General features: G+C 74.8%; 4 protein-coding genes and 1 pseudogene (2 of these 5 cut by a window edge). All 5 read left to right on the forward strand.

The window, feature by feature from the left end; all coding sequences use genetic code 11:
- On the forward strand, positions 1 to 9,408 hold the 3' portion of the coding sequence (locus Q5425_RS24065; RefSeq protein ID WP_308674553.1) for a type I polyketide synthase. 5,517 nt of this gene lie to the left of the window's left edge; 9,408 of the gene's 14,925 nt are visible here — the last part of the coding sequence; its start codon lies off the left edge, out of view; its stop codon occupies positions 9,406 to 9,408.
- The gene (locus Q5425_RS24070; protein ID WP_396135222.1) at positions 9,405 to 18,671 is read left to right on the forward strand and encodes a type I polyketide synthase; all 9,267 of its coding nucleotides are present in this window, start codon (positions 9,405 to 9,407) and stop codon (positions 18,669 to 18,671) included. Before Q5425_RS24065 ends, Q5425_RS24070 begins: the two co-directional genes overlap by 4 nt.
- Before the next feature lie 190 nt (positions 18,672 to 18,861).
- A complete protein-coding gene (locus Q5425_RS24075) occupies positions 18,862 to 33,384 on the forward strand; it encodes an SDR family NAD(P)-dependent oxidoreductase (RefSeq protein WP_308674555.1) in 14,523 nt (4,840 codons plus the stop codon).
- Positions 33,385 to 33,390: 6 nt separating this feature from the next.
- Positions 33,391 to 48,678, forward strand: a pseudogene (locus Q5425_RS24080) (type I polyketide synthase); the annotation flags it as partial.
- Positions 48,679 to 48,704: 26 nt separating this feature from the next.
- Positions 48,705 to 57,671, forward strand: the 5' portion of a protein-coding gene (locus Q5425_RS24085) for a type I polyketide synthase (RefSeq protein WP_396135233.1). 165 nt of this gene lie beyond the right edge of the window; only the first 8,967 of its 9,132 coding nucleotides appear in the window; it begins with the start codon at positions 48,705 to 48,707; the stop codon falls past the right edge of the window.

A 57,671-nucleotide genomic window follows, 5' to 3' on the forward strand; every position in this document is an offset into this window, starting at 1 on the left:
GGCGCGGTCGAGCTGCTGACCGAGCCGCGCGAGTGGACCGCCGACCGGCCGCTGCGGGCCGCGGTCTCGTCGTTCGGCATGAGCGGCACCAACGCCCACACCATCCTGGAGGCACCCCCCGAGCGCCCCGATGTGGCGTTGGTTGCGTCCAACGCACCGAACGCCACATTGGGGCGCTTGGGGCCGGGGGCGGTGCCGTGGGTGTTGTCGGCGCGGTCGGCCGAGGCCCTGCGCGGCCAGGCGCGGGCACTCACCGCTGTTGACGCCCACCCGGCGGACATCGGGTTCTCCCTGGCCACCACCCGGGCTTTGCTGCCGCACCGCGCGGTGGTGGTCGGCGATCTCGCGGCCGGTCTGGGCGCACTGGCGGAGGGTGCTCCGGCGGCCGACGTCGTGACCGGCGTGGCCGGGGCACCGGGCAAGGTCGCGCTGGTGTTCCCGGGTCAGGGTTCGCAGTGGGCGGGCATGGCGCTGGAGCTGGCGGACTCGTCGCCGGTGTTCGCGGCTCGGCTGGACGAGTGCGCAACGGCGCTGGAGTCCTTTGTGGATTGGTCGCTGCGTGGGGTGCTGGCGGATGCGGCGGCGTTGAGGCGGGTCGACGTGGTGCAGCCCGCGTTGTTCGCGGTGATGGTCTCCCTCGCCGAGTTGTGGCGCTCGTTCGGTGTGGTCCCGGACGCGGTCGTCGGCCACTCGCAAGGTGAGATCGCCGCCGCGGTGGTTTCGGGCGCACTGTCCCTCGAGGACGGCGCTCGGGTGGTGGCGTTGCGCAGCAGGGCGATTCTCGCGTTGGCGGGTCGTGGTGGGATGGTGTCGGTGGCGGCGTCCTTGACCACCGCCGAAGAGCGGCTGACCGACGGGTTGTCGATCGCGGCGGTGAACGGTCCCACCGCGGTTGTGGTCTCCGGTGAACCGCAGGCCCTCGACACCCTGATCGCGTCCTGCGAAGCCGACGGGATCCGCGCGAAGCGGGTGCCGGTGGATTATGCGTCGCACTCGCCGCAGGTCGAGCAGCTGCGCGACGAGCTGCTGGACGTCCTGGCCCCGATCACGCCCCGCCAAGGCGAGACCGCCTTCATCTCGACGGTGACGGGGGAGTGGAACGAAAGTGTGGACGCCGAGTACTGGTACACGAACCTCCGCAGCACCGTCCGCCTGGACACGGCGGTCGAGCGGCTCAAGGGCGAGGGTTTCGGCACGTTCGTCGAAGCCTCGCCGCACCCGGTGCTCACCATGGCGATCGGCGACGACGTCGTCGCCTTGGGCACCCTGCGACGGGACGATGGCGGCTTGACCCGCTTCCACACCGCGCTGGCCGAAGCCCACGTCCACGGAGTCGCGGTCGACTGGACCCCGGCCTTCCCGGACGCCCACGTCGTCGACCTCCCCACCTACGCCTTCCAGCGCAAGCAGTACTGGCCCCGCCCGGCCACCCGCACCGGCGACGCCGCCGGGCTGGGCCTCGGTGCCGTCGAGCACCCGCTGCTCGGCGCGGCCGTCACCCTCGCCGACGACGACCGGCTCGTCCTCACCGGACGGCTGTCCCGGCCGGCCCACCCCTGGCTCGCCGACCACGAGGTCCTCGGCACCGTCCTGCTGCCCGGCACGGCGTTCGCCGAACTCGCGATCCACGCGGCCGACCACACCGGCTGCGGCACCGTCGAAGAGCTCACCCTCGGCGCACCCCTCCCGGTGCCCGCCACCGGCGGCGTCCAGCTCCAGGTCGTCGTCGACGCGCCGGGCGAAGACGGCCGCCGCGGCCTGACCGTCAGCGCCCGCCCCGACCGGCCCGGCGCGCGCTGGACCCGGCACGCCCAGGGCGTCCTGGCCCCGGGCTCGCCCGAACCCGCCGCACCCCCGGCCGAGTGGCCGCCGTCCGGCGCGGAAGCCCTCGACGTCGACGGCCACTACACCGCGCTCGCCGAGGCCGGTTACCACTACGGGCCCGCCTTCCGCGGCCTGCGCGCCGCCTGGCGCCGTGCCGGCGAGGTGTTCGCCGAGGTGGAACTGCCCGGCACCGACGCGTTCGCCGTGCACCCCGCCCTGCTCGACGCCGCCCTGCACGCGCTGGGCTTCGGCGGGTTCTTCCCCGACGACGGCCGGGCGCGGCTCCCGTTCGCTTTTACCGACGTCGCACTGTTCGCCACCGGGGCCACCGCCCTGCGCGTGCGCCTGGCCGCGGCCGGGCCGAACGCGGTGTCGGTCGTGGCCACCGACCCGGCGGGCACGCCGGTCGCGGTGATCGGCTCACTCGCGTTCCAGGTCGCCGCGTCCACGGTGGACGAGGTGCCGGACGCGCTGTTCCGCACGGAATGGACCCCGCTCACCGCGGACGGCGACGCGCCGGAATTCGAGGTCCTGTCCGGGCCGCCGGCAGACCTCGACACCGTGCCGGACGCGGTGGTCCTGCCGGTGACCGGCCTCGACCAGGTCCTCACGACCGCGCAGGAGTGGCTGGCCGGCGAGCGGTTCGCCCACGCCCGGCTCGTCGTGCTGACCACCGGCGCGGTCGCCGCGCTGCCCGGCGACCCGGTGCCCGGCCTGGCCCAGGCCCCGGTGTGGGGCCTGATCCGCTCGGCCCAGTCCGAAAACCCGGGCCGGTTCGTGCTGCTGGACGTCGACGAGCGGGCCGACGCCGATGCCGCGATCGGCACCGCGCTGGCCTCCGGCGAACCGCAGGTCGCGGCCCGCGCCGGGACACTGCTCGTCCCGCGCCTGGCCCGCCCGGCCACCGAACTGGCCCTGCCCGCGGACCACGCCTGGCGCGTCGGCACCGCCGGCACGGGCACCCTCGACGGCCTCACGACGCTCCCGGCGCCGGAAGCCGAAGCGGAACTCGGGCCCGGCGAAATCCGCGTCGCGGTCCGCGCGGCCGGCCTGAACTTCCGCGACGTCCTCATCACCCTCGGGATGTACCCCGGCCGGGCGCTGATGGGCGGCGAGGCCGCCGGGGTCGTGCTGGAGACGGGGGAGCGGGTCCGCGGGCTCGCCACCGGCGACCGCGTCACCGGGCTGTTCACCGGCGCGCTCGGCCCGGTCGCGGTCACCGACCACCGCCTGGTCACCCCGATACCGGACGGCTGGAGCTTCGCCGAAGCCGCATCGGTCCCCGTGGCCTTCGCCACCGCCTACTACGGGCTGTTCGACCTCGGCGGCCTCGAAGCGGGCCAGTCCGTGCTCGTGCACGCGGCCGCGGGCGGTGTCGGCATGGCCGCCGTCCAGCTCGCCCGGCACCGCGGCGCCGAGGTGTTCGCCACGGCGAGCACCGGCAAGCACGACGTGCTCCGGGACCTCGGCCTCGACACCGTCCACATCGGAGATTCGCGTTCACTGTCCTTCGAGGACCACTTCCGCGCGGCGACCGGCGGCCGCGGGGTCGACGTCGTGCTCGACGCACTGGCCGGCGAGTTCGTCGACGCGTCCCTGCGGCTGCTGCCGCGCGGCGGCCGGTTCGTCGAGATGGGCAAGGCCGACGTCCGCGACGCCGGCGAAGTCGCCCGCGCCCACGAAGGCGTCCGGTACCGGGCCTTCGACCTCATCGAAGCGGGACCCGGGCGCCTGCAGGAGATCCTGCGCGAACTCGCCGCGCTGTTCGAAGCCGGTGCGCTGACCCCGCTGCCGCGGCGGACCTGGGACGTGCGGCAGGTGCCGGAGGCGTTCCGCTTCATCAGCCAGGCCCGGCACGTCGGCAAGAACGTCGTCACCCTGCCGCGGCCGCTCGACCCGGACGGCACCGTGCTCGTCACCGGCGGCACCGGCACGCTCGGCGCGCGGATCGCGCGGCACCTGGTCACCGCGCACGGCGTCCGGCGGCTGCTGCTGCTCAGCCGCCGTGGCCCGGCCGCGCCCGGCGCGACCGAACTGGCCGGCGACCTGACCGCCTTGGGTGCCGAAGTCACCGTCGTCGCGTGCGACGCGGCGGATCGGGACGCGCTCGCCGAGGTGCTGGCCGGCCGGGCGCTGACCGGGGTCGTGCACACCGCCGGCGTGCTCGACGACGGCCTGCTGACCAGCCTCGACCCGGCGAAGCTCGCGGACGTGCTGCGGCCCAAGGTGACCGCCGCCGTCAACCTGCACGAGCTGACCAAGGACACGGACCTGGCGCTGTTCGTGCTGTTCTCGGCCGCCGCGGGCGTGTTCGGCACAGCCGGGCAGGGCAACTACGCGGCCGCGAACACCGCGCTCGACGCACTGGCCGCGCACCGCCGCGCGCTCGGCCTGCCGGCGGTGTCCCTGGCGTGGGGCCTGTGGGCGGAGGCGAGCGGCATGACCGGCCACCTCGGCGCCGCCGACCTGGCCCGGATGGCGCGGGGCGGGATGAGCGGGCTGTCCGACGCCGAAGGCCTCGCGCTGTTCGACGCGGCCGTCGCCCGCGGTGAGACCCTGGCCATCCCGGCCCGGCTCGACCTCTCGGCGGCGTCCGGCCCGGTGCCGCCGCTGCTGCGCGGGCTCGTCCGCGGCACCCGCCGGGCCGCCACCGCGGCGGCGGCCGCGGACGGCGACCTGGCCGCCCGGCTGCGGCCCCTGCCCGCCGCCGAACGCGACCGGCGGCTGCTGGACCTCGTCCGCGACCACGTGGCCGCGGTGCTCGGGCACGACACGGCCGGCGAGATCGAGCCGGACCGCTCGTTCGCCGAACTCGGCTTCGACTCCCTGACCGCCGTCGAGCTGCGCAACCGGCTCGGCGCCGCGACCGGCCTGCGGCTGCCCGCGACGCTCGTGTTCGACCACCCGGCCCCGGCGGCACTGGTGACGTTGCTGCGGACCGAGCTGTTGGGCGGCGCGGCCGAGCCGGCCGCGGTCGTCCCGGCCGCGATCGTCCCGGCCGCCGCGACCGGCGACGACCCGGTTGTCATCGTCGCGATGAGCTGCCGCTACCCGGGCGCGGTGGCCTCGCCGGAGGACCTGTGGTCCCTGGTGGCGGCCGGCGCCGACGCGATTTCGCCGTTGCCCGCCGACCGCGGCTGGGACCTCGACGGGCTGTACGCCCCCGAACCCGGGACACCGGGACGCATCTCCACCCGCAGCGGCGGGTTCGTGCACGACGCCGGCAGTTTTGATCCGGAACTTTTCGACATTTCGCCGCGCGAAGCGCTCACCATGGACCCGCAGCAGCGGCTCCTGCTGGAAGCGACCTGGGAGGCGTTCGAACGCGCCGGCATCGACCCGGCGTCGGTCCGGGGCAGCCGGACCGGGGTGTTCGTCGGCGCCGCCACCTCCGGCTACGGCACCGGCGCGGCCACCGACGGCCTCGAGGGGCACCTGATGACCGGCGGCACCTCGTCGGTCGCGTCGGGCCGGCTGTCGTACGTGTTCGGCTTGGAAGGCCCGGCGCTGACGGTGGACACGGCGTGCTCGTCGTCGCTGGTGGCGCTGCACCTGGCGGTGCAGGCACTCCGGCGCGGCGAATGCGACCTCGCGCTCGCGGGCGGGGTGACGGTCATGCCGACCCCCGGTGTCCTGCTCGCCTTCAGCCAGCAGCGCGGCTTGGCCGAGGACGGCCGGTGCAAGGCCTTCGCCGAGAGCGCCGACGGCACCGGCATGGCCGAGGGCGTCGGCCTGCTGCTGGTGGAACGGCTGTCGGACGCGCGCCGGAACGGCCGCGATGTCCTGGCCGTGGTGCGGGGTTCGGCGGTGAACTCCGATGGCGCGTCGAACGGCTTGACCGCGCCGAACGGCCCGTCCCAGCAGCGCGTCATCCGGGCGGCGCTGGCGGACGCGGGACTGTCACCGTCCGAAGTGGACGTCGTCGAGGCGCACGGGACCGGGACCAAGCTGGGCGACCCGATCGAAGCCCAGGCGCTGCTCGCGACCTACGGCCAGGACCGCTCGACGCCGTTGTGGCTGGGTTCGGTGAAGTCCAACCTGGGCCACACCCAGGCCGCGGCCGGGGTCGCGGGCGTGATCAAGATGGTCATGGCGATGCGCCACGGAATCCTGCCGCAGACACTGCACGTCGACACGCCATCGTCCCATGTGGACTGGGATGCCGGTGCCGTCGAGCTGCTGACCGAGCCGCGCGAGTGGACGTCCGATCGACCCCGGCGGGCCGGCGTCTCCTCGTTCGGCATCTCCGGCACCAACGCCCACACGATTTTGGAGGCGCCCGAGCGCCCCAATGTGGCGTTGGTTGCGTCCAACGCACCGAACGCCACATTGGGTGCGTTGGACGCACCGAACGCCACATTGGGGCGCTCGGGGCGCTTCGTGCCGTGGGTGCTGTCGGCCAAGGGGACGGCGGCCCTGCGTGCCCAGGCGGCCCGGCTGCGCGAGTTCCTCGGTGATCGCGAGGTGGTGCCCGCCGACGTCGCGCTCAGCCTGGCCACCACCCGGGCCGACCTCGGCCACCGCGCCGCGGTCGTCGGCGAGACCGGCCCCGAGCTCCTCGCCGGGCTGGCCGCGATCGCCGACGGCGACCCCGGTGTCCTCACCGGCAGCGGCACCCCCGGCCGGCTGGCCGTGCTCTTCACCGGACAGGGCGCGCAGCGGCCCGGGATGGGCCAGGAGCTGTACACGCGGTTCCCCGTGTTCGCCCGGGCCTTCGACGAGGTGAGTGCCCTGCTCGGGGACATCGACATGGAGCAGCTCGACCGAACCGGGCACGCGCAGCCCGCGATCTTCGCCCTCGAAGTCGCGCTCTTCCGGCTCGTCGAGTCCTGGGGCGTCCGGCCGGCCTTCGTGGCCGGCCACTCGATCGGCGAGCTCGCGGCCGCGCACGTCGCCGGCGTGCTGTCGCTGCCCGACGCGTGCACGCTGGTCGCCGCCCGCGCGAGCCTGATGCAGGCGCTGCCCGAGGGCGGCGCGATGGTCGCGATCGGGGCTTCCGAGGCGGACGTCCGGGCCGCACTGGACGACGACCGGGTCGGCGTCGCGGCGGTCAACGGGCCCGCGAGCACGGTGCTCTCCGGCGCGGAAACCGCCGTCCTGGCCCTCGCCGGCGAGTTCGCCGCCCGCGGCGTCAAGACCAAGCGGCTGCGCGTCAGCCACGCCTTCCACTCGCCGCTGATGGACCCGATGCTGGCGGAATTCGGGGCGGTGGCGGCGAACCTGACCCACCACGAGCCGGTGATCCCGGTCGTGTCCACCCTGACCGGCGCGCTCGCCGAGCCGTTCACCCCGGGCTACTGGGTGCGGCACGTGCGCGAGACCGTCCGGTTCGCCGACGCGGTCCGCACCCTCGACGGCCACGGGGCGAGCACCTTCCTGGAACTCGGGCCCGACGGCGTGCTGTCGGCGATGGCGGCCGAGACCGCCGACGTCCCGGCGATCCCGGCATTGCGGGCCGGCGAGGACGAGCCGAGGGCCGTGGTCACGGCGTTCGCGCGGCTGCGGACCGCGGGCTTCCCGCTCGACACCGAGGCCCTCCTGGACGGCGCCCGCCGGACCGAGCTGCCGACGTACGCCTTCCAGCGGTCGCGGTTCTGGCTCGAACCCGCACCCCCGGCCGTCGACGACGGCTTCTGGGCCGCGGTCGACGCGGGTGACCTCGACCTGGACGCGCCCGCCATGGCGGCACTGGACCGCTGGCGCTCGACGTCCACTGTGGACACGTGGCGGTACCGCGTCACCTGGCGTCCCGTGGCCGGGGCCGCGGGCCGGCCGACGGGCCGCTGGCTCGTCCTCGGCACGGACGGCCCGGCCGCGGAGGTCGCGAAGGCCTTGGCCGACCACGGCGCCGAAGCGGTCGTCGCGTCCGGTGCGGGCGACCGCGCCGCGCTGACGACCCTGCTGCGCGACCACGCCGACGTCGAAGGGGTCGTGTCCCTGCTGGCCTTCGCCGTCGACGCCGAGGCCGGGCTCGCCGCCAACCTCACGCTCACCCAGGCGTTCGCCGACTCCGGCGTTCCGGCGCGGCTGTGGTGCCTGACCCAGGGCGCGGTCAAGGACGTGACCCGCCCGGACCAGGCGACCACCTGGGGCTTCGGCCGGATCGCGGCCCTGGAGCTGCCGTCGGCCTGGGGCGGCCTCGCCGACCTGCCCGAGACCTTCGACGCGGCGGCCGCGGCCCGGCTCGCGGCCGTGCTCGCCGACGGCACCGAGGACGAGGTCGCCATCCGGCCGGACGGCGTCTTCGCCCGCCGGCTCGCGCCCGCCCCGGCCGGGGAAACGCGGGACTGGCGGCCCCGCGGCACGGTGCTGGTCACCGGCGGCACCGGCGCGCTCGGCGCCGCCGTCGCGCGGGAACTGGCCAAGGCGGGAGCCGAGCACCTCGTCCTCACCGGCCGTCGCGGCGCCAAGGCACCCGGCGCGGCCGAACTGGCTTCGGAGCTGTCGGCACTCGGCGTCCGCGTCACGCTCGCCGCCTGCGACGCGGCCGACCGGGACGCCTTGGCGGAAGTCCTCGCGGCGATCCCGGCGGAGCTGCCGCTGACCGCGGTCGTGCACGCCGCCGGCACCGGCCAGCACGGCCCGCTCACCGAGATCACGCCCGGGGAGGTGTCCGCGGTACTGGCCGGGAAGGTGGCCGGGGCCCGGCACCTCGACGAGCTGACCCGCGGGCACGACCTGGACGCGTTTGTGCTGTTCTCCTCGATCTCCGGGGTCTGGGGCAGCGGCGAGCAGGCGGTCTACGGCGCGGCCAACGCGTTCCTCGACGCGCTCGCCGAACAACGCCGTGGCCGCGGGCTGGCCGCGACCGCGATCGCCTGGGGCCCGTGGGCCGACTCGGGGATGGCGGCCGATGCCGACGCCGTGCGGATGCTGCGCGAGCGCGGCCTGCCGCCGATCGACCCCGCGCTCGGGGTCGCGGCGTTCCGGCGGGCGCTGGCCGCCGGCGACACGGCCGTCGTCGTCGCCGACGTCGACTGGTCCCGGTTCGCGCCGGTCTTCACCGCGGCCCGGCCGCGCCCGCTCCTGGCCGACCTCCCGGCGGTGCGGGCCGCGCTGGCCGAACCGGAGCCGACGTCGACCGGGTTCGCCTCGCTGCCCGCGGCCGAACGGCCGAAGGCGCTGCTCACGCTGGTCCTGGACCAGGTCGCGGGGGTGCTCGGGCACACCTCGGCCACGGCGATCGGGCCCGAGCGCGCGTTCAAGGAACTCGGCTTCGACTCCCTGATGGCGGTCGAGCTGCGCAACCGGCTCGGCACCGGGACCGGGCTGAGCCTGCCCGCGTCCCTCGCCTTCGACCACCCGACCGCCGCCGACCTGGCCGAGGAACTCGACCGCCGGTTCGGCGGCGGTGACTCCGGCGTCCGCCTGCTCGACGAGCTCGACCGGCTGGAGGCCGCGTTCGAGACCGTCACCGAGGCGGACCTGGCGCGGGTGCCGGCGAGCGACGAGATCACCGCGCGCCTGAAGGGTTTCCTCGCCCGCTGGACCGAGCTGGCCGGTGGCCGCAGCGGCACCGACCTCGGCGGCGCCAGCGACGACGAGCTCTTCGACTTCATCGACAGCACCTTCCGCACATCGTGACCGACAGTGGGGCTTCCATGGCCAACGAGCAGAAACTCCGTGATTACCTCAAGTTCGTCACGGCCGATCTGAAGGACACCCGCGACCGGCTCGCCGACGTCGAGGCCCGGGACCGGGAGCCCATCGCGATCGTGGCCATGAGCTGCCGCTACCCCGGCGGTGTCGGCTCGCCCGAGGACCTGTGGCGGCTGGTCGAGGACGGCACCGACGCGGTCGGCGGCTTCCCGTCCGACCGCGGCTGGCCCGTGGGTCCCTTCCAAGGCGGCTTCCTCCACGACGCCGCCGAGTTCGACGCGGATTTCTTCGGCATCTCGCCGCGCGAGGCGCTCGCCATGGACCCGCAGCAGCGGCTGCTGCTGGAGACGTCGTGGGAACTGCTGGAGCGGGCCCGGATCGCGCCGAAGTCGTTGCGGCGCAGCGGCACCGGCGTGTTCGTGGGCGGGGCCGCGTCGGGGTACGGCTCTGATTGCCTTGCCGGGGTCCGGGTGGCGAAGCCCCCGGTCCGGGGCGGAGCCCCGGATGTCACTGCCGGCGACGACGACGTCGCCGGCTACCTGCTCACCGGGACGGCGGGCAGCGTGCTGTCCGGGCGGCTGTCCTACCACCTCGGCCTGGAGGGCCCGTCGGTCACGATCGACTCGGCTTGCTCGTCTTCGCTGGTCGCCCTGCACCTGGCCGCCCAGGCGCTGCGGCGCGGCGAGTGCACCCTCGCGATCGCCGGCGGGGTCACGGTGATGGCCACGCCGGGCACGTTCGCCGAGTTCGACCGTCAGGGCGGCCTGGCGGCCGACGGGCGCTGCAAGGCCTTCGCCGACGCGGCCGACGGCACCGGCTGGGCCGAGGGCGTGGGCCTGCTGCTGGTCGAGCGGCTGTCGGACGCGCGGCGCCACGGCCACCCGGTGCTGGCGGTCCTGCGGGGCTCGGCGGTGAACTCCGACGGCGCGTCGAACGGCCTCACCGCCCCCAACGGCCCGTCCCAGCGCCGGGTCATCACCGCCGCCCTCGCCGCCGCACGGCTGTCCGCTTCGGACGTCGACGTCGTCGAGGCGCACGGCACCGGCACGGCGCTGGGCGACCCGATCGAGGCCCAGGCGCTGCTGGAAACCTACGGCCGGGACCGGTCCGTGCCGCTGTGGCTGGGTTCGGTGAAGTCGAACATCGGGCACACGCAGTCGGCGTCCGGGGTCGCGGGCGTGATCAAGATGGTGCTGGCGATGCGGCACGGCGTCCTCCCGCGGACGTTGCACGTGGACGAACCGTCGTCGCAAGTGGACTGGTCCACCGGCGCGGTCCGGCTGCTGACCTCGGCCCGCGAGTGGCCGGCCGACCGGCCGCGCCGGGCGGGCGTGTCGTCGTTCGGGATCTCGGGGACCAACGCCCACGTGATCGTCGAGGAGGCCGAACCCGCTGCCGCGTCGGGTTCCTCCCCGGTGACGGGCCCGGTGCCGTGGCTGCTGTCGGCCCGGGGTCCGGACGCCCTGCGCGCCCAGGCCGCGGCGCTCGTCCCGTTCGCGGACGGGGATCTGCCGGACGTGGGGGCGGCGCTGCTTTCCGGCCGCGCGGCGTTCGAGGACCGGGCCGTCGTGTTCGGCGCGTCGGCCGAGGAGTTCCGGGCGGGCCTTTCCGCGCTGGCTTCGGGCGGCAGTGCGCCGAACGTGGTGCGCGGCAGTGTTGTGCGGGGCGGGCTGGCGGTGTTGTTCACCGGCCAGGGTGCCCAGCGGGTCGGCATGGGGCGTTCGTTGTACGAGCGGTATCCGGTGTACGCCTCGGCGTTCGACGCCGTGTGCGCGCAGTTCGATCTTCCGGTCCGAGACGCGGTGTTCGGTTCGGTGTCCGGTTTGGACGGTACGGGGCTGGCGCAGCCGGCGTTGTTCGCGGTCGAGGTGGCGCTGTTCCGGCTGCTGTCGTCGTGGGGCGTACGTCCCGACTTCGTAGCCGGGCACTCGATCGGGGAAATCTCCGCGGCCCACGTCGCGGGGGTGCTGTCGCTCGAGGACGCGTGCCGGCTGGTTTCGGCGCGCGCGTCGCTGATGCAGGCATTGCCCTCCGGCGGCGCGATGGTGGCCATCGCGGCTGCCGAAGCCGACCTGGTGCTGGATTCGCGGGTCTCTGTTGCGGCGGTGAACGGCCCGGAGTCGGTGGTGATCTCCGGAGACGAGTCCGCGGTGCTGGAGATCGCGGCGGGGTTCGAGAAGACGAAGCGGCTCACGGTCAGCCACGCTTTCCATTCGTCCTTGATGGACCCGATGCTCTCGGAGTTCCGTGCGGTGGCGGAGACGTTGACGTACCACCCGGCGGAGATACCGGTGATCTCGAATGTGAGCGGTGCTCTCGCTGCCCCGTTCACGGCGGAGTACTGGGTGCGGCACGTGCGGGAGACCGTCCGGTTCGCCGACGGCGTGTCGACGTTGGAAGCGGCGGGCGTGGGCGTGTTCCTGGAGCTGGGACCGGACGGGGTGCTCAGCTCGATGGTGCCCGGGGTCGCCGTGCCCACGCTGCGCCGTGACCGCGACGAGGAGCAGGCGCTGCTGACCGCGCTGGCGGCGTTGCACGTCCACGGCGCCGAGGTCGACTGGACGTCGTTCCTGCCGGCCGAGACCCGTGCGGACCTGCCGACGTATGCGTTCCAGCGGAAGCACTACTGGCTCACCGGGAAGCCGCCGGTCTCCACAGAGGACCAGGCGTTCTGGTCGGCGGTGGAGAGCGCGGACGCGGACGACCTCGCGGCGGCGCTCGGTCTGGACGCGCAGCTGGCGGAAGCGGTGCGGCCGGCGTTGTCGGCGTGGCGGCACCGGAGTCGTCGGGACCGCACGGTGGCTTCGTGGCGGTACCGGGCGGAGTGGATGCCGCTCGCTGTCGGTTCGGGTGCGCCGGGGCCGTGGCTGCTGGTGGCCCCGGAGGGTGACGAGGTCGGTGCCTGGCTCTCGGATGTCGTCACGTTGAGCACGGCCGGGGAGTCCCGTGCGGAGCTGGCCGACCGCCTGCGAGCGACGGGAACGGACTGGACCGGGGTCTTGTCGACGGCCGGCGACGTCGCAGCAACGGCAGCGCTGGTCCAGGCCCTGGGCGACGCGGGCATCACTGCCCCGCTGTGGTGCCTGACCCGCGGCGCGGTATCGGTCGGCCGCTCCGAGGCCCCGGTGGCGCCCGAGCAGGCCGGGGTGTGGGGATTCGGCCGCAGCGCAGCCCTCGAGGTCCCCTTCCGCTGGGGCGGCTTGGTCGACCTGCCGGCGGCTCTGGACGAGCGCGCGGCCGGAAGGCTGTGGGCGGTGCTGGGGGGTGGCGAGGATCAGGTGGCCATCCGCGCTTCGGGGGTGTTCGCAAGACGCCTCGTCCCCGCCCCGCCGGAGAGCCCGAGGCGCCGGCACCCCACCCCGGCGACGGCGACCGGTGTGCCTGCTCAGCGTGGCTCGGCCGAGGAAGCGCGCCCCGGCACCGCCCCGGCCGGCAACGCACGCGACTGGCACCCCCGCGGCACGGTCCTGATCACCGGCGGCACCGGCGCCCTCGGCAGCCGCGTCGCGCGGTGGGCAGCCGCACGCGGCGCCGGACACCTCGTCCTCACCTCGCGCCGCGGGCTCGACGCCCCCGGTGCCGCCGAACTGGCCGCCGAACTCGTCGCCGCCGGTACCCCCACCACCGTCGAAGCCTGCGACGTCACCGATCGCGCCGCCGTGGCCGCTCTCCTCGACCGCGTCGGCGACGACCTCCGCGTCGTCATCCACGCCGCCGGCATCCTCGACGACGGTGTCCTCGAGACCCTCACCCCCGAACGCCTCGCTCGCGTCGAGGCGGCCAAGGTCACCGGCGCCCTCCACCTCAGCGAGCTGACTCGCGACCTCGACGCCTTTGTCCTCTTCTCCGGCCTCGCCGGCACCCTGGGCTCCGCCGGGCAAGCCGGGTACGCCGCCGCCAACGCCCGGCTCGATGCCCTGGCCGAGACGCGCCGCGCCGCGGGACTGCCCGCACTGGCCGTCGCCTGGGGCCCCTGGGCCGGCGGCGGCATGGCCGGCGACGACGTCATCGCCCGCCTCGGCGCCGCCGGGCTCCGGCCGCTCGACCCCGAGCTCGCCCTCGCCGCCCTCGAAGGGGCGCTGGCCGCCGGCGACACGACCGTCACGATCGCCGACGTCGACTGGGCGGTCTTCGGCCCCGCCTTCGCCGCCGCGCGGCCGAGCCCGCTGCTCGCCGGGCTGGCCTCGGCCGCCGGGACCGAGGCCGCCGGGATCAGGGGCGCCGGGATCAAGGGCGCCGGGACCAGGATCGCCGGGACCAGGACCGCCGGGATTAAGGGCACCGGGACCGGGACCGCCGGGGCCGAGGCCGCCGGGATCAGGGGCGCCGGGATCAGGGGCGCCGGGACCAGGACCGCCGGGGCCGAGGCCGCGGGGACCGAGGCCGCCGGGATCAGGGGCGCCGGGACCAGGACCGCCGGAACCGAGGCCGCCGGGATTAGGGTCACCGGGACCGAGGCCGCCGGGACCGAGGCCGCCGTCGAACTCACCGCCGCCGGAGCGCTGGAGCTCGTCCGCGAACACGTCGCCGCGGTGCTCGGGCACGCCTCGCCGGCCGCCATCGACCGCAGCCGGGCCTTCAGCGACCTCGGATTCACCTCGCTCTCGGCCGTCGAACTCCGCAACCGCCTGCGCGCCGCCACCGGGCTCGACCTGCCCGCCACCCTGACCTACGACCACCCCGACCCGGCCGCCCTCGCCCGCCACCTGGAAGCACTGATCTCAGGGGAGAGCAGTGCTCTCGAAGCAGAGCACTCGGTCACCACCGCCGACGACGAGCCGATCGCGATCGTCGCGATGGCCTGCCGGTTCCCCGGCGAGGTCCGGTCGCCGGAAGACCTGTGGGACCTCGTCGCCCGCGGGGCCGACGCGCTGTCCTCCCCGCCCGCCGACCGCGGCTGGCCGGACCACCTCGCCGCCGTCCGGCCGGGCGGCTTCCTCACCGGGGCCGCGGACTTCGACGCCGCCCTCTTCGGCATCTCACCGCGCGAAGCGCTGGCCATGGACCCGCAGCAGCGGATCCTCCTGGAGACGGCGTGGGAGCTGTTCGAACGCGCCGGCCTCGACCCGCGCTCGGTGCGCGGCCAACGCGTCGGCGTCTTCGCCGGCACCAACGGCCAGGACTACCCGGCGCTGCTCACCGACGCGGGTGACGACGTCGCCGGATACGTCGGCACGGGCAACGCCGCCGCGGTGGTGTCCGGCCGGATCGCCTACGCCTTCGGCCTGGAGGGCCCGGCGGTCACCGTGGACACGGCCTGCTCGTCGTCGCTGGTCGCGCTGCACTGGGCGCGCCAGGCGCTGCGGGCGGGCGAGTGCGACCTCGCCGTCGCCGGCGGCGTCACGGTGATGGCGACCCCGGGTGCGTTCGTCGAGTTCGACCGCCAGGGCGGCCTGGCCCCGGACGGCCGCTGCAAGGCGTTCGCCGACGGCGCGGACGGCACCGGCTGGGGCGAAGGCGCCGGTCTGCTGCTGGTGGAACGGCTGTCCGACGCCCGCCGCAACGGTCACGAGATCCTCGCCGTGGTCCGGGGTTCGGCGGTCAACTCCGACGGCGCGTCGAACGGCCTGACCGCGCCGAACGGCCCGTCGCAGCAGCGCGTGATCCGCGCGGCCCTCGCCGACGCGCGGCTGGATCCGTCCGAAGTGGACGTTGTCGAAGCGCACGGCACCGGCACGAAACTCGGTGATCCGATCGAGGCGCAGGCCTTGCTGGCCACTTACGGCCAGGAGCGCGAAGAGCCGCTGTGGCTGGGTTCGGTGAAGTCCAACCTGGGCCACACGCAAGCCGCGGCCGGGGTCGCCGGGATCATCAAGGTGGTCATGGCCATGCACGCCGGCGTTCTGCCGCCGACGCTGCACGTCGACGCGCCATCGTCCCAGGTGGACTGGACGGCGGGCGCGGTGGAGGTGCTCACCGAGACCCGGAAGTGGCCGTCCGACCGGCCCCGGCGCGCGGGCGTGTCGTCGTTCGGGATCTCCGGCACCAACGCCCACACGATCCTCGAGCAGGCACCGGACGACGGCGTCGGCCACGACACCGCCCCGGCCGGCCTGCTCCCGGTGCCGGTTTCGGCGCAGACCGACGCGGGGCTGCGCGAGCAGGCCCGCCGCCTGCTCACCGCCGAGCGCGGCGCGCTTCCGGACGTCGCTTTCACGCTGGCGAACGGCCGCGCCGCCCTGCCGCGACGGGCCGTCGTGCTCGCCGAGGACGACAGCGAACTGATCCGCGGCCTGACCGCACTGGCGGAAGGCACCCCGGACCCGGCCGTGGTCCGCGGCGACGTCCAGCCGGGCTCGCTCGCCGTGCTCTTCACCGGGCAGGGCGCCCAGCGCGCCGGGATGGGCCGGGGGTTGTACGACCGGTTCCCGGTGTACGCCGAGGCGTTCGACGCGGTGTGCGCCGAGTTCGACCGGCTCCTGGACCGTCCGCTGCACGAGGTGGTCTTCGGTGGATCTTCCCCGGACGAGACCGGTTCCGCGCAGCCCGCGTTGTTCGCCGTCGAAGTCGCGTTGTACCGGCTTGCCGAGTCGTGGGGTGTGCGGCCGGACTTCGTGGCCGGGCATTCGATCGGGGAGATCTCGGCGGCGCACGTGGCCGGGATCTTGTCCCTTGTGGACGCTTGTCGGCTGGTTTCCGCGCGGGCGTCGTTGATGCAGGCGTTGCCGTCCGGTGGGGCGATGGTGTCGATTGCCGCTCCTGAGTCCGACATCGTCTTGACCGAGGGTGTGTCCATTGCGGCGGTGAACGGTCCGGAGTCGGTGGTGATCTCCGGGGACGAGGCTGCGGTGCTGGAGATCGCGGCGAAGTTCGCGAAGACCAAGCGGCTCACGGTCAGCCACGCGTTCCACTCGCCGCTGATGGACCCGATGCTGTCCGAATTCCGTGCGGTGGCGGAGTCTCTGACGTATCACCCGGCGGAGATTCCGGTGATCTCGAATGTGAGCGGTGCTCTCGCTTCGCCGTTCACGGCGGAATATTGGGTGCGGCACGTGCGTGAGGCGGTCCGGTTCGCCGATGGCGTGTCCACGCTGGAGGCCGCCGGTGTCGGCGTGTTCCTGGAACTGGGCCCGGACGGCGTGCTCAGCTCGATGGTCCCGGGCACGGCGATCCCGGCGTTGCGTCGTGATCGGGATGAAGAACGAACGTTCTGGTCCGCCTTGGCGTCGTTGCACACCGCCGGAGTTCCGATCGACTGGACGAACCTGCCGGGCCACCGGATCCCGTTGCCCACCTACGCGTTCCAGCGGGAGCGCTTCTGGCCCGCGCCGGCCCCGCGGCCGGTGGGCGGCGAGGTCGACGCGCAGTTCTGGGCCGCGGTCGACCGCGCGGACGTCGCCGGCCTCGCGGCTGGGACGGGCGTGCCCGAGCCGGACGTCGCCAAGGTGCTGCCCGCGCTGGCGTCGTGGCGGCGGGAACGGGCCGAGGCTGCGGTGACGGAGGCGTGGCGCTACCGGGTCACCTGGGTGCCGGTACCGGAGCCCGTTCCGGCGGCCCCGGCCGGCCGGTACGTGCTCGTGGCGTCCCCTGGCGCGGCTCGCCGCTGGGCGGAAGCGTTGGAGCGGCCCGGAGTTGTCGTCGTGGGACCGGGGGAGCTGCCGTCGGACGGACCGGTCGACGGAGTGGTGTTGATTTCGGCACCCGGCGACGACGCCTTGGGCGATGCCGTCGCGTTGGCCCGCGCGGAAGTGGCGGCGCCGCTGTGGTGCATCACCCTGGGCGGCGTCGCCGTGCCCGGCGACGAGACCCCTGGAGACGTGGGATTGGCCGGGTTGTGGGGCTTCGGTCGCGCGTTGGCCTTGGAGACCCCGGACCGCTGGGGCGGGTTGCTGGACGTGCCGGAGACGCCCGATGAGCGTCAGGCGGCCCGGGTCTGGGGAATCATCACCGGCGCAGGTGGTGAGGATCAGCGCGCCCTCCGCCCGTCCGGCGTCTTCGCGCGGCGCATCGCCCGCGCCCCGCTGCCCACCCCCACGTCCCCGTGGACCCCCCGCGGCACCCTCCTCATCACCGGCGGCACCGGCGCGCTGGGCGGCACCGTCGCCCGCTGGGCCGCCCACGCCGGCGCCGGCCACGTCGTCCTCCTCAGCCGCAGCGGCCTCGAAGCCCCCGGCGCCGCCGACCTCGTCGACGAACTTCAAGCCGCCGGGGCCGAGGCGACCGTCCTCGCCTGCGACGTCAGCGATCGCGACGCCCTGGCCCGCACCCTCCGGCAGCTCCCGCCCGTCACCGCCGTCGTGCACGCGGCCGGTGCGAGCCAAGCCACCGCCTTCACCGACCTCACCGACGACGACTTCCACCGCGTCCTCGAAGCCAAGGTCACGGGGGCCGAAAACCTCGACGCCCTGCTCGGTGACGACCTCGACGCCTTCGTCCTGTTCTCGTCCATCTCCGGCGTGTGGGGCAGCGGCGGCCAGACCGCCTACGCCGCCGCGAACGCGCAGCTCGACGCCCTCGCCCAGCAGCGGCGGGCCCGAGGCCGCAAAGCTACTTCCGTCGCCTGGGGACCGTGGGCCGGCAGCGGGATGGCCGCCGGTGCGGCCGAGCAGGAACACCTCCGACGCCGGGGGCTCACTCCGCTGTCGCCCGACCAGGCGCTCAGCGCGCTGCGCAGCGCCGTCCAGGCTGGGGACGCCGCCGTGGTCGTTGCCGATGTCGACTGGGGGCTGTTCGCTCCTGCCTTCACCGCCACCCGGCCGAGCCGGTTGCTGGCCGAGCTGCCCGAGGCGCGGTTGCCCGAGCCGGTCGCGGTCGTCGAGACCGCTCGGTTCGCCGGCCTGGCTCCCGCCGATCTGCTCGCCGAACTGGTCACTCTGATCCGGACGGAGGCCGCGCAGGTGCTCGGGCACGCCACGACCGCCGCCGTCGACCCGAAACTCGCCTTCACCGAACTCGGCTTCGACTCGCTCACCGCCGTCGAACTGCGGACCCGGCTCGCCGCCGCGACCGGGCTCACGCTGCCCCCGACCCTGGTGTTCAACCACCCCAACGCCACCGCGCTCGCCGAGCACCTGCGGGCCCAGCTGGGGGACACCACCCCGAGCGTCCTGGCCGAGCTCGACCGGCTGGAAGCGGCACTGGCCGGCGGCGAGCCCGACCGCCTGACGCGCACCGAGCTCGCCGTGCGGCTGCAGACGCTGCTGAGCCGCTACGCTGAACCGGAGGCGAAAATTGCGTCCGGCGAGCTCGAATTCGCCGACGACGAAGCCCTTCTCGAATTCATCAACAATGACCTCGGAAAAATGTAGAACACCATCCGAAAAGGAAAATCCTGCTCCCCGCCGGGAGCAGGATTTTCCTGCGTAGGGGCCCCTTTAAGGGGGATCTTTAGGGGTTGTAGGCCCAAAACCGGTCCCATAGCCTCACTTTGATGCCACTTCGGCGCGCGGATGTGCCGGGTGTCCGCACTTCGCTGGAGAAAAGGCTGGTGGCACTGACATGGCCGACGAGGAGACGCTGCGCGAGCACCTCAGGTGGGTCACGACCAATCTGCACCAGACGCGCCGGCGGCTGCAGGCGGTCGAGGAAGCCGAGCAGGAGCCGATCGCGATCGTCGGCATGGGGTGCCGGCTGCCCGGCGGTGTCCGCAGCCCGGAACAGCTGTGGGACCTGGTCGCCGCGGGCACCGACGCCGTCACCGGGTTCCCGGACAACCGCGGCTGGGACCTCGACGCGCTCCGCGACCCCGATCCCGACCGGCCCGGCACCTCCCACACCGCGTCCGGCGGCTTCCTGCACGACGTCGCCGACTTCGACGCCGGGTTCTTCGGCATCTCCCCGCGCGAAGCGCTCGCCATGGACGCCCAGCAGCGGCTGCTGCTGGAGACGACCTGGGAGGCCGTCGAACGCGCGCGCATCGACCCGGCTTCGCTGGCCGGCTCGGAGACCGGCGTCTTCGTCGGCAACACCGGCCAGGACTACGCGAACCTCATGCGCGGAGCCGGTGAGCACCTCGAAGGGCACCTGCTCACCGGCACCGCGACCGCCGTCGTCTCCGGACGGCTGGCCTACTTCCTCGGCCTCGGCGGTTCCGCCGTCACGGTCGACACCGCCTGCTCGTCTTCGCTCGTCGCGCTGCACTGGGCCTGCCACGCGCTCCGGCGCCGCGAGTGCTCCCTCGCCCTCGCCGGCGGCGTGACCGTGCTGTCCACCCCGGCGGCGTTCGTCGCGTTCAGCCGCCAGCGCGGCCTGGCCCCGGACGGCCGCTGCAAGTCCTTCGCCGACGCAGCCGACGGCACCGGCTGGGGTGAAGGCGCGGGCATGCTGGTGCTGGAACGCCTGTCCGACGCCCAGCGCCACGGGCACCCCGTGCTCGCCGTGGTCCGCGGTTCGGCGATCAACTCCGACGGCGCGTCCAACGGCCTCACCGCACCCAACGGCCCGGCCCAGGAACGCGTGATCACCGACGCGCTGGCCAACGCCCGGCTCTCGGCCAAGCAGGTCGACGCGGTGGAGGCGCACGGCACCGGCACCACCCTCGGCGACCCGATCGAGGCGCAGGCGCTGCTGGCCACCTACGGCCGCGCCCGCACCGGCGACGACCCGCTGTTCCTCGGGTCGCTCAAGTCGAACGTCGGGCACACCCAGGGCGCCGCGGGCGTGGCCGGGGTGATCAAGATGGTCATGGCGATGCGGCACGGCGTGCTCCCGCAGACCCTGCACGTCGACGCCCCGACGTCGCACGTCGACTGGGCGTCCGGCGGGGTCCGGCTGCTCACCGAAGCCCGGCCCTGGCCGGAGACCGGCGAGCCGCGCCGCGCCGGCGTGTCCGCGTTCGGGATGAGCGGCACCAACGCCCACGCCATCCTCGAAGCCGCGCCGGACGCCGAGGATCCGGAGGCTCCGCCCGTCGCGGCGCCGGTGCCGTGGGTGTTGTCCGCGCGGACCACGGACGCCCTGAAGGCCCAGGCCGCCGCACTCGCGGGCCACGACCACGCCAACCCGGCCGACGTCGGATTTTCCCTGGTCACGACCCGCACGGCGTTCCCGCACCGCGCGGTCGTGGTCGGTGACGACCTCGCCGGAGGCCTCGCCGCCCTCGCCGAGGGGGCGCCCGTAGCGAACGTCATCACCGGCGAAGCAGGCGCGCCGGGCAAGGTGGCGCTGGTCTTCCCGGGCCAGGGTTCGCAGTGGGCGGGGATGGCCCTCGAACTCGCGGAGTCGTCGCCGGTCTTCGCCGCCCGCCTGGACGAATGCGGCGCTGCGCTGGCGTCCTTTGTGGATTGGCAGCTCCGCGACGTGCTGGCCGACGCCGAGGCGCTGGCCCGGGTCGACGTGGTCCAGCCCGCGTTGTTCGCCGTGATGGTGTCACTGGCGGAGCTGTGGCGGTCGTTCGGCGTGGTCCCGGACGCGGTCATCGGCCACTCGCAGGGCGAGATCGCCGCCGCCGTGGTCTCCGGTGCCCTCTCCCTCGACGCTGGCGCCCGCGTGGTTGCCCTGCGCAGCAAAGCGATCCTGGCGCTCGCCGGTGGCGGCGGCATGGTGTCGGTGGCGGCGCCCCTCGCCACGGTCGAAGCACGGCTGACGGACGGGCTGTCGATCGCCGCGGTGAACGGTCCGGCCGCGGTGGTGGTGTCCGGCAGGCCCGCTGCCCTCGACGAGCTGCTCGCGGCTTGCGAGGCCGACGGCCTTCGCGCCAAGCGCGTGCCGGTCGACTACGCGTCCCATTCGGCGCAGGTCGAGCAGCTCCGTGACGAGCTTCTCGACGTCCTGGCCCCGATCACCCCGCGGTCGGGGGAGACCGCCTTCATCTCCACGGTGACCGGCGAGTGGATCGACGGGTCCGCTTTGGACGCGGAGTACTGGTACACGAACCTGCGCAGCACGGTCCGCCTGGACACCGCGATCGAGCGGCTGAAGAGCGAAGGTTTCGGCGCTTTCATCGAAGCGTCGCCGCATCCGGTGCTGACCATGGCGATCGGCGAGGACGTCGTCGCGCTGGGGAGCCTGCGCCGGGACGACGGCGGCCTGACCCGCTTCCACACCGCGCTGGCCGAGGCGCACGTCCGCGGGGTCGCCGTCGACTGGACCCCGGCCTTCCCCGGAGCCCGCACCGCCGACCTGCCCACCTACGCCTTCCAGCGCGAACGGTTCTGGCCCGCCGTCGTCGCGGACCCGGGCGACGCGGGCGCGCTCGGCCTGAACGCCACCGGGCACCCGCTGCTCGGCGCCACGGTGGCGCTGGCCGCGGGCGACGGCCTGGTCCTCACCGGCCGCATCTCGCCGCAGGTCCAGCCGTGGCTCGCCGACCACGCCGTGCACGGCACGATCCTCCTGCCCGGCACCGCGTTCGTCGAGCTCGCCGTGCAGGCGGGCGACCGGGCCGGCTGCGGCACGGTCGAGGAACTCACCCTCGAAACCCCGCTGACGCTGCCCGCTCGCGGCACGCGCGCCTTGCAGGTCCGCGTGGACGCGGCCGACGCGACCGGCCGGCGCGCGATCGAAGTGCACTCGCGGCGCGACGAGGACGAACCCTGGACCCGGCACGCCACCGGCGTGCTCGCGCCCGGAACCCCCGAAGCCGGGTTCACCCTGGACTCCTGGCCGCCCGAGGGCGCGGCCAGGATCGACCTCGACGGGTTCTACGACGGCCTGCGCGCGGCGGCCGGCTACGGCTACGGACCCGCGTTCCAGGGCCTGCGTTCGGTGTGGCGCCGCGGTGACGAGCTCTTCGCCGAGGTCGAGCTGCCGGAGGAGCGGGACGCGGCGCGCTTCGGCCTGCACCCGGCCCTGCTGGACGCGGCCCTGCACCCGCTCGCCCTGGTGATGTCCACAGAGGACGGGCAGGCCCGGCTGCCGTTCGCCTGGACGGGCGTGGCCCTGCACGCCACCGGCGCGTCCGCACTGCGCGTCCGGCTGACCCGCCGTGGCGCGGATGAGGTCACGGTCGAGGTCGCCGACCCGTCGGGCGCCCCGGTCGCGTCGGCGGCGTCGCTGGTCCTCCGCCCGCTCCCCGCCGGCGGCGGCCTGGACCGCACCGCCGACGATCTGTACCGGGTCGACTGGACCGAAATCCCGGCCGGAACGGCCGAGACCGACGTCGTCTTCGAACGGCTCACCGGTTCGCCGGTCCACCGCACGCTCGGGCTCGTCCAGGACTGGCTCGCCGCCGAGCGTCCCGAAGCCCTCGTCTTCGTCACCAGCGGCGCCGTCGCGGTGGACGACGGCGAAGCCCCGGATCCCGGCCTGGCCGCCGCGTGGGGCCTGGTGCGCTCGGCCCAGTCGGAACACCCGGGCCGGTTCCTGCTGCTGGACACCGACGACCCGGACCACCCGGTCGTGCCGCCCGAGCCGCAGTCGGCCGTCCGCGACGGGCGCGTTTTCGCGCCCCGCCTCGCCCGCGCCGCCACCACCGGCGAGACGCCGGACTGGGGTGACGGCGCCGTCCTGGTCACCGGCGCCTCGGGTGTGCTCGGCGGGCTCGTCGCCCGGCACCTCGCGCGGCAGCACGGCGTCCGGCGGCTGGTGCTGCTCAGCCGTCGCGGCGCCGACGCGCCCGGTGCGGCCGAACTGGCCGCGGACCTGGCGGAAACCGAAGCCGTCTTCGTCGCCTGTGACGCCGCGGACCGCGACCGGCTCGCCGAAGTGCTGGCCGCGCACCGGATTTCCGCCGTCGTGCACGCCGCCGGGGTGCTCGACGACGGCGTCGTCGAAGCCCTCACCCCGGAGCGGCTGGACGCGGTCCTGCGCCCGAAGGTCGACGCCGCCCGCAACCTCGACGAGCTGACCACCGATCTTGCCGCGTTCGTGCTGTTCTCCGCCGCCGCCGGGACGACCGGCGGCAGCGGCCAGGGCAACTACGCCGCCGCCAACGCCTACCTCGACGCCCTCGCCCAGCGCCGCCGCGCGGCCGGGCGGCCCGCCGTGTCGCTCGCCTGGGGTCTGTGGGCCGAGGCCAGCGGGATGACCGGGCACCTCGACGACCGCGCGCGGGACCGGCTCGGCCGCTCCGGCGTGCGTCCCCTGGAGTCCGCGCAGGGGCTCGCGTTGTTCGACCGGGCCGTCGCCGCGGGGCCGGCCGCGCTGGTCCCGATCGCCCTCGACGCCGCCGCGCTGCGCCGTCAGGCCGCCGAGGGCAGTGTCTCGCCGCTGTTCCGCGGGCTCTTCCCGCCGCCGGCCCGGCGCACCGCCGCGGCCGGCGGCCACTCCGGCGACCTCTCCGAAGAGGGGCTGCTCGACCTGGTCCGGACGCAGGTCGCGGCCGTGCTCGGGCACGCGTCCGCGCAGGCGGTCGACCCGGCGCGCGCGTTCAAGGACCTCGGGTTCGACTCGCTGACCGCGGTGGACCTGCGCAACCGCCTCGCCGCGGCCACCGGCCTGCGGCTGCCCGCGACACTGGTGTTCGACCACCCGACCCCGGCGGTGCTCGCCGCCCACCTCGCCGGGCGGACGGCCCGCACCGCCGTCACGGAGCCGGCCGGCGCCGACGAGCCGATCGCGATCGTCGCGATGAGCTGCCGGTACCCGGGCGGCATCGCCTCCCCGGACGACCTCTGGCGGCTGGTCGCCGAGGGCCGCGACGCCGTTTCGGTGTTCCCCGCCGACCGGGGCTGGCCCGGGAGCGGGCTCTTCGACGACGACCCCGCCCACAGTGGGACGTCGTACGTCCGCGAAGGCGGGTTCCTCTACGACGCCGCCGAATTCGACGCCGAGTTCTTCGGCATGTCGCCCCGTGAGGCGACCGCGACGGACCCGCAGCAGCGGCTGCTGCTGGAAGTCGCGTGGGAGGCGTTCGAACGCGCCGGGATCGTGCCGGACGCCGTGCGCGGCAGCCGGACCGGCGTGTTCGCCGGCGTGATGTACCAGGACTACGCCACGCGGCTGCAGAACGTCCGAAGTGGACTGGAAGGTTACGAGGGTTACCTCGGCAACGGCAGTGCCGGCAGCGTCGCTTCCGGCCGGATCGCCTACGCGTTCGGTCTCGAAGGCCCGGCGATCACCGTGGACACGGCGTGTTCGTCGTCGCTGGTGGCGCTGCACCTGGCGTGCCAGTCGCTGCGGCAGGGCGAGTGCGACCTGGCGCTGGCCGGCGGGGTCACGGTCCTGTCGACGCCCGCGTTGTTCGTCGAGTTCAGCCGCCAGCGCGGGCTCGCCGCCGACGGCCGGTGCAAGTCGTTCGCGGACGCCGCCGACGGCACCGGCTGGGGCGAAGGTGCCGGGCTCCTGCTGGTGGAACGGCTGTCCGACGCCCGCCGCCACGGCCACCCCGTGCTCGCGGTCGTCCGCGGGACGGCGGTCAACCAGGACGGTGCTTCAAACGGCCTGACCGCCCCGAACGGCCCGGCCCAGCAGCGCGTGATCCGGCAGGCACTGGCCAACGCCGGTCTGGCGGCGTCCGAAGTGGACGCGGTCGAGGCGCACGGCACGGGCACCACCCTCGGTGATCCCATCGAGGCGCAGGCGCTGCTTGAGACTTACGGTCAGGACCGCTCGGGCCCGTTGTTGCTGGGCTCGCTGAAGTCGAACATCGGGCACACGCAGGCGGCGGCCGGCGTCGGCGGCGTCATCAAGATGGTGATGGCGATGCGGCACGGCGTGCTGCCGCAGACCCTGCACGTCGACGCGCCTTCGTCGCACGTGGACTGGTCGGCCGGGTCGGTGGAACTGCTGACCGAGGCTCGCGAATGGAACTCCGGCGACCGGCCGCGCCGGGCCGGGGTGTCGTCGTTCGGGGTGAGCGGCACCAACGCCCACGCCATCCTGGAGGCCCCCGAGCGCCCCAATGTGGCGTTGGTTGCGTCCAACGCACCGAACGCCGCATTGGGTGCGTTGGACGCACCGAACGCCACATTGGGGCGCTTGGGGCCGGGGCCGGTCGTGCCGTGGGTGCTCTCCGGCCGGACGTCCGCTGCGCTGCGGGCGCAGGCCGGCGCGCTGCTCGACCGGGCGGACCTCCCCGCCGCCTCGGTCGGGGCCGCGCTGGTCTCGACGCGGTCGCTGTTCCGGCACCGGGCGGTCGTGGTCGGCGACGACCTCGCCGGGGGCCTTGCGGCGCTGGCGGAGGGGACTCCCGCGGCGAATGTCGTCGTGGGGGAGGCCGGGGCGCCGGGCAAGGTGGCGCTGGTCTTCCCGGGGCAGGGTGCGCAGTGGGCCGGGATGGCCCTGGAGCTGGCGGAGTCGTCGCCGGTCTTCGCCGCTCGTCTCGACGAGTGCGCGGCGGCGCTGGAATCCTTTGTGGACTGGTCGCTGCGCGAGGGCTTAGCGGACGCCGAGGCGCTGGGCCGGGTCGATGTCGTGCAGCCTGCGTTGTGGGCCGTGATGGTGTCGCTGGCCGAGTTGTGGCGTTCCTTCGGCGTGGTGCCGGACGCGGTGGTCGGGCACTCGCAGGGGGAAATCGCGGCCGCCGTCGTTTCCGGCGCTTTGTCGCTGGAAGACGGCGCCCGGGTGGTCGCGTTGCGGAGCAAGGCGATCCTGGCGCTGGCCGGCGGCGGTGGGATGGTCTCGGTGGCGGCATCACCGGCCACCGTTGAAGAGCGGCTGATCGAAGGAGTCTCGGTCGCGGCGGTGAACGGCCCCACCGCGGTAGTGGTCTCCGGTACGCCGGCCGCCTTGGACGAGTTCATGGCCGCCTGCCGCGCGGACGGCATCCGCGTCAAACGGGTCCCGGTGGACTACGCCTCCCACTCGCCGCAGGTCGGGCAACTCCGTGACGAGCTTCTCGACGTCCTGGTCCCGATCACCCCGCGGTCGGGGGAGACCGCCTTCATCTCCACGGTGACCGGCGAGTGGATCGACGGGTCCACTTTGGACGCGGAATACTGGTACACGAACCTGCGCAGCACGGTCCGCCTGGACACCGCGATCGAGCGGCTGAAGAGCGAAGGCTTCGGCGCTTTCATCGAAGCGTCGCCGCACCCGGTCCTGACCATGGCGATCGGCGACGACGTCGTCGCACTCGGAAGTCTGCGCCGGGACGACGGCGGCCTCACCCGCTTCCACACCGCCTTGGCCGAAGCGCACGTCAACGGCGTGCAGGTCGACTGGACCCCGGCCTTCGCCGGCGCCGGCCCGGCCGACCTGCCCACTTACGCCTTCCAGCGCGAGCGGTACTGGCTCGACGTCCCGGAAGCCGAGCCCGTCGCCGCCGACCCGGCCGACCAGCGGTTCTGGGAGGTCGTCGGCGACCAGGACGTCCCGGCGTTCGCGGGTGTCCTCGACCTCGCCGAGGACGCCCCGCTCGACGCCGTCCTGCCCGCGCTCGCGAAGTGGCGCAGCCGCCGCCGCGACGAATCCACCACGGACTCCTGGCGCTACCGGATCGCCTGGCGCCCTATCGCCGCTCCACCAGCCCGTCTCACCGGCCGCTGGCTGGTCGTCGGAGCCGGTGAGGAAGTGCAGGAAACCCTGGCCGCCCACGGCGCCGAGATCGTCGAGGACCACGGTGACCACGGTGACCACGAGGACCTGACCGGGGTCGTGGCCGTCCGCCCGGACGCCACGACCGCCCTCGAGCTGACCCGCATCGACGCCCCGCTCTGGCTGCTCACCGAAGGAGCCGTGGCCACCGGGCCGGACGACCGCGCTCCCGACCCCGTGCAGGCGCGGGTGTGGGGACTCGGCCGCGTCGCCGGGCTCGAACACCCCACCCGCTGGGGCGGCCTGGTCGACCTGCCGTCCACCCTCGACGAGACGACCGGCACCCGGTTGGCCGCTGTGCTCACCGGCACCACCGGCGAAGACCAGGTGGCCCTGCGCGCTTCCGGCGTCTTCGCCCGCCGGCTGGTGCACGCCGAAACCGCGGAACCCGCGCGGCGCTGGCGGCCCGAGGGCACGGTGCTCGTCACCGACGTCGACGGCTTCGCGGCCGTCCGGCTCGCCCGCTGGCTCATCAGCCGGGGCGCCACCCGGATCGTGCTCGCCGCGGCGGCCCTGCCCGGGGTGGCAGCCCTGCGCGAGCCCGGCGTCGAGGTGATCGAGGCGCTCTGCGACGTCGCCGAGCGCGACGCGCTGGCCGCGGTCCTCGAAACGCACGGGCCGGTGCGGTCGGTGTTCCACACCGCCGCCGGCACGGACCTGGCCCCGCTCGCCGAAACCGGCCCCGGCCTCCTCGACCGGGCGTGCCGGGTGAAGGCGGACGCCGCCGACCACCTCGACGCCCTGCTCCCGGACGACCTCGACGCCTTTGTGCTGTTCTCCTCCATCGCCGCCGTCGTCGGCAGCGGGGCCCACGGCGCCTACGCGGCGGCCAACGCCCACCTCGACGCGCTCGCCGAACGCCGCCGGGCCCGCGGGCAAGCCGCGACGTCGATCGCCTGGGGGGTGTGGGACGCCGACGAAGGCGTCGACCGCGCCCGGCTGACGGCCGAAGGGGTCCCGCCCCTCGACCCCGGCCTCGCGCTGACCGCGCTCGGCCGGGCCCTCGACCTCGACGACACCACCGTGGTCGTCGCCGACGTCGACTGGCCGCGCTTCGCCCCGGCCTTCGCCGCCGCCCGCACCCGGCCGCTGCTCGCCGAGATCCCGGAAGCCGCCGAGGAGGCGGCGCCGGTGACCACCGGCTTCGCCGCACAGCTCGCCGGGCTGAGCTCGGCGGACGCCCACCGCGTCCTGACCGACCTGGTCCGGGCGCAGGCCGCGGCCGTGCTCGGGCACGCCTCCCCGGCCGCGGTCGACGTCGAACGCGCCTTCTCCGAACTCGGCTTCGACTCGCTGACGGCGGTCGAGCTGCGCACCCGGCTGGCCACCGCGACCGGCCTGCGGCTGCCCGCGACGCTCGTGTTCGACCACCCGACGGTCACCGTGCTCGCCGGGTTCCTCGGCGAACTGCTCGGCACCGGCCGGGAGACGGCCGAGGAACGCGCGACCGGGATCGCCGCGGACGAGCCGATCGCCATCGTCGGCATCGGCTGCCGCTTCCCCGGCGGCGTCCGCTCGCCCGAAGACCTCTGGCGGCTGGTCGCCGCGGGCGGCGACGGCATCACGCCGTTCCCGGACGACCGCGGCTGGGACCTCGAAGAGATCTACGACCCCGAGCCCGGCACCGGCGGCAAGAGCTACGCCCGCGAGGGCGGCTTCCTCGCCGACACCACCCGCTTCGACCCCGGCTTCTTCGGCATCTCGCCGCGCGAGGCCATCGCCATGGACCCGCAGCAGCGCCTCCTGCTCCAGACGTCCTGGGAAGCCTTCGAACGCGCCGGGCTCGACCCGCTTTCCGTTCGGGGCGAACGGATCGGCGTGTTCGCCGGCACCAACGGCCAGGACTACCCGGCCCTGCTGGAACGCTCGACCGAATCCCTGGAAGGGCACGCCGGTGTCGGCAACGCCGCCAGCGTCGTCTCCGGGCGGCTTTCCTACGTCTTCGGCCTGGAAGGCCCGTCGCTGACGGTGGACACGGCGTGTTCGTCGTCGCTGGTGGCCTTGCACCTGGCGGTGCAGGCACTGCGGCGCGGTGAGTGTTCGATGGCGCTGGCCGGCGGGGCGACCGTGATGGCCACGCCGGGCATGTTCGTCGACTTCAGCCTTCAGCGCGGCCTCGCCGCGGACGGCCGCTGCAAGGCCTTCGCCGAGGCCGCCGACGGCGCCGGGTTCTCCGAAGGCGCCGGCGTGCTGCTGGTGCAGCGGCTGTCCGACGCGGTGCGCGACGGCCGCCGGGTCCTCGCCGTGGTCCGGGGTTCGGCGGTGAACTCGGACGGCGCGTCCAACGGCCTGACCGCACCGAACGGCCCGTCCCAGCAGCGGGTCATCCGCGCGGCCCTTGCGGACGCGGGCCTGGCCGCGTCCGAAGTGGACACGGTCGAAGCGCACGGGACCGGCACGACCTTGGGTGACCCGATCGAAGCCCAGGCACTCCTGGCCACCTACGGCCAAGAGCGCGAAACGCCGCTGTGGCTGGGATCGATCAAGTCCAACCTCGGGCACACCCAGGCCGCGGCCGGGGTGGCGGGCGTGATCAAGATGGTGATGGCGATGCGGCACGGCGTCCTGCCGCAGACGCTGCATGTCGACGCGCCCTCGTCGCATGTGGACTGGAAAGCCGGTGCGGTCGAGCTGCTCACCGAGTCCCGCGAGTGGCCCGCCGACCGGCCCCGGCGAGCCGGGGTGTCGTCGTTCGGCATCTCCGGCACCAACGCGCACACGATCCTCGAAGAGGCCCCGGCCGTCGTGATCGAGGAGCGCGAGCCGGTCGCCGGGCCGGTGCCCTGGGTGCTGTCCGGACGGACCGAAGCCGCCCTGCGCGACCAGGCCGCCGCTCTCGCCGAGGTCGACGCCCACCCGGCCGACATCGGGTACTCCCTGGCCACGGCCCGGTCCCGGTTCCCGCACCGCGCAGTGGTGCTCGGCCCCGACGCGCTGACCGCCGTCGCCGAGGGAACGCCCGCGGCGGACGTGGTCACGGGGATCGCCGGAACGCCCGGCAGAGTGGCCTTGGTGTTCCCGGGCCAGGGTTCGCAGTGGGCCGGGATGGCCCTCGAACTCGCGGAGGCGTCGCCGGTGTTCGCTGCGCGCCTGGACGACTGCGGCGCGGCGCTGGGGTCCTTTGTGGATTGGCCGCTGCGTGAGGTCTTGGCGGATGCGGAGGCGTTGACGCGGGTCGATGTCGTGCAGCCCGCGTTGTGGGCCGTGATGGTGTCGCTGGCGGAGCTGTGGCGGTCGTTCGGTGTGGTGCCCGAGGCCGTCGTGGGTCACTCCCAGGGTGAGATCGCCGCGGCGGTCGTCTCCGGTGCCCTGTCCCTCGAGGACGGCGCCCGGGTGGTGGCACTACGCAGCAAGGCGATCCTCGCCCTGGCCGGTCGCGGCGGGATGGTATCGGTCGCGGCACCCCTGGCAGCCGTCGAGGAACGCCTCGCCGAGGGGATCTCGATTGCGGCGGTGAACGGCCCGGCCGCGGTGGTCGTCTCCGGTGAGCCGGACGCGCTCGACGCCCTGATCGTGTCCTGCGAGGCCGACGGGATCCGGGCGAAGCGCGTGCCGGTGGATTACGCGTCCCATTCGGCGCAGGTCGAGCAGCTGCGCGACGAGCTGCTCGAAGTGCTGGGCCCGATCACCCCGCGCGAAGCCGGAACCGCCTTCATCTCCACCGTGACCGGCGAGTGGGCCGAAGGGTCCACATTGGACGCTGAATACTGGTACACGAACCTCCGCAGCACGGTCCGCCTGGACACGGCGGTCGAGCGGCTCAAGAGCGAGGGTTTCGGTACGTTCGTCGAAGCCTCGCCCCACCCGGTGCTGACCATGGCGATCGGCGACGACGTCGTCGCACTGGGGAGCCTGCGCCGGGACGACGGCGGGCTCTCCCGCTTCTACACCGCCCTCGCCGAGGCGCACGTCGGCGGGGTCGCGGTCGACTGGACCCCGGCCTTCCCCGGCGCCCGGTTCACCGACCTCCCCACCTACCCGTTCCAGCAGGAGCGGTTCTGGCCACAGTGGACCGCCGCCACGGCGGGCAACGCCGGCGGGCTCGGCCTCAGCGACGCCGGGCACCCGCTGCTCGGTGCCGCCGTGGCCGTCGCGGGCACCGGCACCACCCTGCTCACCGGCCGGGTCTCCCTCGGCACGCACCCGTGGCTCGCCGACCACGCGGTCGGTGACACCGTGCTGCTGCCCGGCACCGCGTTCGTCGAGCTCGCCGTGCGGGCCGGCGACCAGGTCGGCTGCGACACGGTCGAAGAGCTGACCCTGCAGGCGCCGCTGGTGCTGCCCCGCCGGGGCGGCGTCGCCCTCCAGGTCCGGGTCGAAGCCGCCGACGAGCACGGCCGCCGCACGATGACCGTCCACTCACGACCCGGCGACGACCTCGGCTGGACCCAGCACGCCGAAGGGGTGCTGGGCCTCGGCGCCGAGCCGGGCACGACCCTCACCGCGTGGCCGCCCGCGGGCGCGGAGCCGCTGCCGGTCGACGGCCACTACGCCACCCTCGCCGGCCACGGCTACCGCTACGGCCCGGCGTTCCAGGGCCTGCGCGCGGCCTGGAGGCACGGCGACGACCTCTACGCCGAGGTCGTCCTGCCCGACGACCAGCGTGCCGAAGCGGCGCGCTACGGCCTGCACCCGGCCCTGCTCGACGCGGCCCTGCACCCGATCGGCCTGACCAGCGCCCAGGCCGGCGCCCGGCTGCCGTTCGCGTGGACCGGTGTCCGGCTCTACGCGACCGGGGCGACAACGCTGCGGGTCCGGCTCGGCGCGCTCGGTGCGGACGGCGTCTCGGTCGCCGTCGCCGACGAGACCGGCCGGCCGGTCGCCGAAGCCGAGTCGCTCGTCATGCGGCCGATTTCGGCCGCTCAGCTGGCCGCCGCCGCGGACCACGGCACCGACTCCCTGTTCACCCTCACCTGGCAGCGGGTGGAAACCGGGCCCGCCGCTCCGGCCGTCCCGCTCGGGGAACCCGGCTCGGTGGCGTACACGGAGTGCCGCGGGGACGTGACGGCCGACGCGCTCGAGACCCTGCAGGACTTCCTGACCGGAGCCGGGCGGCTGGTCCTGGTCACCGAGTCGGCCGTGGGGGAGGCGCCCGCCGACCCCGCCGCCGCGGCCGTCTGGGGGCTCGTGCGTTCGGCGCAGTCGGAGCACCCGGACCGGTTCGTCCTCCTCGACGTCGACCGCACCGAAAACCTCGCCGCCTGGGCCGGTGCGGCCGCCGCGTCCGGCGAACCGCAGCTGGCGTTGCGCGGTGGCGAGCTCCACGTGCCCCGCCTGGCGCGGGCGGCTCCGCCGCAGCGGGCGCACACCTGGAACCCGGACGGGACCGTCCTGATCACCGGCGCGAGCGGCGTGCTCGGCGGGCTGCTCGCCCGGCACCTGGTGACCGTCCACGGCGTCCGCCACTTGCTGCTGCTCAGCCGCAGCACCCCCGGCATCGACGAGCTGACCGCCGCGGGCGCGTCGGTGACCGTGCTCGCCTGCGACGTCGCCGACCGGGACGCCCTCGAAGCCGCCCTGGCGCGGATCCCCGCCGAGCACCCGCTGACGGCGGTGGTGCACGCCGCGGGCGCGTTGGACGACGGCGTCCTCGAAGCGCTGACCCCCGAGCGGCTCGACACGGTCCTGCGGCCCAAGGCCGTGGCCGCCCGGCACCTGCACGAGCTGACCGAGCACCTCGACCTCGACGCATTCGTCCTGTTCTCCTCCTTCGCGACGACGATGGGCGGCGCGGGCCAGGCCGGCTACTCCGCGGCCAACGCCTACCTCGACGCCCTCGCCCAGCACCGCCACGGCCGTGGCCTGCCCGCGACTTCGCTCGCGTGGGGCCTGTGGGAGGCACGCAGCGGCCTGACCGCGCACCTCGGCGACGACGACGTGTCGCGGCTCGGCCGGTCCGGCGTGCGCGCCCTGCCGACGGATCGCGCGCTGCGGCTGTTCGACCTCGCGCTCGGAACGGGCGAGCCACTGCTGATGCCCGTCGCGCTGGACCTCGCCGCCTGGCGCGCCCGGGCCGAGGTCCCGGCGCTGCTGCGCGGACTGGTCCGGACGCCGGCGCGGCGAGCCGTGCGCGACGGCGTCCCGGCCGGGCCCGGGCTGGCCGAGCGGCTGGCGGGACTGCCGGAGCCCGAGCAGCTCCGCGTCGTCGACGAAGTGGTGCGCGCCCAGGTGGCGGCGGTGCTCGGCTACGCATCGGGCCACGCCGTCGAGGCCGGCCGGGGCTTCCTCGACCTCGGGTTCGACTCGCTGACCGCGCTGGAGCTGCGCAACCGGCTCAACGCGGTGACCGGGCTGCGGCTGCCCGCCACGCTGATCTTCGACTACCCGAACCCGGACGCGCTCACCAAGCACCTGTGCGCCGAGCTGCCCGCGGACGGGGTGAAGGTCGTCCTGCCCGTCCACGCCGAGCTGGACCGGCTGGCCGCGGCGCTCGCCGCGACCGATGCCGGCGACGGCGAACGCGACCTCGTCACCGAACGCCTGCGCGAGCTGCTGGCCCGGTGGACCGCGACCGACGACCGCCGGGACGAACCCGGCACGGAACTGGCCGACGCCACCGCCGAGGAGATCTTCGACCTCCTCGACGACGAACTGGGGATGTCCTGAATGTCGAACGAACAGAAGCTCCTGGACTACCTCAAGCGGGCCACGGCCGATCTGCGCGAAGCCCGGCGGCGGCTCAAGGAGAACGAGGACCGGGCGCAGGAACCGGTCGCGATCGTCGGCATGAGCTGCCGGTTCCCCGGCGGCGTCCGCACCCCCGAACAGCTGTGGGACCTCCTGGAAGCGGGGGAGGACGCGGTCGGGGCCTTCCCCGCCGACCGCGGCTGGGACCTCGAGGCCCTGTACGACGCCGACCCCGGCAGCGCGGGCACCAGCTACACCCGGGAGGGCGCGTTCCTGCACGACGCGGCCGACTTCGACGCCGGGTTCTTCGGGATCTCCCCGCGCGAAGCCCTCGCCATGGACCCCCAGCAGCGGCTGCTCCTGGAGGTGTCCTGGGAGGTGCTGGAGCGGGCGGGCATCAACCCGGCGTCCGTGCGCGGCGAGAAGGTCGGCGTCTACGCCGGGGTGATGTACTCCGACTACGCGGCCCGGCTGCTGCTCGCGCCGGAGGTGTTCGCGGAGTTCGAGGCCCACCTCGGCAACGGCAGCGCGGGCAGCGTCGCCTCCGGCCGGATCGCCTACACCCTCGGCCTCGAAGGCCCCGCGGTCACCATCGACACGGCCTGCTCGTCGTCGCTCGTCGCGTTGCACCTGGCCTGCCAGGCCGTCCGGCTCGGTGACTGCTCCCTGGCACTGGCCGGCGGCGTCACGGTGATGGCCACGCCGGGCACGTTCACCGCGTTCAGCCGTCAGCGCGGCCTGGCCGCCGACGGCCGCTGCAAGCCCTTCGCCGACGCCGCCGACGGCACCGGCTGGGGCGAGGGCGCGGGCATGCTGCTCGTCGAACGCCTTTCCGACGCCCGCCGCCACGGGCACCCGGTGCTCGCCGTCGTCCGCGGCTCCGCGGTGAACTCCGACGGCGCGAGCAGCGGCCTGACCGCGCCGAACGGGCCGTCGCAGCAGCGGGTCATCCGCGCCGCGCTGGAGCGCGCCCAGCTGTCGGCCGAGCAGGTGGACGCGGTCGAGGCGCACGGCACCGGCACCACGCTGGGCGACCCGATCGAGGCCCAGGCCCTGCTGGCCACCTACGGCCGCGGCCGCGCCGCCGACCGCCCGCTGCTCCTCGGCTCGGTGAAGTCCAACCTCGGGCACACCCAGGCGGCCGCCGGCGTGGCCGGGATCATCAAGTCCGTCCAGGCCATGCGCCGCGGGCTGCTGCCGCGCTCGCTGCACATCGACGCGCCGTCGTCCCAAGTGGACTGGAGCGCCGGGGAGGTCCGGCTGCTCACCGAGGCGGCGCCGTGGCCGGAGACCGGGCAGCCGCGGCGGATCGGCGTCTCGTCGTTCGGGGTCAGCGGGACGAACGCGCACGTGATCCTGGAACAGGCTCCTGCCGAGGACGCCGCGCCACCGTCGCGGGCGGCGTCGGGACCGGTGCCGTGGGTGTTGTCGGCCGGGTCTCCCGAAGCTTTGCGGGCCCAGGCGGCCGCGCTGCTCGGCCACGACGGCGACCCGGCCGACATCGGGTTTTCGCTGGTCAAGTCGCGGGCGTTGCTCGGCCACCGTGCGGTGGTCACCGGGGAGGGCGGGCTGGCCGCTCTCGCCGCCGGCTCGCCGAGCCCGGCCGTGGTCACCGGGGAAACTTCGGCTCGCGGCAAGGTCGCGCTGGTGTTCCCGGGTCAGGGTGCGCAGTGGACCGGGATGGCCTTGGAGCTGGCGGCATCGTCGCCGGTGTTCGCGGCGCGCCTCGACGAGTGCGCGGTCGCTCTTGCGTCCTTTGTGGACTGGTCGTTGCGGGACGTCCTGGCGGACGATTCGGCGCTCGCCCGGGTCGACGTGGTGCAGCCGGCGTTGTTCGCGGTGATGGTGTCGCTGGCGCAGCTGTGGCGGTCCCATGGTGTGGTTCCCGACGCCGTGGTGGGCCATTCCCAGGGTGAGATCGCTGCCGCCGTCGTTTCGGGGGCTCTGTCGCTCGAGGACGGTGCTCGGGTGGTCGCGTTGCGCAGCAAGGCGATCCTCGCGCTGGCCGGACGCGGCGGCATGGTTTCGGTCGCTGCTCCGCTTTCCGCCGTCGAGGAACGGCTGGCGGACGGTTTGTCGATCGCGGCGGTGAACGGTCCGTCCGCGGTGGTCGTCTCCGGCGAGCCGGCCGCGCTCGATGCGTTGATCGCTTCGTGTGAGGCGGACGGTATTCGCGCGAAGCGGGTGCCGGTGGACTACGCCTCGCACTCGGTGCAGGTGGAGCAGCTGCACGACGAGCTGCTCGAAGTCCTCGGTCCGATCACGCCCCGGCCGGGGGAGACGGCGTTCATCTCGACGGTCACCGGCGAGTGGATCGACGGGTCCGCGCTGGACGCGGAGTACTGGTACGCGAACCTGCGTTCGACTGTGCGGCTGGACACGGCGGTCGAGCGGTTGACGGGCGAGGGTTTCGGGACGTTCGTGGAGGCGTCGCCGCACCCGGTGCTGACCATGGCGCTCGGGGAGGACGTGCTCGCGCTGGGCTCGTTGCGCCGGGACGACGGCGGGCTGACCCGGTTCCACACGGCACTCGCCGAGGCGCACGTGAACGGGGTGGCGGTGGACTGGACCCCGGCGTTCCCCGACGGCCGGGTGGTAGATCTCCCGACCTACGCCTTCCAGCGCAAGCGGTATTGGCTCGACGCACCTCAGCGGCCCGCGGCGGCGGACCCGGCGGACGCCCGGTTCTGGTCCGCGGTCGACGGCGAAGACCTCGGCACGCTGGCCGAGCTGCTCGGCGTCGGTTCGGAGACGTCGTTCGCCGAGCTGCTGCCGGCCCTCGCCCGCTGGCGGCGGCTGCGGCAGGAGAAGTCCACTGTGGATTCGTGGCGGTACCGGGTGGAGTGGAAACCCCTGGCCGAGCCGGAGGCAGGGAGGTTGTCCGGGCGCTGGGTGGTGGTGGCCGCACCCGGCACGGACGCGACGGAGCTGACGAATTGCCTCGCGGCCGCTGGTGCCGAGCCGGTGACGCTCGAGTGGCCGAGCGGCGGGCTTTCCGCCGCCGAGGTGGCGAACAGCCTCGCCGCTGGAGGTGAACAGCGTGCGGCACTCGCCGGGGATACCGAGGTGGCCGACCTCGCCGCTGGAAGTGCCGAGTCTGCGGCGCTCGCCGAAGCCGCCGGCGGGGATGCCGGACTCGCGGGGCTCGCCGAAGCCGCCGCCGGAGATGCCGGGCCCGCACTGACCGAAGCCGCCGGGGTCATCTCCCTCCTTCCCGACGCCCCCGGCACCCTCCTCCTCACCCAGGCTCTCGCCGGAACCGCCGCGCCCCTCTGGCTGCTGACCCGCAACGCCGTCGCCGCCCTTCCCGGCGACCACGCCCCCTCCGCCGATCCCGCGCAAATCTGGGCCCTGGGCCGCGTCATCGGCCTTGAACACCCCGAACGCTGGGGCGGCCTCGTCGACCTCCCCGCCACCCTGGACCCCCGCGCCGCGCGGCGCCTGGCCGCCGTCCTGGCCGGGCTCGACCGCGAAGACCAGGTTGCCGTCCGCGCCTCCGGTGTCTTCGCGCGGAGGCTCGCGCACGCCCCGGTCAGTGCACCCGCGCGGCAGTGGCGGCCCGCAGGCACCGTGCTCGTCACCGGCGGCACCGGCGCGCTCGGCGGGCACGTCGCCCGCTGGCTGGCCCGGAGCGGCGCGGCCCACCTCGTCCTCGTCAGCCGCCGCGGCGCCGATGCCCCCGGCGCCGCCGACCTCGAAGCCGAACTGACCGCCCTCGGCACCGAAGTGACCTTCGCGGCCTGCGACCTCGCCGACCGCGACGCCGTGGCCGCGCTCGTCGGAAGCCTCGACGATGTGCGTGCGGTCGTCCACACCGCCGGCCTGCCGCAAGCGGCCACCATCGCCGAGACCGGCATCGGACAATTCGCCGACGTCCTCGCGGCCAAGGCTCTCGGCGCCGACCACCTCGACGAACTGCTCGGCGACGACCTCGACGCCTTCGTCCTCTTCTCCTCCAACGCCGGGGTCTGGGGCAGCGCCGGACAGGGCGCCTACGCCGCCGCGAACGCCCACCTCGACGCGCTCGCCGCCCGCCGTCGCGCGGCCGGGCGGACGGCGACGGCGGTGGCCTGGGGCTCCTGGGCGGGCGACGGCATGGCGGGCAGCGCCGCGGCGAAAGACCACCTGCGCCGTCGCGGCCTGCGGGAAATGGACCCGGGGCTCGCCATCGCCGCCCTGCAGCACGCGCTCGACGCCGACGAGACGTTCGTGGCCGTCGCCGACGTGGACTGGCCCCGGTTCGCCGTCGGGTTCACCGCCGCGCGGCGCCGTCCGCTCATCGAAGACCTGCCCGAACTGCGCGAGCAGGCGGAAGAGGTCGTCACCGAGGTCGGCACCGGACTCGCCGAGACCGTGCGCGGGCTCGGCCCGCGGGAGGCCGCGCACCACGTCCTCGACCTCGTGCGCGCCCAGGCCGCCGCCGTGCTGGGGCACGACTCGGGTGCGGCCGTCCCCGCCGACCGGGCCTTCCGCGAACTCGGCTTCGACTCGCTGACCGCCGTCGAACTCCGCAACCGGCTGACGGCCGCGACCGGCGTCCGGCTGCCCTCGACCGTCGTCTTCGACCACCCGCACCCGCGGGCACTGGCGGGTCACCTGCTGCGCGAGGTCTCCGGCGCCGCGGCCGACGACGGCCCGGTCACCACCGCCGCGTCCGACGGGCCGATCGCGATCGTCGCCATGGGCTGCCGCTACCCGGGGGACGTGCGGTCGCCCGAGGACCTGTGGCGCCTGCTGGCCGACGGCGCGGACGGCGTCGGCCCGTTCCCCGCCGACCGCGGCTGGGACCTCGCCGCGCTCTACGACCCGGACCCGGCGAACCTCGGCACCAGCTACACCCGCGAAGGCGGGTTCATGACCACGGCGGCGGAGTTCGACGCCGGGTTCTTCGGCATCTCGCCGCGCGAAGCATTGGCGATGGACCCGCAGCAGCGGGTGCTGCTGGAGACGTCGTGGGAGGTGTTCGAGCGGGCCGGGATCGACCCGGAGTCGTTGCGCGGCAGCGGAACCGGCGTGTTCGTCGGCGCGACGTCGTCCGGCTACGGCGTCGGCGCGCGCGACGAGTCCGGCGGCTCCGAGGGCTACTTGCTGACCGGCAGCGCCCCGGCCGTCGTCTCGGGCCGCCTGTCCTACACGTTCGGGCTGGAGGGCCCGGCGGTCACCGTCGACACGGCGTGTTCGTCGTCGCTGGTGGCGCTGCACCTGGCCTGCCAGTCGCTGCGGCAGGGCGAGTGTTCGATGGCTCTCGCGGGCGGGGTCACGGTGATGGCGCACCCGGCGGCGTTCGTCGAGTTCAGCCGCCAGCGCGGCCTCGCCGAGGACGGCCGGTGCAAGTCCTTCGCCGATGCCGCCGACGGCACCGGCTGGGGCGAAGGCGTCGGCTTGGTCCTGCTGGAACGCCTGTCGGACGCCCGGCGGAACGGCCACTCGGTGCTCGCCGTGGTCCGCGGGTCGGCGGTCAACCAGGACGGTGCTTCCAATGGCCTGAGCGCCCCGAACGGCCCCTCTCAGCAGCGGGTGATCCGGGCCGCGCTCGCGAACGCCGGTCTGTCTGCTTCGGACGTCGACGCCGTCGAAGCGCACGGCACGGGGACCCGCCTCGGCGACCCGATCGAGGCGCAGGCGCTGCTGGCCACCTACGGCCGTGACCGGGACCGGCCGCTGTGGCTCGGCGCGCTGAAGTCGAACATCGGGCACACGCAGTCCGCCTCCGGCGTGGCCGGGGTGATCAAGATGGTGCTCGCCATGCGGCACGGCGTGCTGCCGCGCACCCTGCACGTCGACGCGCCTTCGTCCCATGTGGACTGGTCGGCCGGTGCTGTGGAGCTGCTCACCGAGGAACGCGAGTGGGCTTCCGACGGCCCGCGCCGCGCTGCCGTGTCGGCGTTCGGGGTGAGCGGCACCAACGCCCACGTCGTCTTGGAGGAAGCCGAACCCGGCACGGTCCCGCCCGCCGCTCCGGACGCGACGCCGCCGCTCGTGCCGCTGTCGGCCCGGAGTGCCACGGCGTTGCGGGCTCAAGCCGAGCGGCTGCGGGGCACGGACTTGGCGCCCCAGGACCTCGCGTACTCCTTGGCTTTCACGCGCGCCACGCACGATCACCGCGCGGTGCTCGTTGCGGACGGCCAGGAGATCGACCGGGCGCTGGGTGTCCTCGCCGACGGCGGAACCGACGCGGCCGTGGTGACCGGCACCGCCGACCGGGATGCGCTGCTGGCCGTGTTGTTCACCGGCCAGGGCGCGCAGCGGGCCGGGATGGGCCGGGGGCTCTATGACCGCTTTCCGGTCTATGCCGAAGCTTTCGACGCCGTGCTTGCGCAGTTCGGTCCGGAGTTGCGTGAAGCCTTCGACGACGCCGAGCGCTTGGACCGGACCGAGTTCACCCAGCCGGCGTTGTTCGCGGTCGAAGTGGCGCTGTTCCGGTTGATGGAGTCGTGGGGCGTGCGGCCGGATTTTGTGGCCGGGCACTCGATCGGCGAGATCTCCGCTGCCCACGTCGCCGGGGTGCTGTCCCTTGAGGACGCGTGCCGCCTGGTGGCGGCCCGCGCGTCGCTGATGCAGGCGCTGCCCGCCGGTGGCGCAATGGTGTCGATCGCCGCCCCCGAAGCCGACATCGTCCTGACCGAAGGTGTCTCCATCGCGGCCGTGAACGGCCCGGAATCGGTGGTGATCTCCGGTGACGAAGCCGCGGTGCTGGCCATCGCGGCGAAGTTCCCCAAGACCAAGCGGCTGAAGGTGAGTCACGCGTTCCACTCGCCGCTGATGGACCCGATGCTCGACGAGTTCCGCGCGGTGGCGGAGCAACTCCACTACCACCCCGCCGAAATCCCGGTGATCTCGAATGTGAGCGGTGCTCTCGCGGAGCCGTTCACCGCGGAGTACTGGGTGCGCCACGTCCGTGAAGCGGTCCGGTTCGCCGATGGCGTTTCGACGTTGGAAACGGCCGGTGTCGGGGTGTTCCTGGAGCTGGGTCCGGACGGGGTGCTCAGCTCGATGGTGCCCGGTAAGGCGATCCCGGCGTTGCGCCGCGACCGCGACGAAGAACGCACCCTGTTCACCGCACTCGCCCGGCTGCACGTCAGCGGCGTCGACCTGGACTGGCCGAGCCTCTACGCCGGTTCGGCCGGCCGTGCCGTCGCGCTGCCGACATACCCCTTCGAGCACCGGCGGTACTGGCTCGAACCCGCTCGTCCGCAGGCCGTGGCCGATACCGCCGACACCGGGTTCTGGTCCCTCGTCGAGCACGGCGACCTGGCCCGCGACCTCGCCGTCGACGAGGACCTCGCCGTCGCGATCCAGCCCGCGCTCAAGGCCTGGCGCACCCGGCACCGCGAGGCGAACACCCTCGAATCGTGGCGCTACCGCGTGGCCTGGCGGCCCCACCCGATCCCGGCCGGCCGGCTCTCCGGCACCTGGCTGATCATCGGCACCGAGCACGCCGGGATCGCCGAAAGCCTGGCCGAGCGGGGCGCGGAAGTCCGCACCGTGCCCGTCGAACGCCTGCACGACGTGCACGACATCGCCGGTGCGCTGGCCTTCCCGGCGGACCTCGGCGAAGCCCTCACCGTGCTCCAAGCCGACCTGCCCGGCCCGCTCTGGTGCGTCACCACCGGAGCCGTGCGCACCGCCCGCTCCGACACCGCACCCGATCCGGCGCTCGCGCAGGTCTGGGGCCTCGGCCGGGTCGCCGCCCTCGAACTCACCGGCCGCGAGATCGGCCTGCTGGACCTGCCGGCCACCCTCGACGACCGCGGCCACGCCCGGCTCGCGGGCCTCCTCGCCGCCGGCACCGCCGAGGACCAGGTGGCGCTGCGGGCATCCGGGGCCTTCGTACCCCGGCTCGTCCGGGCCCCGGCGGGCGCCGAACCCGGCGGCTGGACCCCCTCGGGCACCGTCCTCGTCACCGGCGGCACCGGGGCACTGGGCAGCGCGCTGGCCCGGGAACTGGCCGCCCGCGGAACCCGGCACCTCCTGCTCCTCAGCCGCCGCGGTCCGGCCGCCCCGGGCGCGGACGACCTCGCTACGCAGCTGCGCGACCTCGGTGCGGAAGCCGAGATCATCGCCTGCGACGTCGCCGACCGCGCGGCACTGGCCGCAGTCCTGGCCGGACGGTCCGTGACCGCGGTCTTCCACGCCGCGGGCCACGGCCGGTTCACCCCCATCACCGCATCGTCCACCCAGGACTTCGCGGAAGTGGTCGGGGCCAAGGTCGACGGCGCGGTCCACCTCGACGAGCTGCTCGGTGACGACCTCGACGCGTTCGTGCTGTTCTCGTCCATCGCCGGGGTCTGGGGCAGCGGCCACCAGGGCGCCTACGCGGCGGCCAACGCCCACCTCGACGCGCTGGCCGAGCGCCGCCGCGCCGCCGGGCGCACCGGCACCTCGATCGCCTGGGGACCGTGGGCGGGAGCCGGCATGGGTGCGTCCGAAGAGGGCGAAGAGCTCCTCCGCCGTCGTGGGCTCAACCCCCTGGACCCGGTCCTCGGGCTGCGGGCGCTGCTGCAGGCCGTCGAGCTCGACGAGACCACCGTGGTCGTCGCGGACGTCGACTGGGCCCGGTTCGCGCCGTCGTACGCGGCCGCCCGGCCCCGGCCGCTCATGGCCGAACTGCCCGAATTCACCGTCGGCGAGGCGCCGGCGGCCCGCGGCACGGCCGAGCTGACCACGCGCCTGGCCGCGCTGCCCGGCCCCGAACGCCGTCGGGTGCTCCTGGACGTCGTGCGCGCCGGCGCCGCGGCGGTCCTCGGGCACGACGGCGCCGAGGCCATCGAGCCGGTCCGGCCGTTCAAGGACCTGGGCTTCGACTCGCTCACCGCGGTCGAGCTGCGCAACGGCCTGGCCGCCGAAACCGGCCTCGCCCTGCCTTCGACGCTGGTGTTCGACCACCCGACCCCGGCGGACCTGACCGACCGCCTGCTCGAAGAGATCTTCGGCGCGGATGCCCCGGAACCGGGCGCGCCCGCGACCGTGGCCGGCGTCGCCGACGACCCGATCGCCATCGTCGCGATGAGCTGCCGCTACCCGGGCGGCGTCCGCTCGCCGGAAGACCTCTGGCGCCTGGTCGGCACGGGCGGCGACGGCATCGCCGCGTTCCCCGCCGACCGCGGCTGGGACGTCGGGGCGCTCTACGACCCCGACCCGGGCAAGAGCGGCCGCAGCTACGCCCGCGAGGGCGGGTTCCTCGACGGTGTCGGGGATTTCGACGCCGGGTTCTTCGGGATCTCGCCCCGCGAGGCCCTCGCGATGGACCCGCAGCAGCGGCTGCTGCTGGAGACGGCGTGGGAGCTGTTCGAGCGGGCGGGCATCGACCCGCACTCGCTGCGCGGCACCAAGACCGGGGTGTTCGCCGGCACCAACGGCCAGGACTACGTCACCCTGCTCGGCGCGTCGCTTTCCCGTGACAGCGGCGCTTCCACCGGGGTCGAGGGGCACCTCCTGACCGGGAACACCACCAGCGTCATCGCCGGGCGCCTCTCCTACACCTTCGGGCTGGAGGGCCCGTCGGTCGCGGTGGACACGGCCTGCTCGTCGTCGCTGGTCGCACTGCACCTGGCGTGCCAGTCGCTGCGCCAGGGCGAATCCACGATGGCCGTCGCCGGCGGGGTCACGGTCATGTCGACGCCGGGCGCGTTCGTCGAGTTCAGCCGGCAGCGCGGGCTGGCCCCCGACGGCCGGTGCAAGCCGTTCGCCGAGGCGGCCGACGGCACCGGCTGGGCCGAGGGCGCCGGGCTGCTCCTGCTGGAACGGCTCTCGGACGCCCGCCGCCACGGCCACGAGGTCCTGGCGCTCGTGCGGGGTTCGGCGGTCAACTCCGACGGCGCGTCCAACGGCCTGACCGCACCGAACGGCCCCTCGCAGCAACGCGTGATCCGGGCCGCACTGGCGAACGCGGGGCTCGAGCCGTCCGATGTGGACGTCGTCGAAGCGCACGGCACCGGGACGACCCTCGGCGACCCGATCGAGGCCCAAGCGGTGCTGGCCACCTACGGCCAGGACCGCGAGACGCCGCTGTGGCTGGGCTCGGTGAAGTCGAACATCGGCCACACGCAGGCCGCCGCCGGGGCCGCCGGGATCATCAAGGTGGTCATGGCGATGCGCCACGGCGTGCTGCCCAAGTCGCTGCACGTCGACGCGCCGACGTCCCATGTGGACTGGACGGCGGGGGCGGTCGAGCTGCTGACCGAGACCCGGGACTGGCCGTCCGACCGGCCGCGCCGCGCCGGCGTCTCCTCCTTCGGCATCTCCGGGACCAACGCGCACACCATCATCGAGCAGGCCGAGCCCGTTCCTACCGTGGCCGCGACCGAGGGCACGGGGTTGGTGCCGTGGCCGGTGTCCGGCCGGTCGGTGGCCGCGCTGCGCGCCCAGGCCGCCCGGCTGTCCGAAGTGGACGACCACCCGGCCGACGTCGGATTCTCCCTCGCCACCGGCCGGGCCGCGCTGGACCACCGTGCCGTTGTGCTCGGGACGACGGCCGGCGACTTCCGGCCGGGACTGGCCGCGCTCGCCGCCGGCACGCCGGCCGCCGAGGTGATCTCGGGCGAGGCGGCCACCGGCCCGCTCGCCGTGCTGTTCACCGGGCAGGGCGCCCAGCGCGCCGGGATGGGCCGGGAGCTCTACACCCGGTTCGAGGTCTACGCCGACGCGTTCGACGAGGCCTGCGCGCACCTCGACCCGCACCTGGAGCACTCCCTGCGTGACCTGGTGTTCGCCGAGCCCGGCACGCTCGAAGCCGCGCTGCTGGACCGGACCGCGTACACCCAGACGGCGTTGTTCGCCGTGGAGCTGGCCCTGTACCGGCTGGCCGAGAGCTGGGGCGTGCGGCCGGACCACCTCGCCGGCCACTCGATCGGCGAGCTGGTCGCCGCGCACGTCGCCGGTGTCCTGTCCCTGCCCGACGCCGCCGAGCTGGTCGCCGCGCGCGGCCGGCTGATGGAGGCCCTGCCGGACGGCGGGGCGATGGTGTCGCTGCGCGCCGGCGAGGAAGCCGTGGCCGCCGAGGTGGCCAAGACCGGCGGCCGGGCCGGCATCGCGGCGGTGAACGGGCCCGGCTCGGTCGTCGTTTCCGGTGACGAGGACGCCGTGCTGGAGCTGGCCGCCGGGTTCGCCGCGGCGGGTGTGCGGACCAAGCGGCTCAAGGTCAGCCACGCCTTCCACTCCCCGCGGATGGACGCGATGCTCGAGGGCTTCGCCGCGGTCGCGCGGCGGCTGACCTACCACCCGGCCGAGCGGGCCGTGGTCTCGACGGTGACCGGCGAGCTCGCCGGCCCGGAACTGTCCACTCCGGACTACTGGGTGCGCCAGGTGCGGGCGTCGGTGCGGTTCGCCGACGCCGTCGCCACCCTCGCCGCCCACGGCGTCCGGACCTTCCTCGAAGCCGGGCCGGACGCGGTGCTCAGCGCGATGGCCGCCGACTGCCTCGGCGAGGACGTCGTGGCCGTGCCGCTGCTGCGGCGGGACCGGCCGGAGGAACGCACCTTCGTCGCCGCGCTCGCCGGGCTGTGGGTCCGCGGCGTCCCCGTCGACTTCTCGGCCGCGGTCCCCGGTGCCCGCCGGGTTCCGCTGCCGACCTACGCCTTCCAGCACCGGCGGTACTGGCCCGAGGTCTCCGCCGTGGCCGGCGACGTCGGCGCGGCCGGGCTCACCGACGCGGCGCACCCGCTGCTGGCCGCGACGCTGCCGCTGGCCGGGGGCGACGGCGTCGTGCTCACCGGGCGGCTGTCCCTCGGCGCGCAGCCGTGGCTGGCCGACCACGCCGTGCTCGGCACCGTCCTGCTGCCCGGCACCGCGTTCGTCGAGCTGGCGATCCGGGCGGGTGACCAGGCCGGTTGCCCGGTCGTGGAGGAACTGACCCTCGCCGCGCCGCTCGTGCTGCGCGAGCAGGACGCCGTCGCGATCCAGGTGTCGGCCGGCGGCCCGGACGCCGACGGCCGTCGCGAGCTGACGATCCACTCGCGCCCGGAGGGCCGGGACGAGTGGACCGCGCACGCCGCGGGCGTTCTCGCGCCGCCGGCCGCGGCGGAACCGGCCACGCCGGCCGAGTGGCCGCCCGCCGGCGCGGAACCCGTTGACGTGACGGGCTTCTACGACACGCTCGCGGCGTCCGGGTTCGGCTACGGCCCGGCCTTCCGCGGCCTGCGTGCGGCCTGGCGCCTCGGCGAGGAGATCTACGCCGAGGTCGCGCTGCCGGACCAGCAGCAGGCGGGCGCGTTCGGCCTGCACCCGGCCCTGCTGGACGCCGCACTGCACGCCCTGGGCCTGCGTGACGGCGAAACCGGCCCGCGGCTGCCGTTCGCCTGGACCGGCGTCACCCTGCACGCCACCGGCGCCACCGCGCTGCGGGTCCGGCTGCGGCCCGGCGCCGGGGACGCGGTCGCCGTCGACGTCGCCGACTCCACCGGCGCACCGGTCGCTTCGGTCGACGCGCTGGTGCTGCGCCCGGTCTCGGCCGCCCAGCTGCGCGGCCCGGACGCCGCCGACGCGCTGTTCGCCGTCGAGTGGACGCCGATCCCGGTGCCGGAGCCGGTGGGCGGCCGGTACGCGGTCATCGGCCCGGACCCGCTGGGCCTGGTGGCCGGGCTCGGCTCGGCCGGCACCGTCGAGTCCTGTGTGGACCTGGCGGAACTCGGCCGCCGCACCGAGGAAAGCGGCGAAGAACCGCAGTACGTGTTCTCCGCGATCCGGCACTCGACGCAGCCGCGCGAACGGGCCGCCTTCGCGCTGGAGCTGGTCCGGGAGTGGCTGGCCGACGAGCGGTTCGCCACCGCCCGGCTGGTGCTGGTGACCCGCGGCGCGGTCGGCGCGGCCGACGGCGACCGCGTCCCCGACCTCACCGCCGCACCCGTGTGGGGCCTGCTGCGGTCGGCGCAGTTCGAGAACCCCGGCCGGCTCGTCCTGGTCGACCTCGACGACGAAGACCCGCGCTCGGCGGCGCTGCTGGGCGCGGTTGCCTCCGGGGAACCGCAGCTCGCGCTGCGGGACGGCCGCGCACTGGCCGCGCGGCTCGTGCGTGCCGGCTCCGGCTCCCTGCTCCAGCCCCCCGCCGAGGGCAACTGGCGGCTCGACAGCACCGGCCGCGGCACCCTGCAAAACCTCGCCCTCGTCCCGAACCCGCTGCCCGAGCGCCTCGAGCCGGGCACGGTCCGGGTGGCCATCCGCGCCGCCGGGATGAACTTCCGCGACGTCCTCATCGGCCTCGGCGTGTACCCGGGCGAGCCGCTCATGGGCATCGAAGGCGCCGGCGTCGTGCTCGACTGCGGTGAAGGCGTCACCGGGCTCGCCCCCGGCGACAAGGTGATGGGGTTCTTCCCCGGCTCCTTCGGGCCGCGCTCGGTCGCCGACCAGCGGATGCTCGCGAAGATCCCCGACGGCTGGTCGTTCAGCGAAGCCGCGTCGGTCCCCATCGTCTTCCTCACCGCCTACTACGGCCTGGTCGACTTGGCCGGGCTGCGCGCGGGGGAGTCCGTGCTGGTGCACGCGGGCGCCGGCGGGGTCGGCATGGCCGCCATCCAGCTGGCCCGCCACCTCGGCGCCGAGGTCTACGCCACCGCGAGCCCCGGCAAGTGGGACGTCCTGCGCGCCTCCGGACTCGATGACGCGCACCTCGCGTCCTCCCGCACGACCGGGTTTTCGGAACTCTTCCGCGAGGCCAGCGGCGGCCGGGGGGTCGACGTCGTGCTCAACGCGCTGACCAACGAGTTCGTCGACGCCTCCTTCGCGCTGATGCCGCGCGGCGGGCGCTTCCTCGAGATGGGCAAGGCCGACGTGCGCGACGGGACCGCCGTCGCCGCCGCCTACCCGGGCGTCCGGTACCAGGCGTTCGACCTCGTCGAAGCGGGCCCGGACCGCATCCGGGAGCTGTTCGCCGAAGTGCTCGCGCTGTTCGAGGCCGGAGCGCTGACGCCGCTGCCGGTGCGGACCTGGGACGTCCGGCGCGCCCCGGAGGCGTTCCGCTTCGTCAGCCAGGCCAAGCACGTCGGCAAGGTCGTGCTCACCATGCCGCCGTGCTTCGGCGACGGCACGGTGCTGATCACCGGCGGCACCGGCGCGCTGGGCGGCCTGGTCGCCCGGCGGCTGGTCACCGGGCACGGCGTGCGGGACCTGGTCCTGCTGAGCCGGCGCGGACCTGCCGCGCCCGGCGCGGCCGAGCTGGCCGCCGGGCTGCGGGAACTCGGCGCGGACGTCCGGATCGTGGCCGGCGACGCCGCCGACCGCCGCGAGCTGGCCGCCGTGCTGGCTGCGATCCCGGCGCTCACCGGCGTGGTGCACGCGGCCGGTGTCCTCGACGACGGCGTCGTCGCGTCCCTGACGCCGGAGCGGCTCAACGCGGTGCTGCGGCCGAAGGTCGACGCGGCCCTGAACCTGCACGAGCTCACCCGGGACGTCGGTCTCTCGGCGTTCGTCCTGTTCTCCTCGGCGGCAGCCACGCTGGGCAGCCCCGGCCAGGGCAACTACGCCGCGGCGAACGCCTTCCTCGACGCCTTGGCGCAGCACCGCGCGGCCCGGGGACTCCCGGCCGGGTCGCTGGGCTGGGGGCCGTGGGCCACCGACGGCATGCTGCGCGATGCGGACCTCGCGAAACTGGCGCGGTCCGCCTTCGTCCCGTTCACCGCCGAACGCGGCCTCGACCTGTTCGACGTCGCGGCCGCCCGGCCGGAACCGGCGCTGCTGCCGCTGCAGCTCGACCCGGCCGCGCTGGGTGCGCAGTCCGGGCTGCCGCCGCTGTTCGCGTCGCTGGTGCGGGCGCCGGCCCGCCGGACCGCTTCGGTGGCTGTGCCGGGCGAAGGCCCCGCGCTGGCCGAGAGGCTGGCAAGCGTGCCCGAGGCCGAGCGCGGCGACTTCCTGCTCGACGTCGTGCGCGGGCACGTCGCCACGGTGCTGGGCCACGGCTCGGCCGCCGACGTCGAGGGCGGCCGCGGCTTCCTCGACCTGGGTTTCGACTCGCTCACCGCGGTCGAGCTGCGCAACCGCCTCACCGCCGAGAGCGGGCTGCGGCTGCCGGCCACGCTCATCTTCGACCACCCGTCGCCCGCCGACCTGGCCGCGCACCTGCTCGCCGGGCTCGCCCCCGCGGCCGTCGACACGGAGGCCGCGGTGCTGGCGGAACTGGACCGGCTGCTGGAACGCGCCGGGGACAGCCGCCGCGTCACCGCGCGGCTGGAGACGCTGCTCGCGCGCCGCCGGGGCGGTTCCGGGGACGAGGACACCGAACTCGACTCCGCGAGCGACGACGAGATCTTCGACCTGATCGACAACGAACTCGGACTGTCCTGAATGGACGGCACGCGACGGGATGGGGCCTGATGGACAACGACGCGAAGCTCCGGGAGTACCTGAAGAAGGTGACCGCGGACCTCCGGCGCGCCCGCAAGCGCGTCCAGGAGGTCGAGGACGCCGGGTCCGCCCCGGTCGCGATCGTCGGGATGGCCTGCCGGTTCCCCGGCGGCGTCCGCTCGCCCGAGGACCTGTGGCGGCTGGTGGACACCGGCGGCGACGGGATGTCCGGGTTCCCGGCCGACCGCGGCTGGCCCGACGCCCACGACGCCGGCTTCGTCGCCGAGGGCGGCTTCGTGCACGACGCAGGCCGGTTCGACGCGGGCTTCTTCGGGATCTCCCCGCGTGAAGCACTGGCCATGGACCCGCAGCAGCGGCTGCTGCTCGAGACGTCGTGGGAAGCTCTCGAACGCGCCGGGATCGTCCCGGAGACCTTGCGGGGCAGCCGCTCGGCGGTGTTCGTCGGCGCGGCCTCCCAGGGTTACGGCACCGGCGCGGGGGAGGAGGCCGAGGCGGTCGCGGGGCACCTGATGACCGGCACCGCCACCAGCGTCCTGTCCGGCCGGATCTCCTACACGCTGGGCCTGGAGGGCCCGTCGGTCACCGTGGACACGGCGTGTTCGTCGTCGCTGGTCGCGCTGCACCTGGCGGTCCAGTCGCTGCGGCGCGGGGAGTCCGACCTCGCGCTCGCCGGCGGCGCGGCGGTGATGGTGAACCCGGACATGTTCACCGAGATGAGCCGCCAGGGCGGGCTGTCCGGGAACGGGCGGTGCAAGGCGTTCGCCGACGGCGCCGACGGCACCGGCTGGGGCGAGGGTGCCGGCATGCTGCTCGTCGAGCGGCTGGCCGACGCGCAGCGCCTCGGCCACCCGGTGCTGGCCGTGGTCCGCGGCACCGCGGTCAACCAGGACGGCGCGAGCAGCGGTCTCTCGGCGCCGAACGGCCCGTCCCAGCAGCGCGTGATCCGGGACGCACTTGCCGACGCCCGCTTGTCCACTGTGGACGTCGACCTGGTCGAGGCGCACGGAACCGGCACGGCGCTCGGCGACCCGATCGAGGCGCAGGCACTGCTGGCCACCTACGGCCAGGATCGCGACGAGCCGCTGTGGCTCGGTTCGGTCAAGTCGAACATCGGGCACACCCAGGCCGCGGCGGGCGTCAGCGGCGTCATCAAGCTCGTCATGGCGCTGCGGAACCGCCGGATGCCGCCGACCCTGCACGCCCGGACGCCGTCGGCGAAGATCGACTGGACCGCCGGGGCCGTCGAGCTGCTCCAGGAAGGCCGCGAGTGGACCGCCGACCGGCCGCGGCGGGGTGCGGTGTCGTCGTTCGGCATTTCGGGCACCAACGCGCACATCATCCTGGAGGAGGCGTCGGCTCCGCCGTCTTCCCCGGGAAGCGCCTCCGGTCTGGTGCCGTGGGTGCTCTCGGCCAAGTCCGCCGAGGCGCTGCGCGAGCAGGCGGCCCGGCTGTCCGGTGTGGACGGTGATCCGGCCGACATCGCCTTCTCGCTGGCGACGACCCGGTCGGCGTTCGCGCACCGGGCCGTCGTGGTCGGTCCGGACCGGGAGCGGCTCCTGGCCGGGGTGCGCGCTTTGGCCGACGGAACGCCTGCGCCGCACGTCGTTTCGGGGGTGGCCGGGAGCGGCAAGGTCGCGATGGTCTTCCCCGGTCAGGGCGCTCAGTGGACCGGAATGGCGACCGAACTCCTGGCGACGTCGGAGGTCTTCGCGGCTCGGTACACCGAATGTTCGCGGGCGCTCGAACCGCACACCGGCTTCTCGCTGCTGGACGTCCTCGACGTCGAACTGGACCGCGTCGACGTCGTGCAGCCCGCGCTGTTCGCGATGATGGTGTCCCTGGCCGCGCTCTGGGCGGCCCACGGCGTGCGGCCGGACGCGGTGATCGGCCACTCCCAGGGCGAGATCGCCGCCGCGGTCGTGTCCGGTGCGCTGTCCCTTGAGGACGGTGCTCGGGTGGTGGCTCTGCGCAGCAAGGCCATTCTTGCTTTGGCGGGCGCGGGCGGGATGGTCTCCGTGGCTGCGTCGCGTGAGCGGACCGCGTCGCTCGTGGCGCCGTGGGGTGACCGGATCGGCATTGCTGCGGTCAACGGCCCGGAGGCGACCGTCGTGTCCGGCGAGCCTGGTGCGCTCGACGAGTTCATGGCTGCCGGTGACGTGCGCACCCGCCGGATCCCGGTGGACTACGCGTCGCATTCGGTCCAGGTGGAGCAGTTGCGGGACGAACTCCTGGACGTGCTCGCGCCGATCACCCCGCGAACGGCGGCAATCGGGTTCTTCTCGACCGTCACCGGCGAGTGGGCCGACGGCGCGGAGCTGGACGCGGAGTACTGGTACACGAACCTGCGTTCGACCGTGCGGCTGGACACGGCGGTCGAACGGTTGAAGGGCGAGGGTTTCGGGACGTTCGTGGAGGCGTCGCCGCACCCGGTGCTGACCATGGCGATCGGGGAGGACGTCGTCGCGCTGGGGTCCTTGCGCCGTGGCGAAGGCGGGTTGGAGCGCTTCGCGCTGTCGGTGGCCGAAGCGCACGTCAACGGCGTCAAGGTCGATTGGACGCCGTACTTCGCCGGCGCGGCTCGCGTCGACCTGCCCACGTACGCCTTCCAGCAGCGTCATTACTGGCTGAAGCCCGGCGGGACCGCGGTCACCGATCCGGCGGACTCCGGCTTCTGGGCGGCGGTCGACAGCGGATCTCTCGCGGAAACGCTCGGCGTCGATCCCGAGGTTCCGCTCCACGAGCTGCTGCCCACCTTGAGCGACTGGCGCCGGACCGCCCGCGAAAAGGGCACCGTGGACGCCTGGCGCTACGACATCCGCTGGCGTTCCGCGCCGGAGCCCGCCGGCGCGCTGTCCGGACGTTGGCTCGCGGTGGTCGCACCCGGTCAGGAAACGTCTCTTGTGGACACGCTCGGCGCCGAAGTCCTGCCGGTGACCGGCGACCGCGAAAGTCTGGCCGCGCGACTGCGCGAAGCCGGGCCGGTGGCGGGCGTGGTGTCGTTGCTGGGCTTCGACGAGCGGCCGCACCCGGAGTTCCCCGAGCTGCCGTCCGGGGTCGCCGGGACGCTGGTGCTGGCCCAGGCCCTCGGCGACGCCGGGATCGACGCGCCCCTGTGGCTGCTGACCTCGGGTGCGGTCGACACGGACTCGCCGTCACCGGCGCAGGCGCAGATCTGGGGTCTCGGCCGGGTGATCGGCCTGGAGCACCCGGACCGCTGGGGCGGGCTGATCGACCTGCCCGCCGAGCCCGACGCCCGTGCACTGGACCGGCTCACCGCCATCCTGGCCACCCCCGGCGACGAAGACCAGTTCGCCATCCGGTCCTCCGGCGTCCAGGTCCGCCGTCTCGTCCGCGCGACCCCACCCCGGACGTCCCCCACGTCGTGGTCCCTGCGCGGCACCGTCCTGGTCACCGGCGGCACGGGCGCCCTCGGCCCGCGGATCGCCCGCTGGCTCCGCACCGCCGGCGCCGAGCACGTCATCCTCGCCAGCCGCCGCGGTTACCAAGCCCCCGCGGACGCCGACCCGGGCATCACCTTCGCCGCCTGCGACGTCGCCGACCGCGCCGACGTCGAAGCGCTCGCCGAAGCCCACGACATCCGAGCCGTCGTCCACGCCGCCGCCCTCATCGAACTGGCCTCGATCGACGCCACCGACGTCGCCGAATTCGCCGCCGTCGCCCGCGCCAAGGTCCAGGGCGCGGAAAACCTCGATGCCGTCTTCGACCGCGACCTCGACGCGTTTGTCCTCTTCTCCTCCATCGCCGGCGTCTGGGGCAGCGGCGACCACGCGGCCTACGCGGCGGCCAACGCCCACCTCGACGCCCTCGCCCAGCGCCGTCGCGCCCGCGGCCTGCGGGCCACCTCGCTCGCCTGGGGCGTCTGGAACGCCGCCAACCCCGCCAAGGCCAACCAGGACTTCGACGCGAGCCGCCTGCTGCGGCAGGGGCTGCCGTTCCTCGACCCCGATCTCGCGTTCGCGGGCCTGCGGCAGGTCCTCGCCGACGACGAGACCTTCCTCGCGCTCGCCGACGTCGACTGGGCCCGGTTCGCGCCCGTCTTCACCGCCCTGCGGCCCCGCCCGCTGCTCGACGAACTCCCCGAGGTGCGCCGCGCGCTGGCCGCCGGGACACCGGCCGCCCCGGCGGCGGGCGGCCTGCGTGACCGGCTCAACGGGCTTTCCCCGGCCGACCGCACCCGGACCGTGCTCGAGCTGGTCCGCGCCACCGCCGCCGCGGTGCTCGGCCACGACGGCCCGGACGCCGTCGCCCCCGGCGTGGCCCTGCGGGAACTCGGCTTCGACTCGCTGACCGCGGTCGAGCTGCGCAACCGCCTCGCCGCCGAGACCGGGCAGCGGCTTCCGGCCACCCTCGCCTTCGACCACCCGACGGCCGAGCGCATCACCGAGTTCCTGCTCGGCGCCACGGCGACCGTCCCCGAGACCGTCGTCGCGGTCGCCGACGACGAGCCGATCGCCATCGTCGCGATGAGCTGCCGCTACCCCGGCGGTGTCACCAGCCCGGAAGACCTCTGGGCGCTGATCACCGCCGGCGGCGACGCGATCACCGGGTTTCCCGCCGACCGCGGCTGGAACGTCGAGGCCCTCTTCGACCCCGACCCGGACCACGACGGCACCAGCTACACCCGCCACGGCGGCTTCCTGCACGACGCCGGGGACTTCGACCCGGGCTTCTTCGGCATCTCGCCCCGCGAGGCGCTGACCATGGACCCCCAGCAGCGGCTGCTGCTGGAGACGTCGTGGGAGGCGATGGAGCGGGCCGGCCTCGACCCCGAGAGCCTGCGCGGCAGCGCGACCGGCGTGTTCGTCGGCACCAACTACGCCGACTACGGCATCGGGCTCGCCCAGCCGGACAGCTCGGCGGGGCACCTGCTCACCGGCGGCGCCGCGAGCGTCGTCTCCGGCCGGATCTCCTACACCTTCGGGCTCACCGGCCCGGCGGTCACCGTCGACACGGCGTGCTCGTCGTCCCTGGTCGCGCTGCACCTGGCCTGCCAGTCGCTGCGCACCGGCGAGTGCACGATGGCCTTGGCCGGCGGGGTGGCGCTGATGTCGACCCCGGCGTCGTTCGTCGCCTTCAGCCGCCAGCGCGCCCTCGCCGCCGACGGCCGCTGCAAGGCCTTCTCCGACGACGCCGACGGCATGGGCATGGCCGAGGGCGCCGGCGTCGTGCTCGTCGAACGGCTCGCCGACGCGCAGCGCCTCGGCCACGAGGTCCTCGCGGTGATCCGCGGCTCGGCGGTCAACCAGGACGGCGCGTCCAACGGCCTGACCGCCCCGAACGGTCCCGCGCAGCAGCAGGTCATCCGCCAGGCCGTGGCCAACGCCCGGCTGACCTTCGACGACGTCGACGCCGTCGAAGCCCACGGCACCGGCACCACCCTCGGCGACCCGATCGAGGCACAGGCCCTGCTGGCCACCTACGGCCGCGACCGGGCCGAACCCCTGTGGCTCGGCTCGGTGAAGTCCAACATCGGGCACAGCCAGGCCGCCTCCGGCGTCGCCGGTGTGATCAAGATGGTCCTCGCCCTGCGCCACGGCGTGCTCCCGGGCACGCTGCACGCCGGCACGCCGTCGTCGCATGTGGACTGGTCGGCCGGGAACGTCCGGCTGCTGGCCGAAAACCGCGCCTGGCCCGAGACGCACCGCCCGCGCCGGGCCGCCGTGTCGTCGTTCGGGATGAGCGGCACCAACGCCCACGCGGTCCTCGAAGCCGCACCGGAGCCGGTCGCGCCCGAGCCGTCCGGGCCGGTCGCGACCGGCCCGGTGCCCTGGGTCCTGTCCGCGAAAACGCCCGCCTCGCTGGCCGCGCAGGCCCGCCGGCTGCAGGCCCGCGTAGGGGCCGCACAGGGGGTCCGGGCCGCAGATGTGGGGTACTCCCTCGCGAAATCCCGGTCTACGTTCGAGCAACGGGCGGTGCTCGTGACCGGCGGCGAGCACGACGGCCACGACCCGCTGGGCGCGCTCGCCCACGGCCGGGCCGTGCCCGGGCTGGTGCGGGGCAGCGCCCGCCGCGGGGGCAAGGTCGCCTTCGTCTTTCCCGGGCAGGGCTCGCAGTGGGTGGGGATGGCTTTGGACCTGATGGACACGTCGGCGGCGTTCGCGGCCCGCATGCGGGACTGCGAACGCGCGCTCGCGCCGTTCGTCGAGTGGTCGCTGCCCGAAGTCCTCGGCGACGAAGCGATGCTGCAACGGGTCGACGTCGTGCAGCCCGCGCTGTTCGCCGTGATGGTCTCCCTGGCCGAAGTCTGGCGCGCCCACGGGGTCCGGCCCGACGCGGTCATCGGCCACTCCCAGGGCGAAATCGCCGCCGCCGTCGTATCGGGTGCGTTGTCCCTTGAGGACGCTGTCCGGGTGGTCGCGTTGCGCAGCAAGGCGATCCTGGCCCTGGCCGGCCGCGGTGGCATGGTGTCGGTGGCCGCCACCCGCGAAACCGTCGAGGCGCGGCTGACGGAGCAGCTGTCGGTCGCGGCCGTCAACGGCCCGGCCGCGGTCGTGGTGTCCGGCTCGCCGGCCGCTCTCGACGAGCTGATCGAGTCCTGCGAGGCCGACGGCATCCGCGCGAAGCGGGTCCCGGTGGACTACGCGTCGCACTCGGCCCAGGTCGAGGCGATCGAGACCGAGTTGCGCGAGCTGCTCGCCCCGGTTGCGCCGCGGTCGTCGGAGATCGCCTTCTACTCCACGGTGACCGCCGAGCCGATCGACACCGCCGGGCTCGACGGTGCCTACTGGTACACCAACCTGCGCCACCCGGTGCTGTTCGACGCGACCACGCGGCTGCTGGCCGAGGACGGCTACGACACCTTCGTCGAGTGCAGCCCGCACCCGGTTCTCACGATGAGTATCCAGGACACTGTGGACGAAGCCGTCGTGACCGGCACGCTGCGCCGCGGCGAAGGCGGCCTCGACCGGCTGTACACCTCGTTCGCCGAAGCTTGGGTACACGGCGTCGACCTCGACTGGACGCCCGCGTTCGGCGAAGGCGCCCGGCGGGTCCCGCTGCCGACGTACGCCTTCGACCACCAGCGGTACTGGCTGGACCCGGCCCCCGCGGCCCCGGCCGCAGACGGGCTCTGGACGGCGCTCGAAGAAACCGACGACCTCGCCGGTGTCCTCGGCGTCGACAGCGCCGCACTCGACGCCGTGCTGCCCGCGCTGACCCGCTGGCGCGAACGGCGCGCCGAAGAGTCCACAATGGACACTTGGTGCCTGAAGGTCGGCTGGGTGCCGGTCGCCGAGCCCGCCCTGCCGCTGCTGTCCGGTCGCTGGCTGGCTCTCGTCCCGGCGGGCCACAGTGGACTGGTCGCGGCGGTGCTCGACGCGCTCGCCGCGCGCGGCGCCGACGTCGTCACCGGCTTGCCGGAGACCCTGCCGCCGGGTGAGTACGCCGGCGTCGTTTCCCTGCTGGGACTGGACGAAACGCCGCTGCCCGGGCACCCGCTGATCGCGGCCGGGGTGGCCGCGACGGCCGCGCTGGCCCCGGCACTGGCCGCCGCCGGGATCGACGCCCCGCTGTGGCTGCTCACCCGCGGCGCGGTCGCCACCGGCGCCGGCGACGCCCCGGCGTCGAGCGTGCCCGCGCAGCTCTGGGGCCTCGGCCGCGTGATCGGCCTGGAGTACCCGGGGAGCTGGGGCGGGCTGGTCGACCTGCCCGCCGCGCTCGACGAGCGGGCCGCGGACCGGCTGGCCGGGCTGCTGGCCGAGCCCGGCGGCGAAGACCAGCTCGCGATCCGCGCGCACGGCATCCTGGCCCGTCGGCTGCGCCCGGCGCGGCCGGCTCCGGCGGGGGAGCCGTGGCGGCCGCGGGGCACCGTGCTCGTCACCGGCGGCACGGGTGCGCTGGGCGCGCACGTCGCCCGCTGGCTGGGCCGCTCCGGCGCCGAGCACCTCGTGCTCACCAGCCGCCGGGGCGAAGCCGCTCCCGGCGCGGCCGAACTGGCCGAAGAGCTGCGGGGGTACGGCTGCGCGGTGACCATCGCCGCCTGCGACGTCGCCGAACGCAAGGCCGTCGAAGCCCTGCTGGACAGCCTCGGCCACCCGCCGGTGGCCGTCGTGCACGCGGCAGGGCTGCCGCAGTCGAGCACCCTCGCCGAAACCGGCCTGGACGAGTTCGAAGACGTCCTCGCCGCCAAGGTCGCGGGCGCGGCGCACCTGGACGCCCTGCTCGGCGACGACCTCGAAGCGTTCGTGCTGTTCTCCTCCAACTCCGGCGTCTGGGGCAGCGCGGGCCAAGGGGCCTACGCTGCCGCGAACGCCTACCTGGACGCGCTCGCCGAGCAGCGCCGCGCCCGCGGGGCGAAGGCCACGTCGGTGGCCTGGGGGCTGTGGGCCGGTGGCGGGATGGCCTCCGACGACGGCGAGCAGCAGCTGCGCCGCCGCGGCCTGCGGCCGATGGCACCCGGGCGGGCCGTGGCCGCGCTGCAGGGCGCCCTCGACCGCGACGAGACGTTCCTGGCCGTGGCCGACGTCGACTGGGAGCGGTTCGTGCCCGCCTTCACGGCGTCGCGGCGCCGCCCGCTGATCGAGGACCTGCCCGCGGTCCGCCGCGTGCTGGACCGGCTCGAAGCCGAGCAGGAGCGGCACGACGAAGGCGCCGCCGCCGGGTGGCGCGAGCGGCTGGCCGGGCTGCCGGAGGCCGAACGCGACCGGGCCGTGCTCGACCTGGTCCGGACCGAGGCCGCGGCCGTGCTCGGCCACCGCGGTGCCGAGGCGATCGGCAGCACCCGGCCGTTCCGCGACCTCGGGTTCGACTCGGTGACCGCGGTCGAGGTGCGCAACCGGCTGCGCGCGGTCACCGGCCTGCGGCTGGCGGCCACCGCCGTCTTCGACCACCCGACGCCGGTTGCGCTGGCCCGGTTCCTGGCCGCCGGGATCGCCCCCGGCGGCACCCCCGCCGAGTCGGCGTTCGGCGCGCTCGACCGGCTGGAGGCGTCGCTGACGGACCTCGAGCCGGAC

This window comes from Amycolatopsis sp. A133 (assembly GCF_031082405.1).
In the GTDB taxonomy this organism is placed as follows: Bacteria; Actinomycetota; Actinomycetes; order Mycobacteriales; family Pseudonocardiaceae; genus Amycolatopsis.

Bases quoted from the DNA above. Each gene is read 5' to 3' on its own strand.
- Q5425_RS24075 (WP_308674555.1), top strand. From the start codon at position 18,862: ATGGCCGACGAGGAGACGCTGCGCGAGCACCTCAGGTGGGTCACGACC.